Consider the following 56995-nt stretch of genomic DNA (forward strand, 5'->3'; position numbering starts at 1 on the left):
ATTCTTCGTTTTCCCGGAGGAACCAATAACCGGGTAAGCCGGAAATATGGAGGCAGGAGGCTGATGCCTCTTCTGGTGAAGAGGATGCGAGAGGCAGGCTACCGGCATTTTGACTGGAACGTCGATTCGGACGGAGCTTAAAGCGGAACGGCTTTACATTCGGTACCCTATCGAAGGCATTGTTTCGCTGCCAATTCCGACCATAAGAGGTGAGCAGACTATGCGCGTATTATTTTTGGAAAGCCATCCGATGTGGATTCACGGTCTCCCGAACGGCTTCCGTGACGTGGGACATCAGGTGAAAATATCCGGTCCCTTGACCCCAAGGAGCCTTCAAACGCAGATTGCCCGTTTCCGGCCTCATCTCATTGTCTCCCTCGGATGGACCCCTGAGCACAGGCAGCACAACCGGAAGTGGATTCGAAAATATGTCGGGAGATCGGGAATTCCGCATGTATATTGGGCGACAGAGGACCCGACCCATACGGAATATTTTACCCTTCCGTATATCCGGGCCGTGAAGCCGGATTTTGTGTTTACCATTTGCCGTTCCCGAGTGAAGGATTACCGGAGGATGGGCATCCGGTCCGCACACTTGGATTTCGGTTATCATCCCAAGGTGCACAGACCCGTCAAAGCCCGCAGCAAATACCGGTGCAGCATCGCCGTTGTCGCCAACGCGTATCCCCGGAATCTGGTCAAGTATCCGAAGCATTACCGCAAGCAATCGCTCCGCAAATTAATCAGCCCTCTTGTCCGGCAGAAGATTCGCATCGATTTTTGGGGGAGAAAGTGGGGAGAAATGAAGCGGTTTCTCGGCACCCACATCCCCAAAAGCTGGATTCACGGTTACTTGCCCTATCCCAAAGCAAACCAAGTATACAGCTCGGCAAAAATTAATATCGGATTGCAAAACAAGCTCACCCAGGTGACGCAGCGCACGTATGAAATTCTCGGTTCGGGTGGCTTTCTTCTCACTAGCGATACGCCGGAGATCAGACGATTGTTTAAGCCCGGCGAACATCTGGCCGTCTCCTCCTCGCCTCAGCAAACGATGAGGCTGGTCCGCTACTATTTAAATCATCCCGAACAGCGCGATCGGATCCGCAAAGCCGGACTGCGGGCCGTGAAGAAGCATTCCTACAAGCAGCGAGCCTTGCAAATGATCCGCGAGCTGAGAAGGCAAGGCATTTTAAAGCGCGCTTGAAAACGGCGCCGCATTTATTCGGGCTTTCACAAGGGCTCGCCCAGATCCACCTCCATCAAATCCCGGCCCACCGTAATCGGTCCGCCATAAATCTCGCTCATGCCCCGGATGTAGGCCGCTTCCGCTTCCGGCGTTTTGGCCGGAGCCGGAATATGGTGGGTGAGCAGCAGATGCTTGACGTTCGCCTGACGGGCGATTTCGGCCGCTTGCAGCGTCGTCGTATGGTATTTCGCCGGATTGCCGAGGCCTGTGGCCTGCTCCGGGTACATGGCAATCAGGGCGTCTAGCCATTCCTTGTTGTAAGCCTCGTGAACGAGCAGGTCGGCTCCTTCGGCGTAATGAACCATATTGTCTACCGGAAGTGTATCTCCCGAGATGACGGCCGCTTGCCCGTTGTATTCGAATTTGTAGGCGACGGCCGGGTATACCGGACGATGGTCGACCTCAAAGGCCGTAATCCGGATGCCGTCCCGATCGTATACGACGCCTTCGTTGCATTCGTGATACTCGATTCGCGAGCCGCCCGAGGCGGATTTGTTGTAATTGATTCGCAGATCGACGTCGAAGGCGAACGACGCCTCCATTTTACCGATAATGTCCCGGGTCGTTTCCGGGCCGTACACCTGCATCGGCACCGTGCGATTCTCGTAGACGGCGCCCGGGACGACGTGCGTTCTCCAACTGCTGATGAACACGTCGAAAAAGCCGGAGTTGTGATCGCTGTGGTGATGCGTAAAAAGCACGTCCGAAATACGCTGGGGCATGATCCCGGCCAGAAGCAGCTGGCCGACGGTTCCCGCTCCGCAATCGACGAGAAATACTTTGCTGCCGGCGAGCACGGCCACCCCCGGTTTGGCGACCCCGTAAACCGCCCGCGGCGATCCGGTCCCGAGTAAAATGACTTTTAAATGCTCGTGAAAATCGGGCACGAGTTTTTCCTGCCCTTGAATGTGCCTGGCGAGGTCTGTCAATCGAAAAAGCCCCTTCCTGTGTGTAAAATGCAAGCTTGTATCGTGGTCTGAATCCATTATAGAACAAGAGGTCCGTGCTTACCACACAAATCATTTTGGAATAGTCGGAATTATAAAGAGGCTTCACGGTAGCCTGCTTCCGGCTCTGCTGTCAAGCCGATGGCGGGAATGGGACAAGCTTTTCTAATTTGTCCGTCAGGTGTGCTATACTTGTGATGTTGCCTGCTATCGATTTCCGAAAGGATGGTTGCCATGTTTACAAGTTTATTGGTTGCTTACGACGGTTCCGAGCTGTCCCAAAGAGCCTTGGCCAAAGCGAAAGAGCTGGCGGGAGAGTCGAACGCCAAGCTTGAGGTCGTCCATGTGCTGCATCATCCCGTTGTCGTCATTGGCGAAGCGGTCGTATCTCCTCCGCGAAGCTATGAAGAAGAGTACATACAGCATGCGCAATCTCTCATCGACCAAGCGAACCGGGAAATCGCTGGGCTTCCGAACGCGAAAGCCAGCTTGCTGCAAGGCCAGCCCGCGGACTCCGTTCTGGATTATGCAGGGGAGATCGGGGCGGATCTCATCGTGATCGGAAGCCGAGGCTTGTCCGGCCTCAACGAATGGGTGCTCGGAAGCGTGAGCCATCATGTCGTGCAGCATGCCCGGATTCCCGTTCTTGTAATCAAATAGGCCTTTTGATATTAAAAAAGACGTGCGCCGGAACCGCAATCGCTTTGGCGATCGTTCCGCGTACGTCTTCTTTATGATGCGCAGCTATTCTTCCTGATACAGGTCGGTCGACAAGTACCGCTCGCCCGAATCCGGCAGCAGCACGACGATCGTTTTCCCCTCGTTCTCGGGCCGGATCGCCAGCTCCGTAGCGGCGAAGGCTGCAGCGCCCGACGACATGCCGACCAGCAGTCCTTCCTGCTGCCCCAGCAGTCTGGAGGTGCGGTAAGCGTCGTCCGTGCGCACTTTGACGATCTCGTCGACAATGGACCGGTCGAACACTTCCGGCACGAAGCCCGCGCCCAGTCCCTGAATGCGATTAGGTCCCGGCTTGCCGCCGGACAGCACGGGCGAATCGTACGGCTCCACCGCAACGATGCGTACGGCCGGATTGTGGCGCTTCAGCACTTCGCCGACGCCCGTCACCGTTCCGCCGGTCCCGACTCCTGCGACAAAAATATTGACTTTGCCGTCCGTGTCCGCCCATATTTCCTCAGCTGTTGTTTTCCGGTGGATCGCCGGATTGGCCGGGTTATTAAACTGCTGGGGGATGAACGAATGCGGCGTTTCCGCCGCCAGCTCGTCCGCTTTGCGGATCGCGCCTAGCATCCCTTCGCCGCCCGGCGTCAATACGACTTCGGCGCCGAGCGCCTTCAGCAGATTGATCCGTTCCCGGCTCATCGTATCCGGCATGGTCAGGATCAGCTTATAGCCCCGGGCCGCCGCTACGGAAGCGAGGGCAATGCCGGTATTGCCGCTTGTCGGCTCGATGATGACGGACTCCTGCGGGCGAATGAGCCCCCGCTCTTCCGCGTCGATGATCATGGCGTAGCCGATCCGGTCCTTGACACTCCCGGCCGGGTTAAAAAATTCCAGTTTGGCCAGCAGGGTCGCTTTTAATTCTTGTTTTTTATGATAATTGGACAATTCCAGCAAAGGGGTATTCCCGATCAGATCCGTTAAGTTTTTCGCGATACGGCTCATCTGTATTCCTCCATTCATTCCGATTAACCCTATTCTTTTAATTACAATATACCATGATACTGCAACAATGATCGCGAGGTCAAACAACACCCGGACGGCCAAGGCTGCTGCGGCATACAAAACGGTTGAACGATAGGTTCAAGCTATGATTATGATACGAATAATTGAATTGAACGATAGATTTGGCGGGCTTATACTGGACTCCGTAAGTATATCATCCAGAGAGAAAGAAAGGGAATCTTCATGATCGATCATCAGCGTACGCCGCTGTTTTCCGCCTTGCTGGAGCATGCGCAAAGACAGCCGCACCAATTTCATATCCCCGGGCACAAAAAAGGGGAGGGGATGGAAAGCGGCTTTAAATCGTTTATCGGCGACAACGCCTTGTCCATCGATCTGATCAATATTGCGCCGCTGGACGATTTGCACCAGCCGACGGGCGTCATCGGGGAGGCGCAGCGATTAGCGGCGCTTGCCTTCGGGGCGGATTATACGCTGTTCTCGGTACAGGGCACGAGCGGCGCCATTATGACCATGATTATGACCGTCTGCGGTCCGGGGGACAAAATCATCGTTCCGCGCAATCTGCATAAATCGATTTTGTCCGCCATCATCTTTTCCGGGGCCAAGCCGGTATTCGTGTCCCCGGAGCGGGACAAGAAGCTTGGGATCGACCACGGGATTTCCGTCCGCTCGGTGAAAAAAGCGATTGAGATGCATCCGGACGTCAAAGCGGTGCTTGTGATCAATCCGACCTATTTCGGCGTCTGCACGAATCTGCAGGCGATGGTCGAGACGGCCCACCGCTACCGCATTCCGGTGCTGGTGGACGAAGCGCACGGGGCGCTGCTCCATTTTCACGACAAGCTGCCCATGTCGGCGATGCAGGCGGGAGCCGATATGGCGGCGACCAGCATGCACAAGCTCGGCGGCTCGCTGACGCAGAGCTCCCTGCTGCATGTGCGGGAAGGGCTCGTCTCGGTCAAGCGGGCGCAGACGCTGTTCAGCATGCTGACCACGACGTCGACCTCGTACATCCTGCTCGCATCGCTTGATGCCGCCCGCAAAAATCTCGCCACACGCGGGAGGGAAATGGCCGAACGGACCATTCGGCTGGCCCAGGAGGCCCGGCGGAAAATTAACGAGATTCCCGGGCTGTTCTGCTTCGGCGAGGAGATTTTGTGGACGGAGACGGCATACGATTTCGACCCGACCAAGCTGACGATCCATGTACGGGGGCTCGGCATGACAGGGTACGAAGCGGAAAATCGGCTGCGGGATCGGCACAATCTGGAGGTGGAGCTAAGCGACCTGTACAACATCCTGTGCCTGATCACCCCGGCGGACACGGAGGAATCGATTGCCGTGCTGCTGCGGTCGCTGGAGGAGCTTGCCAGGGAACGGGGCAGCGGGAGCCAAGCGGCGGAGCGCGACATCCGTCTGCCGGATATTCCCCAGCTCTCGTTAACGCCGCGGGATGCGTTCTACGGGGATACGGAGAAGATTCCGTTTCGGGAATCGGCCGGCCGCATCATCGCGGAATCGATCTACGTGTACCCGCCGGGCATCCCGATTCTGCTTCCCGGGGAAGTGATCGGTGAGCGGCATATCGATTATATCGCCGACCATCTGGAGGTCGGGCTTCCGGTGAAGGGACCGGAGGATTTGACGCTGCGCGAGGTCAAGGTCATCGTCGAAGCGAACGCGATTTTTTAAAGGAAAAGGAGGGGAGCCGGATGAACGTTTCGGCCTTGCGCGAATGGTTTCCGATCTTGAAGCAGCAGGTGAACGGGTATCCGCTGACGTATTTGGACAGCGCGGCTTCGGCGCAGAAGCCGGTTCAAGTCATCGAAGCGCTGAAGCGCTTCTACGAATGGGACAACGCGAATGTGCATCGCGGGGTGCACACCCTTGGCTCGCGGGCGACCGAAGCGTACGAGGGGGCGCGCGCCAAGGTTGCGCGTTTTGTGAATGCCGCCTCGGAGGGGGAAATCGTCTTTACCCGCGGGACGACGGCGAGCATTAATCTGGTCGCCGCCGGTTACGCGAGGGCGATATGCAGGGAAGGGGACGAGATCGTCCTGACGCCGATGGAGCATCACGCCAACCTCATCCCATGGCAGCAGGCGGCCAAGGCGACAGGGGCGGCATTGAACTATATTCCGCTGCAGGAGGACGGCACCCTCTCGCTGGAGGACGTGGCGAGAACAGTGACTTCCCGGACGAAAATCGTCGCCGTCTCCCATATCTCCAACGTGCTCGGCGCCGTCAATCCGGTCAAAGGGATCGCCGAGATTGCGCGCCGGTGCGGGGCGAAGCTGCTCGTCGACGGAGCGCAGGCGGTCGCGCACGGGAAAGTGGACGTGCAGGAGATGGATTGTGACTTCTATGCGTTCTCCGGACATAAGATGTGCGGTCCGACCGGCATCGGCGTGCTGTACGGGAAAAGGGCGCTGCTGTCGGCGATGGAGCCGGTCGAATTCGGCGGCGAGATGATCGGCCATGTCGATCTGCGGGAAGCGACGTGGAAGGAGGCGCCGTGGAAGTTCGAAGCAGGCACGCCGATCATTGCCGGAGCGGTGGGCCTGGGCGCGGCGATCGACGTTTTGGAGCAAATCGGCATGGATGCGATCGAGAAGCACGATCTGGAGCTGACCGCTTATGCCGTCGCCCGGATGAAGCGAATCGAAGGCCTGACGATCTATGGCCCGACGGAGGGGCGCATCGGGATGGTGACCTTTAACCTGGACGGCATTCACCCTCACGACTTGGCGACGGCGCTGGATGCGTACGGGGTGGCCGTACGGGCGGGGCATCATTGCTGCCAGCCGCTGATGAGACGGCTCGGGGCGCAAGCGACCGCCCGAGCGAGCTTTTTTGCCTACAATACGGAAGAGGAAGTCGACCGGCTGGCGGAAGGGCTGTACCGGGCCAAGGCGTATTTTGCGGATTAGCGGCGAAGGCAAACGGTGGAATCCATGGGGAAGGAGTGGACAGTCGATGGACGACATATCGTCTAATTTGGCCGCGGTCGAACGCCGCATTCAGGCTGCTTGCCTTCGCGCGGGCCGGCGCCGGGAGGACGTCGGGATCATCGCCGTCACGAAATACGGCTCCGCCGATTTGACGGCGAAGATGCTGCAGCTCGGGATGACGCACATCGGCGAAAACCGCTGGCAGCACGCGCAGCCGAAATGGGAGGCGCTGGGAGGTCAAGGCATCTGGCATTTTATCGGCCATCTGCAAACGAACAAAGTGAAGGACGTCGTCGGCAAGTTCGCGTATATCCATTCGCTCGACCGGATGTCGCTGGCGACGGAAATTCAGCGAAAAGCGGACATTTTAGGCGAACCGGTCCGCTGCTTCATTCAAGTGAACGTGTCCGGGGAAGAGAGCAAATACGGCCTGCCGCCGGAGGAGCTTGTTCCGTTCGCGCGGCAGATGTCCAAGCTGGACGCCGTGCAAGTGGTCGGCTTGATGACGATGGCTCCGCTGGACCGGGATGCCGAAGCGGCCCGGCCCGTATTCCGCGGGCTGCGGCGGCTTCGCGACGAGCTGAACGAAGCGGGCGCGCTCGGGTACGAAGTCCGGCACTTGTCAATGGGCATGTCCAGCGATTTTGAAGTGGCGATTGAAGAAGGCGCTACCTGGCTCAGACTCGGCTCCGTCCTGTATAGGCAGGAAGACCAAGCCTGACGCAAAAACGGCAAAAGCGGCAACCCCGCAGGGCGGCATTGTCATGCCCTCGGAGGTTGCCGCTATTATTTTTCAGCCGGTGGCCGGGTTATCCCAAATGAAGCTCCTTCATCTTGTTGTACAGGGTACCCCGGGAAATGCCCAGCAGCTTGGCTGCGGCGCTCTTGTTGCCGAGCGTCTTGGCCAAGGCGTCTTCGATTAACGATTTTTCCTCTTCCTCGGTATTCCGCGTTTTCAATATTCGCAGCTGCTGGTCAGGCTGCTCCGCTTTGGGCTTGTCCAAGTGCGGCTGCTCCTTTTGCAAATGCGGAGGGAGATTGGTCATCGTAATGCGTTCGTTTTCGCTGAGAATCAGGCATCGCTCCACGACGCTCATCAGCTCGTTAATATTCCCCGGCCAATCATAATTGGAGAACGCGAGCATGACCTCGGGATCGAGCTGCGGAACCGGCTTTTGATACTGCAGCGCGAATTGTCTGACGAACGTTTGAACAAGCGAAGGGATGTCTTCCTTTCGCTCGCGAAGCGCGGGCAGCGCGATGGAAATGACGTTCAGCGCGTAATATAAATCGGACCGGAACAGCTGCTTTTCAACCATCTTCTGGAGATCCTGATCGGTTGCCGCGATGATGCGGGCATGCACCGGAATGGGCACGGTCCCGCCCGTCCGGACGACCGTTTGCGTCTGAATATACTGCGACAGCTTCGCTTGAATGTCGAGCGGCAGCCGGTCGATCTCGTTCAGGAACAGCGTGCCTTGATCGGCCAATTCCAATTTACCGGCGCTGCCGGTCGGATTTCCCGAGAAGGCGCCCCCCTGAAAGCCGAAAAGCTCCGTTTCCAGCAATCCGGTCGGAACGGAACCGCAATGCAGCGTCATGAACGGCTTGTCGGCCCGCGGGCTGGCTTGATGGATCACCTGGGCAAGCTGTTCCTTGCCGACACCGGCTTCCCCAATGACCAGCAAAGGATTTTCGGCCCCGGCCACTTTTCGCGCCAGCCGGATCGCATTGCCGATCAGCTCGCCTTTGCCCTTGATGAAGGAAAAGGGGTCCTCCTGGCTCGTCTGCTCGTCAAAGCGTGCCATATGGGTCGAAGAAAGCTCGTCGTTCAGACGGACCAATTGGGTGATGTCCTGCTCCGTGGCAATCCCGCCGATAATATGGCCGTTATAATCCACAACGGGAGAAGCGTTAACGAGCACGTGATTGCCGGGACGCGGGCGGTGATACGTATTCCGGATCATCCTGCCCTCGTCCAGCATCCGGAGCACCATAAGCGCTTCCGGCTGGAAATGCTCGCCGATGCGTCTTCCCAAAATATCTTTCTTGGCGATGCCGTACGTCTCTTCGGCGACGGTATTCCAGCAGATCACCGTACCGGTTTGGTCGACGACCGTGACCGCATCGGTTACCGTTTCGGCCAGCGTGAAGAAGTAGGAGGCAAGCCGCTGCTGTTCTTTATAAACGAATGCTAACAGCTCGGCCATATAACTGTAGCCGACCACGGTGCCGTCCGCTTCCCGGAAAACGACAGGCCGCTGGGTCGCGGCAGGCAGCCGCATGAAGCATTCATAGTTCCCGGCGGCGGCTTCCGAATAGGGGAGAACGGATGACAGCAAATTCGGGCTGCCGGGCAATTCGTCGAGCGTTTTGTCGGGCCCGTGCTCGAAAAGCCAAAGGTCCCCGGATGTAAACAAGTAAGCGCCGTTATCCTTCAGGATGCAGACAGCGGCGTTCTGATGCAAGTGTGTCGAAATTTCGCCGATTGTCGAACGAAGAGGAAGCATATGCAGTTGTCGATGAATAGGTAATTGTTCAGCATTGAACATAGGCAGCCTCGCAAGAGTTTTATCGTTAAGCTGAGAAGATTCCCTCTTCGATAAGGGAGAGATGAATCAGCATCTCTTGTGTATACATGAGAACATATGTGCTATAATTGTCATGAAATCACCAAAGGAGGTAGATGCTCGCATCTTGCAAGAAGGACTGCGTTTGTTGGCGAAGGCCAACTGAACTGCGGGAACCGCAGGGATCGCTTGCTCAAGAAGAGAAGGATGCTTCTCTGTTCGCAAGAATCCCCCACCTCAGCGCCATTAGCGCAGGTGGTGGGAGTGTTCAAAATTAAATTTAACATGAAAAAGAACGGGTTACAACTGAATGCAAGCGGCCGTTTGGATTATTTTTCATGCAACATATGTTCATTTTTGAACATAAAAGCAAGCATCGAAACTTTTTTTGTCAAAAGTATGTACAAAATGAAAACGCGTGTGTATAATCGGCTGTGTAAGCAAATTTGACACTGAAAAGGGGAGGAAATAACACTTTTTGTGGAACGATGTCTTTTCATAAAGAAAAGGTCAAGTTTTGGTAAAGTCTCGCATCTTCAACGCATCGGCTCAAGCTCCTCATGCCGTCCGAAAGACGACGGTGACCCAACAAGATTAGTTAAACGTCCATTCATCAGATTCGAAACTCCATGCGCGTAATAAATTATTACACTCCGTCTGTTGAACAACCTGCTATCAAATCAACTATCTATTCACGCTTATTGCCCATTGTTGCTTTATCCGCTTCGTTCGCGGCGCGAATTGCTGCGAAACAGCCACGATCGACCTAACGAAGAACACGATAGATAAAAAGAGAAACGTATTCGTTACAGTTGGTTTGTGAAAGCGGTTGCTTCATAAAGATGAAATCTCGGGAGGTCGTTTAGAACGATGAAAAAGCAAACTTCGATTGGAATTGCAACCGTTATCTTGGGAATGTTAGCGCTTACGGCATGTGGAGGGAATTCCGACGGAGCGAATTCTGCAGCAGGTTCGACGGATGGGGCGGCCTCGGGCAAGGAAATTAAAATCGGGATGATGTTCGCGTTAAGCGGCAACGAGGCCAAAATGGGTCAGGACATGAAGCAGGCGGCGGAGTTGGCGGCCAACGAGATCAACGCCGCCGGCGGGATTAACGGCAGCAAGATCAAGCTTGTCGCCCAAGACGACGCTTGCGATCCGCAGACGGCTACGGCTGCCGCCAACAAGCTCGTATCCGAAGGCGTAACCGCCGTCGTCGGCGGGTACTGCTCCGGCGCGGCGATCCCGGCCACCGGCGTATTCCATCAAAACGGTATCCCGACGGTTATTACAGCGGCCAACTCGCAAAAAATCGCCGATCAGAAATTTCCGGAAATTTTCATGATCAACGGCACCGGGGTGCACCAGGCGCAAATGGCGACGGAGTATATGGTCAACCAAAAACAAGCGAAAAAAATTGCGATTATTCACGATAACTCCGCTTTCGCCAAAGACTTGGCGGAAGTGACGAAGAAGCAGGTGGAGAGCGCGGGCGCGAAAGTCGTCGTATTCGACGCCGTGAACCCGGACGAAACAGACTTCTCCTCGCTGGTTTCCAAGCTGAAGCAAGCGCAGCCGGACGCGACGTACTGGACGGCGTACTACAAGGGCGGAGGCCTGTTCATTAAGCAGTTCAAGCAGCAAGGCGTTTCCGGCATCATCGGAGTCGGCGACGGAGCAAACGACAAGATGCTGATCGACATTGCCGGTAAAGATGCGGCTGAAGGCACGTTCATCACCAACAGTCCGACGGCGGAATTCCTGCCGGACGCCAAGAAGTTCCTCGATGATTATAAAGGCAAGTTCTCCCAGGAGCCGGGTCCGTACTCTGCTCTGCAATACGACGGAATCAAGGTGATAGCCGATGCCATCAAGCGCGCCGGCTCTACCGACAAGAAGGCGATTACCGAAGCCCTGGCCAAAACCGATGTAAAAACGCTCACCGGACAAGTTTCCTTTACCCCGCAAGGCACGTTGACGAAGTCCAACTTTGTCGTACTGCAAGTCAAAGAAGGCACATTTGCTCCTTCGAAGTAAGCCTGAACCTTGAAACTTGAACGCGCGGCATGTGAAGATCGTGCCGCGTATCTTTTCGAAAAGGAGCGGTCCGATGGAATTTCATCTTACCACCGACATTTTTGTGCAGCAGTTGATTAACGCTTTGATCGTAGGTTCCTTTTATGCCTTGATTGCGCTCGGTTATTCGATGGTATACGGCATCATCAAGCTGCTCAATTTTGCGCATGGCGATTTGTTCATGGTCGGCGCTTTTGTCGGCTACACGGTATTGGCCAAGCTGACCGGTACAGGAGAAAGCTTGCTGGGGATGGGACTGGCTTTTCTCATCGCGATGGTCGTCACCGGATTTTTAGGGATGGGAATCGAACGGATCGCCTACAGGCCGCTGCTGAAGGCTCCCCGTTTATCGATATTGATTACCGCAGTAGGCATGTCGCTGGTGCTTGAAAATACGATTATGGCGGCATATGGCGCCAAGCCCTACATTATGCCCGTGACGCTGCCGACGACAGGCTTCTCGCTCCTCGGTGCCAAAATTACGTATGCCCAGATCGGAATCATCGCCGTTTCGGCGCTCCTGATGATCGCTTTGCAGCTGTTCGTCCACCGGACGATTTACGGCAAGGCGATGCGAGCGATTGCGATCGATCAGACGGCCAGCAGTCTGGTCGGCATCAACGTGACGAAAGTGATTTCGTTGACGTTCTTCGTCGGTTCTTTTCTGGCTGCGGCCGCCGGCATGATGAATGCAAGCTATTACGGCAGCCTTACGTTTACGATGGGCTTTATTTTTGGCATGAAGGCTTTTACGGCCGCCGTCATCGGCGGAATCGGCAACATTCGCGGGGCGATGCTCGGCGGCTTGATGCTGGGCGTGCTGGAGACGGTCGGCACGTACCAATTCGGCGGCGAATGGAAGGATGTCTTTGCATTCTTCATTCTTATCGCTCTGCTGGTGGTCAAACCGACGGGCATTTTGGGCCAAAAAGTGACGGAAAGGATGTAAAGGTATGGAAAATGCGACGAAGCAAACCGTTGTTTTAAACCGTCCGAAAATCAATGCCAAATCGTCGGCGCTCGCGGCGCTGATGGTGCTGGCCGCGTTTTTCCCTTTCTTCGCCGGGCCTTATTGGCTGGACGTCGGCTTTCTTGCCGTGTTCTATATCGTTCTCGGGCTCGGACTGAATGTCGTGGTCGGCTACGCCGGGCTGCTCGACCTGGGGTATTCCGCGTTTTTCGCGGTCGGCGCCTATACGACGGGCATTTTCATGACGCAGTTTCATATGAATTTTTTTCTGGCCCTTGCGCTTAGCGGAATATTCGCCGCCGTGGCCGGACTTATTATCGGGGCGCCGACCCTCCGGCTCCGCAGCGACTATCTGGCGATCGTCACGCTGGGCTTCGGCGAGATTGTCAAAATATCGGCCAAAAATCTCGAATTTACCGGCGGAGCGTCCGGAATTTACGGTATCCTGAGCCCGTTTCCCGCTCCGACGACCTTCATGGGCATTACGATCAACAACCTGACGTACTGCTATTGGGCTATACTGATTTTGGCGGTCATTGCAATCGTGGCTTCCAAGCGGCTCGGGCAATCGAGAATCGGGCGCTCCTGGGCTTACATCCGGGAGGATGAGGACGCGGCGGAGGCGATGGGCATTAACCGGGTGCGCAGCAAGCTGGCCGCTTATTCGGTAGGAGCCTTTTTCGGCGGCCTGGCCGGCGCGGTATTTGCGGTCAAAATGACAGCGATAGCGCCCGAAAGCTTCAACTTCATGCAGTCGGTCATGATTTTGCTGGCCGTGATTCTTGGCGGTCTGGGGCGGATTTCCGGCGTCGTGATCGGCGCGATCATCGTCATCGTTCTTCCCGAGTCGCTTCGGGATTTGAATAAGCTCATTCATTTGGATGTGGATATCGACCGCTACCGTTTCCTTGTCTTCGGGGTTGCGCTGGTGATCCTGATGATTTTCCGCCCGCAAGGACTTGTTCCCGAGAGCCGGGGTAAAGAATAAGCAATCCGAGGTGAGATTAAATGGCGAACATGCGAATTTCCAATCTGCATCTCCAATTCGGCGGATTGACGGCCGTGAACAATCTGAGCTTTGACATTCCGGACAATGCCGTGATGAGCGTCATCGGGCCGAACGGGGCTGGGAAAACATCCTTATTCAATATGATTACGGGCTTTTATCGGCCGACGCGCGGCGAAATTTTATTCGACGGCGTGAATATCGTCGGGAAGAAGCCGAGCCGTATTACGTCGATGGGCATGGCCCGCACCTTTCAGAACCTGCGCGTATTTCCGAACCTGACTGTGCTTGAGAACGTGATGGCGGGCATGCATTCCAGAACGAAGCAAGGGCTGTTGGGAGCGCTGCTGCGCACGCCCGGTCACCGCAAGGAGGAAGCCTGGATTCGGCAGGTGGCGGAGGAGTGTATCCGTTTTGTCGGGATCGAAGCGTACACCGACCGGCTTGCCAAGAACCTGCCATACGGCGCCCAGCGTTATCTGGAAATTGCGCGTGCCTTGGCGATTCAGCCGAAAATCCTTTTTCTGGACGAGCCGGCGGCGGGCTTCAACTTTAGCGAAAAGCAGGATCTGATCGGTCTGATCGGTCGAATTCGCGAGACTTACCGCATTCCCGTCGTCCTGATCGAGCACGATATGGGACTGATCAACAAAGTGTCCGATCACATCATGGTGCTGAATTACGGGCAAAAACTGGCGGAAGGTACGCCGCAGGACGTGCTGAACGATCCCCGGGTGATCGAAGCGTATCTGGGCAAAGAAGAGGAGGATGAGGCGGTATGAGCACCATTCTCGATGTGAAACGCATAGAAACCTTTTACGGCAAAATTCAGGCGGTCCGCGGCGTTGATTTTACGGTGAAGCAAGGTGAAATCGTCGCGCTGCTCGGGGCCAACGGCGCCGGCAAAAGCACGATTCTGAAAACGATATCCGGGCTGATCCGCCCGGCTCAAGGCAGCATCGCGTTTATGGGCGAGGATATGACGAAAAAAGAGCCGCATACGATCGTGGAAATGGGCGTCGTGCATGTGCCTGAGGGGCGGAGGGTGTTCGGCGGCCTCACGGTGACGGAAAACCTGGAGCTCGGCTTTTTCATCAAAAAAAGCGACAAGGCGAGGCTGGCGCAAAATCTGAACATGGTCTTTCAAATGTTCCCCCGGCTGGCCGAGCGCCGCAAGCAAATGGCGGGAACGTTAAGCGGCGGGGAGCAGCAGATGCTGGCCATCGGCCGGGCGCTCATGTCGGAGCCCAAGCTATTGATGCTCGACGAGCCTTCGATGGGGCTTGCCCCGATCATCGTCATCGACATTATGAAGATCATCAAACAGATCAACCGGCAGCGGGGCACGACGATTTTGCTGGTCGAGCAGAATGCGAAGGCGGCGCTCAAATTGGCGCATCGCGGCTACGTGCTGGAAACCGGCTCCATTACGATGGAAGACAGCGCCGCCAACCTGCTTGCGGACGACAACGTGGTCAAGGCTTATCTTGGTGTCCATTGATGGCTCGTCCTCTAGAGGAACGGTTGTCCCAACCGGCCGTGACGACGAAGCGCGGCAGCCTGCCCGTATCGCCGTATGCCTTGCTGTTTGTCGGGGTATTCTCCGTTGCGTTATCTTCCATCTTTATTAAATGGTCGTCGGCCCCTGCCTCGATCATGGGCATGTACCGGCTTTTGTTCACAATTGTGCTGCTGCTTCCGTTCAGGCCGTGGAAGCAAACGGGAGGCGACCGGTTTTCCTGGAGCGTCAAGGGCGGCTTGCTGCTGGTGCTGTCCGGTTTGTTTCTGGGTCTGCACTTCCTTTTCTGGATGGAGTCGCTAAAGCATACTTCCGTTGCCAGCTCCATGATCTTGTTGACGCTGCAGCCTGTTTTTATTATGATCGGTTCGTTTTTCCTGTTTAAAGAGCGGACCTCCGTTCAAGGCGTCGCCAGCTTGATCGTCGCCTTGGTCGGGTCGGTGCTGATCGGCTGGGGAGATATCGGCTTCTCCGGGCAAGCTCTTTACGGCGATCTGCTGTCGATTGCGGGAGCGCTCAGCTATTCGCTCTATTTGATGGCGGGGCAAAAGCTGATGAAAGAAATCCCGTCCATGCTGTACAGTCTGTTTGTTTTTGTCATTGCCGCCTTGCTGCTGTTTATGTTCAATGTGTTCAATCGTTATACACTTACGGATTATACGCCGACGGACTGGGGTATCTTTGTGCTGTTGGCGCTGATCCCTACCGTGATGGGGCAAATGCTGTTCAATTGGCTGTTAGCCTACGTGAACGCGACGACGGTGTCCATGGCGGTCATCGGCGAACCGGTATTGGCAATCATTTTGGCGTATCTGTTATTGAACGAACAGCCTACCTGGCTTCAGGCGGCCGGCGGGCTTTTAACCATGCTCGGCGTAGGGATTTATTTTCGAATTAAGCCTAAAAGTGTTCAAAAATAGACAAGTTAATTAAAAATAAACAAAATTATTGTTAAATGTGTGTACAATTTTGTCTTTTGGTTGTATAGTGTAAATACAGATAACGCTTTCATACGACAACAATGGATGGTTTTAGAAGGAGGATTCGGTGTCCATGGAAGTGCTCATGCGGAATATGTTTCAAGCGATAGGAAAGAACCGCTCCGCAAATCAATTGGCGAAAAGATATGGATTGCGCTTCGGCGCGGCCCGTTTCGTCGCAGGCGAAACAATCGGGCAGTCGATTGAAGTGGTTCGCAAGCTGAATCAGTCCGGTCGGGTCGTCACGTTGGACCATTTGGGCGAATTTATTTCCACCGAGGCCGAGGCCATGGAATCGACCGAAATGTGTCTGCGCACGTTGGATGCGATTGCGGAATCGGGCGTTCAGTCCAATCTTTCCCTGAAGATGACGTCGCTTGGGTTGGATATCGACAAAGAGCTGTGCATGAGCAACATGCGCAAAATTTTGGACAGAGCCCGGGAATACGGCAATTTCGTGCGCATCGATATGGAGGATTACGCCCACTGCCAAGTGTCGCTCGATATTTACCGCGAGCTTCGTCAGACCTACGACAACGTCGGTATCGTGATTCAGGCGTACTTGTTCCGCACGGAGCAGGATATCAAAGATTTGAACGAGCTCCGGGCGAATCTGCGCTTGGTGAAGGGAGCCTATAAGGAGTCTCCGAAGGTGGCCTTTCCGGAAAAGAAAGATGTCGACGAGAATTACAAGAAGATCATCAAGATGCACCTGCTGAACGGGAACTATACCGCGGTTGCCAGCCATGATGAGAACATGATCACGTTTACCAAGCAGCTTGTCAAAGAGCACGGCATCCCGAACGACCGCTTCGAGTTCCAGATGCTTTACGGGATTTGTGAAGAACTGCAAAACCGTTTGGTCGCAGAAGGCTACAAGGTGCGCGTCTACGTGCCGTACGGCATCGATTGGTTCGGTTACTTCATGCGGCGGTTGGCGGAACGTCCGGCGAATGTCTGGTTTGTCCTGAAAAATATGTTTAAATAAACCATTCCTATCCTTGAAAGGGGACTTATCCATGAATATGTTGACAAAAGTAAGCCCGTTTGTAAACGAGCCGTTTACGGATTTCAGCAAGGAAGAGAACAAGAAGGCAATGGAAGCCGCACTTGCCAAGGTCAAGGCCGAGCTTGGCCGGGATTATCCGCTGCATATCGGCAGCAAAAAAGTGATGACTGAAGCGCGCATCGTATCGATTAACCCGGGAGACAAGGATCAAGTGATCGGCCGCGTCAGTAAAGCCGACCAGGCTTTGGCCGAAGAGGCGATGCAGGTTGCTTTGCAGGCGTTCGAATCGTGGAAGCGGGTGCCTGCTGCGGAGCGCGCGGACTATTTGTTTAAAGCGGCGGAGCTGATGCGTCAGCGCAAGCACGAGTTTTCCGCGCTGATGATTCTGGAATCCGGCAAAAACTATGCGGAAGCCGATGCCGATACTGCGGAAGCGATCGACTTCATCGAGTTTTATGCCCGGGAAATGCTGCGCCTGAGCCGTATCAACGAAACCCAGCCTTTGACGAAAATCGCGGGCGAGACGAACAACCTGACGTACATTCCGCTTGGCGTCGGCGTTGTGATTCCTCCGTGGAACTTCCCGCTGGCGATTTGCGTAGGCATGACGACGGCCGCCGTCGTATCTGGCAACACCGTTCTGCTCAAGCCTGCGTCCACGACGCCGGTCATTGCTCATAAATTCGTGGCATTGATGGAAGAAGTGGGACTGCCTGCCGGGGTCATTAACTATATTCCGGGCAGCGGCGCGGAAGTCGGGGATTACTTGACGACGCATCCGAAAACGCGCTTCGTCAGCTTCACCGGCTCCAAGGAAATCGGGCTGCGCATCAACCGCTTGGCGGCGGAGACGGCTCCGGGGCAAATCTGGATCAAGCGCGTCGTTGCGGAGATGGGCGGAAAAGACGGGATTGTCGTCGACGAAACGGCCGATCTTCAAGCGGCGGCCCAAGCGATTGTCGCTTCGGCTTTCGGCTTCCAAGGCCAGAAATGCTCGGCCGGCTCGCGCGCGTTTATCGTCGAGTCCGTGTACGACGAAGTGGTCGAGAAGGTCGTCGAATTGACGAAAGCCCTGCAAATCGGGCTGCCGGAAACCAATGCGCCGGTCGGGCCGGTCATCGATCAAGGCTCCTACGATAAAATTTTGAACTACATCGAGATCGGCAAGACGGAAGGCAAGCTGCTTGCCGGAGGCAGCAAAGCGCATGGCAACGGCTACTATATCGAGCCGACGGTATTTGCCGACGTGGATGGCAAAGCGCGGATCATGCAAGAGGAAATTTTCGGACCGGTGCTCGCCATCGGCAAAGCGAAGGATTGGAAAGAAGCGATTGCGATGTACAACGATACCGAATTCGGTTTGACGGGCGCCTTCTTCTCCTCGGATGAAGAGCGGATCGAGGAAGCGCTGGAGACGGTGCACTGCGGCAATCTGTACATCAACCGCAAATGTACCGGCGCCTTGGTCGGCGTGCATCCGTTCGGCGGGTTCAACATGTCTGGCACGGACTCCAAAGCGGGCGGCTACGATTATTTGCTGTTGTTTACGCAAGCCAAATTAACCTCCCGGAAAAACTAATCGCCTGCCGACGAATGTAAAAGTGCAGGATGTATATCGCATTGCGCGGCAAACGAAGCCCGGTACCTTTGAGGTACCGGGCTGAGCTTTTTTAGAAAGTGGTCAAACGGGATTATAGAGGTAATGAAGGGGTGGGGTATCCACTTCCGACCACTCTTGTCTTCGGGAAATTTTGATTAGAAGCCGCTTAGCAGCGGACATTTCCCGAAGACAAAGGCGGCCGCTATCGCTTCTCCAGTGGATACCCCACCTACGTATGCTTCTCTATTTCGGTCAAAATCACGCTATTTTTCCCCTCTTACTTGAAACCGGCTCTTGCCGCGTTTTTGCTTTGCCGAATGCCCCAGAGTGTAAACAAAATGCCGACCACCGTCACGAGAGAGGCGGCGTATGGAACGGTGGGAAGCCCTCCGCCAAGCTGCGTGTCGATGACCACGCCCCCCAGATAAGCGCCCAAGGCATTGCCGAGGTTAAAGGCCGCGATGTTCAGCGTAGAAGCCAGAGTAGGCGCCTCTTTCGCCGTATTCAGCATATGAAGCTGCAGCCCCGGAACGGTCCCGAATGCGGCTACGCCAAAAACAAATACCGTGATCAACGTCAAGATCTTAACATGATCCGTCAGCCCCAACAGGACGAGAACGGCTGCGAGCAGGACGAGAATCCCGGTAAGCGAGGGCAGCAGATTCCGGTCCGCCAATTTTCCCCCATAAATATTGCCTATGGTAATCCCGAGGCCGAACAAACCAAGAATGTAAGATACCGACCCCGGCGAGAACCCGGTAATGTCCACCAAAATGGGCGTAATGTAAGTGAAGGCCGTAAACACGCCTCCGAAGCCAAACACCGTCATCAGCAGCGCCACATGAACCGCAGGCCGGCGCAGCACGCCAAGCTCTTGCCTCAGGCTCGACGGGGCCGCCTTCACCTTGGGCACCAGCACAATGACGCCAAGCAGCGCCACGAAGCCGATCGCGGTAATGGCCCAGAACGGCGCTCGCCAGCCGTACGTTTGACCCAGGAACGTCCCGATCGGGACACCCAGAATGTTCGCCAAGGTCAGTCCGGTGAACATGATGGCGATCGCACCGGCGCGCTTTTCCTTGGGAACCAGCTCGGCTGCGACAACGGAGCCGACACCGAAAAAGGAGCCGTGCGTCAGCGCCGCCACAATGCGGGCTAGCATCAAAACCGCGTAATTCGGCGCAAGCGCGGCGAGCGCGTTCCCGGCGATAAAGATGGCCATAAGCAGGAGCAGAAGCGCTTTGCGCTGCATCTTGTGCGTAGCCATCGTAATGAACGGAGCGCCCAGGGCCACTCCGAGGGCGTAGCCGGTAATGAGCAGGCCGGCCGACGGAATCGAGACTTGAAGGTCCGCCGCCACCTCCGGCAGCAGCCCCATGATGACGAATTCCGTCATTCCGATGGCAAATGCACCCACCGTTAATGCGTATAAAGCCATGGTCGAGCTTTTGCTCGATGCCGCTCTCGATGGATTAGTTAAACTATGCGATCTCAAGAAAAGTCCCTCCCTATAAGTAAGGAAGGTGATTTTGCACGTGTCGGCCTTCCTCCCGGTTGAAATCGATAGTCTACATTGTAAATCCGAATCAGGCATAAAACAAATTATGAAATTGTACTTCATTCATAAATTTATTTATAGATCGCTTTCACGGATAAGCTGCATTAGCTCCTGAATTTGGGGCAGATGCTTATGCTTCATGTTATAGGCGAAAAACAGCTCGTTTTTTACGGTTAAATCCCCGTAGATCACTTTGGTTCGCTCGTTTATCGATTTTTCCAGCATATACGTAGGCATCATGCTTAAGCCTTCGCCGATTTCGATCGTCTTCAAAATGATATGCAAATTGGGAATGACGTGGGTCGGTTTAATCAGCGGACGTTTTTTAAAATGCTCTCTCCAAAACCTTCGGATAATCGGCAGCTCCAAGCCGTAGCTGATCCAATTTTGGGCGGCAAGCCACTGTTCTCTCAGCTTCAGATTATCCGTTTCAGGCACTTCCAGCCGGGCAGGGGCGACAACGACAAATTGTTCGTCGTACAGCTTCACATACTCGATTCCCGGGGTCACATGCTTTTTGGAAGTAATGACGATATCCACCTTATCTTCCTTCAACAGTTCCAGCAATGGATCGGCCGTTCCGAAAGTGGAGATAGTGCACGTTTTGAATCGAGGCAGCAGAGGGATGACTTTTTCCATATAAAACTCATGCGCCGACCCGATTCGGATCGTTCGAAGACTGGGCAGGGAAGCGGATTTGAACGCCATCGTCGTTTCCTCCAGCGATTCGATCAGAGGCGCCAGTTGCGGTAACCAATATTAAGCCGGATGGCTAAGAGATGGCGAATGCTTAATGACTGACAAAAAATAAAATTTGTCATTTGTCACTGAAGTTTGCTATTCTAATGGCAAGGAGGGTCGTGTTTTCATGGAAAAATCCTCGGACGTGTTAACAAAGGAACAAATCATTGCGGCAACGGAAGAAACGATCAGACGATACGGGATGGCGAAAACCTCGGTAACGGACGTGGCGAAAGCGTTAGACGTCAGTCACGGCAGCATTTACCGCCATTTCAAAAGCAAGACGGAGCTGTTCGAAGCGGCGACGGAACAATGGCTGGAGGAGAAGATCATCGCGCCGCTTGCGGACGTGTGTCGCGACTCTTCTTTGCACGGAGTCGGACATGTACACGCGTATATTCAGACGCTCGTCCGGCTAAAGCGGCACTATGCCCGTGAAGACGAAGCGTTGTTTGCCATGTATGCCAAGGTATCGGATGAATCCGCCGAACTCATCTCCAAGCACATTGGCTGTATTGTCGGGCATCTGACGGATATCATGCTCCGCGGCGGTCTGAAGTCCGACCATCCCGAACGGTCGGCCCGCGCCGTCTTTTACGCTACGGCGCGGTTTCATCATCCGGCCCACGCTTACGAATGGAAAAGCCCGGCGATCGACGCCGAGTTTTCGGATGTGTGGGCTCTGATCGAGCAAGGCCTCAAAACCAACGACTAAGAAAGAAGGGAAGCACGTATGAAACCATTGGAAGGTAAAGTAGCCATCGTTACCGGATCGTCGCGGGGAATCGGCCGCGTCATTGCCGAGCGCTTGGCCGGATTGGGGGCCAAGGTAGCGATCAATTATGCCGGGAGCCCGGAGAAGGCAGCGGAAGTAGTGGTGGGCATCGTTCAAAATGGCGGTCAAGCGACCGCCATTCGCGCCGATCTCGGCAAGGTGAGCGATATCGAACAATTGTTTGCCCAAACGATCGCCGAATTCGGGAAGGTGGATATTCTGATCAACAACGCCGGACTGATGCTCAACAAACCGCTTTCGGATGTGACGGAGAGCGATTTTGAGCAGCAGTTCGCCGTGAATGTCAAAGGCACCTTTTTTGCATGCCAGCAAGCGATGAAGCATATGGAAAACAACGGCCGAATCGTGAACTTCTCGACTTCAATCGTCGGGCAGATGTTTCCGACGTACAGCGTCTATGCGGGCACGAAAGGGGCGGTCGAACAATTCACCCGTCAGCTTGCGAAGGAGTTCGGCACCAAACAAATTACGATTAATGCGGTAGCTCCCGGCCCTGTGAATACGGAGCTTTTTACGGCAGGTAAAACCGAAGAGCAGATCGAGGGCATGAAAAAGCTCAATGCGTTCGGCCGTATAGGGGAACCCGAAGACATCGCAGATGCCGTCGAGCTGCTGGTCAGCGACAAGTCCCAATGGATCACCGGCCAGACGCTGCGCGTCAACGGCGGTTTTATTTAACCCGTTCAAAAAATTTATGCGCACCGATCGTATTGCGTCCCTCGGCTGAATACGAATAGTAGTAACATGCTTCGCAAAGGAGAAGACCATGATTACATATGTCGTTCAGCGAGGGGATTCCCTCTATTTGATCGCTCGAAGATTCGGGACGACGTACCAGGCGATCATGATTTTAAACGGATTGACGTCAACGGCTTTGCAGGTCGGACAAAGGCTGCGTATTCCCGTCTATACGGAGGCCATCGTTAACGTCAACACGGTGAACATCCGCAAGTATCCGGGAACGACCTCGCCGCTCATCGACCAGATGGACCGGGGAGCCAGACTGCCGGTGACAGGTATCGAAGGCGACTGGGTGCAGGTGCAGCTGTACGACGGACGGATCGGCTGGGTGCTCCGAGACCTGGTCAGGGTCGTTCCCCACGGCGGGGAACGTCCGGTGCAGCAGGTGCTGGGCTTTTACACGGAAAGGGAAGGACCGACGCTTCCCAGCTCGCATCAAGTGTTTGTGGAGCATACTGCGCAGCTGTCTGCCGTGGGCATGTTTCATTTCCGCATCAACCGGGCCAGTCCGACGGAAATCGAGAAATTTCCGGCAACGTTTACCGACGTCTACATGCGGCAGGTCGTGGATTACGGGCATCGCCATAATGTGAAAATGATGCCGACGGTACATAATTTGCTGTACGAAAGAGGGCATCAGGAGGTCAACAAAGAAGTCATTCACGGGATGCTGGCGACACCGGATACGCGGAGGGCGTTCATCTCGAACGTGATCGCACTGATCCAGCGTTATAACTTCGACGGGGTCAACATTGACTTCGAGGATGTCCGTTACGATGACAGGGAGCGCCTTTCGGCCTTCTACCGGGAACTCGGCAAAACTTTGCACGATCACGGGTATTTTTATTCCGTCGATACGCCTTCGCGCACCTCGGACGAACCGACGAACCCGTTCTCGGCGCCGTTCAACTATTCCGTACTGGGCCAGGTAGTTAACGAGCTCGTGTTAATGCTGTACAACGAGCATGGCTGGCCGGGAAGCGGTCCGGGGCCCGTCGTCTCGATCGGCTGGATGGAAAGCGTGGTCAAATATGCGCTGACCAAAATGCCCGCCTCCAAAATTACGGCCGCCGTGTCGGTATTCGGCTTCGATTTTAACTTGACGACCGGGCGCAACACGTATGCGACCTATGCCATGGCGATGAATTTAGCGAGAAAATATAACAAAGAAGTCATCTTCGACGAGAAAACGCAGACGCCGATGTTCGCTTATACGGATGAGTCCGGCAATAAGCACGAGGTTTGGTTTGAAAATGCGGCCAGCATCCGGTCGAAAATGCAGCTGGCCCATCGTCTGGACATCCGGGGTCTCGCTTTATGGAGACTCGGCATGGAGGATCCCGGTATCTGGACGATGCTGGAGAACGAATTCGTTATTCGCAAGAGCGCGACATAACCACGTCGGAAGCTTAAAAACAAAAACAAACCCGCCCTCGGGTCCGGACGGACCGCAGCAAGGCGGGTTTTGACGTTCTTCGGGAGTTAGGACTTGGCGCGGCGTTGGCGAAGCAGCTCGACCAACTGTGCGGGCTCGTTCGTAATGATGCTATCGACGCCGAGCTTCAGCATGCGGTTCATCGTCTTCCTGTCATTGACGGTCCAGACGAACACTTGCTTGCGATGCTGCGCGGCGAGACGCATAAATTCTTCATCGACCAAAGGATAAGCGGTGCTGAGTACTTCGTAGTTACGGTCCGTAAACAGCGCTTCGCGGTTCGCGAATTGCTGCCCCACGATCAAGCCGGTTCGAATGCTGGCATTGAGCTGTTTTACTTTGCGCAAAAGCGCAGGATCGAACGAAGTTACCGTACAGTCCGCCGTGAATTTTCGGCGCTCGATAATGTTGACGGTTTCCTCGGCCAGCCGTTTTTGATGGCCGTTATTTTTAAGCTCGATGTTGAGCTTGATTTTGCCTTGGGCGATCTCGATGATTTCTTCCAACGTCGGAACGCGTTCTTGGCGAAATTGCGGGTGAAACCAATCACCGGCGCTCGCCTGGCGCAGCTCGCCGTATGGGATTTCCCACATGGGCTTGTTGATTCCCGTCGTCCGTTTGGCGCTATCGTCGTGCATCAGCACGATTACCCCGTCGGCTGTCTCCTGAACGTCAAGCTCGGCATAGCCCGCGCCGTCCTTGATCGCTTGGCGAATCGAGCTCGCCGTGTTCTCGGGCGCGGCGTGCGAGCTGCCGCGGTGCGCGGTAACGAGGCCGCTGTTGTCTGCGCGCGTAGCAGGCGTCGAGCCTGTGGCGGTAAAGTTGACGGCGAATACAACGGCAAGCACCAGCATGAATTTTTGCATAAAGCAGCCTCCTGATGAAAATAAAATGCACGGACGGCGCGAAGCTCCGAATCGGGCATCGCCAGCGTCCTCTACTATAGACGATCCGGATTCGACAAATTCCTCAGGTCCGGGCAAAAAAATTTTAGCATTTTTCGGTTAGATAAAAATTAGCTTGTCCCGGCGTTTTGGACCGCATGCGCTAACGGTTTCTTAACAATTGCGAAAGGAAGGCGCGGGAGGAACGGAAAAAAGGGTCCGTCAGCGAACGAATTTGTATCCGGTTAAGAGAGATATAGAAATGCGATCATATGTTTGGTATAATGGGAAAGCTCTTGACCGGGCCGCAACAACACAGAATAACGAGGAGGATCTAAGAATGCTGCAAAAAACGCACAGCGTCGCCGGTTTGCTGGCCGCGGAAGGGGTACTGCTGCACTTCCAGGTGCCGCTTCTGTCCTGGGAAACCGCCGCTGCGCTTCTGCTTGGCTGCTTGGCAGGGCCTTTGGCCGACATCGACAAACCGGGATCGACGATGGCCAAAGTATTTTTTCCGCTGTCCTTCGTACTGCGGCTCATGGACGTCCGGCACCGGACGCTGACGCACTCCGTCTTGTTCCTGTGCGGCATTGCCGCGCTGCTGCTGCCGCTTCCGGAACTGTTCTTCTGGAGCTTTCTGCTCGCTTACGCGTCCCATGCTTTCATCGATTTGTTCAACGAGCAGGGAGTCGAGCTGCTGTGGCCGATCAAGCTCAAATTCCGGCTGCTGCCGAAATTTATGGCGATCGAAACGGGTTCGTTCATGGAAACCGGATTCCGCTACATACTGACGCTGCTCTGCATTGCGCTGCCGGTCCGTTACTATTGGGATACCGTCTTGGGGCTGTTCTGACTCATCCATTCGTTCATTCGGCACACCTATCGTAACGATAGGAAATTCGTCATTGATGCAACTGCCCGCTGCCTTTATAATTCGTCTCGTTAGCGTATTTATTATAACGAAGGCTGGCGATGAACCCATTGAATCGGCACTTATTTTGTTTGCTAACCGAGCTGTCGTCACGCAAATGGCTGTCCGAGCGAATCGGCTCGTTTACCAAGTCGAAAGCTAGCCGTCGGCTCATCCGGCGCTTTGCGAAAACGTACGGCATCCGGGTCGAGGAAGCCGAACAACCGATTGACGCCTACGAATCGCTGAACGACTTTTTTATTCGTCGGTTAAAACCCGGGTTGCGCCCCGACGCTCCCGACGCCAATTCGCTGGTCAGCCCCGTGGACGGCACCGTCACCGGCATTGGTTCGATGAACGACGAGCTGCGCTTTATGGTCAAGGGTCAAGAATACGGCTTGGACGAGATGCTCCATGATTTGCCCATGAAGGACCGGTACCACAGCGGCTATTTTATCGTCCTGTATTTGAGCCCGGCCGACTATCATCGCGTCCATTCCCCGGTTACCGGAGAGGTAACCGCCACGCGCCGCATCCCGGGAACGGTCTATCCGGTTCACGAGCGCAGCCTGCTTCGTATGCCCAAGGTACTGAGCCGCAATGAACGGCTGATTACGTGCATCAGGCACCGCTTCGGCATGGCGACGGTCGTCAAGGTGGGAGCGATGAACGTCAGCAGCATTCGGTATACGGAGCCGCTGCGCGTCCGGTTGGACCGGGGAGAGGAGTTGGCCTTCTTCGAATTCGGTTCAACGGTTATACTACTGATTGAGAAGGAAGCTTTCGCGTTCCGCGACGGTCTCGATGTCGGCGGCAAGGTACGCGTCGGTGAAGCGCTCGGTTATTGGGAGGGGAGATGTAGCCAATGAAACAAAACAAGTATGATGATGTGAGTTTCTTTTCCGCCTATGAAAAAATGAAAAAATGCAAAGATCGGTCAAAGGACTTGAAGCAGAGTAGAATGGCATGTATTAAAACCGTTAATACCGGATTTGCGAAATAAAAGCGTACTTGATTTGGGCTGCGGTTTCAGTTGGCATTGCCGATATTCCCGCGAGGCAGCAAGCAAGTTCGGTGATCGATGTGGGTCTATCGGACAAAATGCTTCAAAAAGCTCGTGAAATGACGAACGACCCTTTGATATCGTAGACTGATTCGGGAGTGCATACTCCCGGCTGTCATGGACTGAAAGGAGATTGTTCGATAAAATGACAGAGGAGCTGCTAGAATAAAAGCTGTGCATCATTGTCAGCAGGCAAGCAAAAAATCAAATGAACCTGCAACTGGAGTAGACGATGTCAGAACATTTTATGTATTTGTTTCCCTGCGATCCGCTTTTGCCAAAGCCGGATTTGCAGATGCTGCAGCGGGAGCTGCTGCGCTACGGATTCTGGAAGGAGCCTAAGGGCAATGCCATTCCCGAGACGACCTTATGGGAGCTCTGGCAGCGCATAGCCGTGCAGGAGCACGGCATAGCTTTGTATGAAGCGGGCATCATTTTTCCCGATCCGCTGGACCTGCGTTCCTTCATCGACGGTCTGAAGCAAGCCGGTATTGTGCCGCATTCTTATTATTTTGCCCATGACCGCAGAAGAGGGCGTACCCCGGCGGGTTATTATGACGGCGATGCTCTCAGCGTACCGGTTCTGATTCAAGAGCTACGCGATAACGGGTGGATTTCCCCTAATTTTACGTTCGATACCGGAACGCGCTATGCCCCCGGTCCGCTGTATTATGCGTTTTGTGCGGGAGAGCAGCCAGAAGCCGCCGGCTTTTTCGACGAAAGCGATACCTTTATCCGATATGGGGAATGCAAAGGGCTTTGGTTTGAGGATTATGGGGAATCCATTACCGTGCATGCCGGCGAAAATTTCTGTGAGCCCACGCTAAGGGACAGCGGCAAAACTGTGGATGACTGGTCCTCTTTTATCGAAACCTGGGTGAAAGACCCTTCTGCAGTCTGGCATGATCCCGAAACGGGAAGGCCCTGCGGGCTCTGGGATTTGGACTTTCAGCATACGCTCGGAGCGGGCACTTGCGTGCTTGTGATAGATCAGCCGGGGCTGCTGGACGGAGAGAGGACGGCCGAGCTGTTAAGCCGGCTGAGCGGGCAGCGGTTCGGGTATTCGCTATGCCATCTATAAAGTATTCTTCCTTGTCGCGTCAAGCGGCTTTTAGTTTTATCGTTAAGGCTGAGAAGACTCCCTCTTCGACAAGGGGGAGATGAAACAGCATCTCTTGTATATACATGAGAACATATGTGCTATAGAGGAGCAAACGACGCTGATCCACCAGATGTTTGGATGCGCTCGCTTTGTCTTTAACCACTTCCTTGCGAGGTGGAACGCCACCTTCCAAGAAACAGGCAAAGGCTTGTCTTACCAGACCTGTGCAACTGGGGCTGCCAGCGTTGAAAAAGGAATGGCCTTGGCTGAAGGACGTGGACAGCATTGCTTTGCAATCCGCCGTTCGCAGCCTGGCCGATGCGTTTGATCGCTTCTTTCGAAAGCAAAACGATCCGCCTCGTTTCAAGAGCAAACGCAATCCCCTTCAAAGCTACACCACGAAGTTTACGAACGGCAATATTGCCGTTGCCTGCGATCTGCTGAAGCTTCGGAAGGTGTGCGTGAAACGACATTTGTAACGGAGAACGTAATCAAATATCATCGTACGCTTTCCACCTATATCAACGACTTAATTGATGCAGGCTTTAGGATAAGAGCAGTCAAGGAACCGATTCCTTCCGAAGAAATGTTAAAGAGTGAGCCTGACATGCAAGACGAGCTTCGAAGACCTATGTTTTTAATCATCTCAGCGGAAAAGTGAACAAGCTAAAGGGCCCAAAAAAGGGCCCTTGGCTTTTTTCTGACTATGGCTCAGTCGCCCCCACCGCCGCCGCAGCCGGAAGAACAGCTGGACGAAGAGGAGCAGCTTGAGGAGGAGGAGCAGCTCGAGGACGAACAGCTCGAAGACGAGCAGCTTCCGGACGAGCAGTTGCCGGATGAGCCGCCGTCGTCGTTGCCGCTGTCGTTGTCGGACCAGATTCCGCTGCCGCAGCCGCTGGAGGCGCAGGAGGACGAAGCTCCCGATTGCTGCCCCGCCTCGCGTTTGGCTTCCTCCTCGGTCAGCAGCTCCTGCATCTGTTCGTTGAAGCCGGTAAATTCCGTTACCGAGTAGAACAGCATAGCGCCGGCCAAGTACGGCATCAAGGAAGGGCCGTGCGACTCGGAAGGCCGCTCCGCATAAGTCGGATTAACCGCAGCCTGCCGCAGCTGATCTTTTGCTTGCTCGATTAACCACCGGACCGTTTGCTCGATTTCAGGGAATTGGGCCGCCGCTTTCCGGTTGAACCAAAGCTGCTCAAGCTCCTCCTCGCTCTCCGAGCTCAGCCGGTCGATCCGCTGCCGATCAAGCGGATAGCGGAAAAAGCTGCCCCAGATTTGCCCCGTAAACGGCGTGGCCGTAAACAAGTGGGCGTATACCCAATCGAACCAGGCGCGCCCGCCCGGGTCCGGCGTACCGCTCGTATGCGGCGCATGATGAATCGTCGCGCCGAGCAGCGTTTCCCCGAAGCGCTGGTACTCTCGGGTAAACATCAGCATCTCGTGCCAGATGTCGTCGACCGCTTCGCTGAACATCGGCACTTCTTTCAGCACGGCGGTCATCAAAAAGTATCGTTTCAGCTCCAGCAGTTTCCATTCGTATTCGGCCTCGCTCATGGAAGGATACTTGCCCAGCACCCGCTTCCGCAGCCGGTCGCCGTATTCCGCTTGCAGCGCTTGCTCCAGCCGGTCTGCAGCCGGCTTCAGCGGGACGCCGGGCTGAAGTCCGAGTCCGGCCGGCATCGGCTCGCTTCGGTAATCCGGCTTCGCCGACTTTCGCACAGGCGGCCTCGTCCCGCGGCCCGGCACGGGCCGGCGCCGGTTCGTTTTTCCCGATTTGGAAGAAGAGGCAACGATCAATACTACGATAACAACAAGGACTAGGATAAAGACAAAGGTCATATCGTACCTCCTCGAAGCGTGATGACCATATTATACCATAGCCGGCCCCTGAACTTCTCCTTCGGAGGTCCTGATTTCGGAAGCTTCCTCCGCCGATAGCTCTCCCGATTGCAGCTGGTACATTTGGTAATACCTTCCGCCCAGCCGCATCAGCTCGTCGTGCGTCCCGCTTTCCTTAATTTCGCCCCGGTCGAGGACCAGGATCTGATCGGCGGCTTTGATGGTCGACAGCCGGTGCGCAATGATGAAGGTGGTCCGGCCTTTCTTCAGCACCTCCAGCGCTGCTTGGATGACGGCTTCCGTTTCGGTGTCGATGCTGGCGGTCGCCTCATCCAGAATGAGAATCGCCGGGTTGAACGCCAGTGCCCTAGCGAACGAAACAAGCTGCCGCTGACCGGCCGAAAGCGTGCTGCCTTTCTCAATGACAGGCTCGTCGATGCCTCCGGGCAGGGCGGCGAACATCTCGTACGCTCCGACATCGCGAAGCGCCCGCTCCACCTGCTCCCGTGTAATGGAAGGATCATCCAGGCTGACATTCGAGGCGATCGTACCGGTGAACAGGAACGGGTCCTGCAGCACGATCCCCATATGCTGGCGGAGCAGCTGCTGCGGAATGTCCCGGATATCCCGGCCGTCGATCAGAATCCGTCCTTCCCGGACCTCGTAGAACCGGAACAGCAGGTTCAGGATCGAGCTTTTGCCGGAGCCGGTATGGCCGACAAGCGCGATAGTTTCGCCTGAGCGGGCGTGGAACGTAATGTTTTTGAGCACGTCCTCGCCGGGCTTGTAGGCGAACGAGACATTCTCGAAGACGACATTTCCTTTGTAACGCTCCAGCTTGCCTTCGGCCACCTCGGTTCCTTTCTCGTCCAGCAGCTCGAATACGCGCTCCGCCGACACGAGGGCCGTTTCCAGGTTGCTGAGCTGGTTCACGATGCCGACGATCGGCTGGAACATCCGGTTCATGTAATCCACGAAGGCGTACAGCACCCCGACCGTGACAAGCGTACCGAGCCAGCCGCCGCCGAACATCCAGATGACGGTCAGAAAAATAACGTTCCGGACGACGCCCACCAGATTGTGCGAGGTAATCGCATTTAAGCTGAGCAGCTTGTTTTGGTACGTAAAGTGCTGCTCGTTGAGCTGCTCGAACTCCTCAAGCGTCTCCTTCTGCCGGCGGAACGCCCGGATGATCGGCATGCCTTGAATCGCTTCGTTGATCATCCCGTTGATGTCGCTGAGTCTGGACCGGATCGCATGGTTGTATTTGGAAGCGAACCGGCGGTACACGACGATCCACACGTAGAGGATCGGCACCAGGGGCAGCGCGATCAGCGCCAGCCTCACGTCGAGAAAGAACAGCGCGCCGAGAATCGCCGCCATATAGACGATGCCGGAGAAAAAGTTCGCCAGCACGTTGACGTACAGCTCGCGGATCGATTCCGTATCGTTCGTAATGCGCGAGACGACTTTGCCCGCAGGCAGATTATCGAAATATTGGACGGGCAGCCGTCCGACCTGAGCGAACACGTCTTTGCGGATCGTCTGAATGATCCGGTTGGCGGTCGTCTGCAGCAGGTATTTCTCCCCGTAAGCGAACAGGGCGCTCAGCGCGATCAAGCCGAAATAACAGGCCGCCAGTATGACGAGCCGTCCGAATTCGGGTTCGTAAAAGGCGTAGAGCTGCGGCGTCGTCAGCTCCCGCACCGGATAGACGGCCTGCCCGCCGTCTCCGGTCACCGTCAGTTCATTCCCTTGCACGCTGCGCTGACCGTCGAAGCGGAGCGGGCCGTCGACGAAATAGTAGCTGCGTCCGACCTGCAGCACGCGGACCTCGCGCCCCTTCGTTTCGCCTTCAGCCCAGCGGTCTTGCCGTTTGTACGTTTTGCCGTCGTAGACGACGGTGTCTTTGCCTCCTGCGGCGGCTTCGTACCATGGGTATTCCACGCCGAGAATATGGCGGTCGATCATTTGTCTGGCGACAAGCGGTCCGGCCAGCTCCGCGCAGACGGCTGCGGTCAGCAGGACGAGCGCAATAAGGATCGGCCGCTTGAACAACGCCGCATAGCGGTATAACCGGATACCGGTATGTTTCATGAGGAATCACCTTCGTTTCCGCTGTGCGGACGGATCGCTGTTCCTGTGCGTTTCCGCCCGCCAGGCTTATTTTGAACGGGGAATCTACGCCCCGATGTTCGCTTCGAGCTGCTGGCGGTCGTATTGCTCTTTGTACCAGCCGCCGGCCTGAAGCAACTGCTCATGGGTGCCTTCTTCCGCGATCCGGCCTTCGTCCAGTACGACGATCCAATCGGCATGCTGGACGGCAGACAGCCGGTGAGTGACGATCAGCGTCGTCTTGCCGGCGCGTTCCCGGCGAATGCCCGCGATGATTTCCGCCTCCGTCTTGGCGTCGACCGCCGACAGCGCATCGTCGAGCATGAGAATTTCGGGATCGACGATCAAGGCGCGGGCGATGGACACGCGCTGCTTCTGGCCGCCGGATAAGGCGACGCCCTTTTCGCCGACCAGCGTCTCCAGACCTTCGGGCAGGAAGTGCACGTCCTTGGCGAACGAGGCCAGCTCGAGCGCCCGCTGCACTTCCGATTCGTCCGCATGGCTGCGGCCGAACGTAACATTTTCGCGGATCGACCGCGAGAACAAAATCGGCTGCTGCGGCACATAGCCGATCCAGCCTTGGAGCGTATCGGGATCAATCCAGTCCGCAGGCACGCCGGACAGCCGGACCGCCCCCTGACCGGAAGGGTATTCGCGCAGAAGCTGCTTGAGCAGCGTCGTTTTGCCGCTTCCCGTCCGGCCTACGATTCCGAGTGTCTGACCGCGCTCCAGCTTGAACGAGATATCGACGAGATTATCGATCGGCGAGGAAGGATAACGGAACGTCACGCGGTCGAATACGATGCTTTTCGGCACGTCGACCGGGACCGGATTTTCCGGGCTTTCCACATCCGGCTCGTAGGCGAGCGTTTCGTTGACCCGGTCCAGCGAAGCGTTGCCCCGCTGCATGAGGTTGATCAGCTCGCCGATCGCGAACATCGGCCAAATCAGCATGCCGAGAAACACGTTGAACGAAACCAGCTCGCCGAGTGTAATTTCGTTGTGGAACACCAGATAAGCGCCGTAGCATAATCCGATCAAATAGCTGATGCCGACCAAAATTTTCACCGTCGGATCGAACAGAGCATCGACGCGGGCGACAGCGATGTTTTTGCGGAACACGTCGTCCGAAGTGCGGTGGAACCGTTCCTCGCTGGCCTTCTCCTGCACGAACGCGCGGATGACCCGAACGCCGCCGATCGTCTCCAGCACCTGGTCGTTCAATTGGCCGAACGCGTCCTGCGCGCTCGTGAAGCGCTCGTGGATTCGCTTGCCGAAACTGCCCATCAGCAGCGCCATAACCGGCAGGGGCAGCAGGGAAGCGAGCGTCAGCTTCCAACTGATAAACGCCGCCATCATCGTCAAGATCGTCAGCATGTACAGGCTGGAGTCGATCAGGGTCAAAATCCCGAAGCCTGCGGTCGCCGAGACGGCATGCAGATCGTTCGTCGCCCGGGCCATCAAATCGCCCGTCCGGTTGCGTTCGTAGAAGGTCGGCGTCATTTTGGCGAAGTGGCGCATCAGACGCGAGCGGAGCAGCCGCTCCAGCACGAAGGCTCCTCCGAACAACTGATACATCCAGACGTAAGTGATTGCGTAACACAATAGAGCCGCTGCGGCCCAAAAGCCAAGCACCTGATAAAACTGCGCGTCGGTCAGCGTCCCTTGATGAATGCCGTCGATCGAATAGCCGATCAGCTTCGGGGGGATGACCTCCAGAATTCCGGCGATCAGCAGCAACAGAATCGCGGAACTGTATCGTTTCCAATGCATGGCGAAAAACCAGCGCAGCTTTTTCAATACGATAAACATGCGAGCTTACTCCTTTCCGGTTCTCTAAAAATGGTTATGCGGCAGCGCCTGGAAAACGACGCCAAAAAAGGCATACCGCTCGTAAGCGATATGCCTTAGCGCATCCGTATCCAAGGATGCTTATCTTATCAGTTCGCAACAAACACCATATGCGGGTTCTAAGTGCTGCGGACCGATAAAAAAGGCGCACGATTACGAGGGTGCGTAACCATGCGCCGCGTGTACGGAAGAAATTCGCGGAACGGCGAACGAGCCGTTACGATTCCAGCGCGGAGTGGCTGCACCGAACAATCCGGTTGTATTGAAGATGTGCGCGAAATTTTCGGTCTCTAGCGAGCAGCATCATTTGGCAGCCATCCTTTCTTGGAAATAATCTACAAATGTCACTGTACCATTGGGCAGCTCGTACTGTCAACGGGAAAAAACGATTATAATCGATCGGTATCGGGCCGAAGGGCTCGAAAAAAGACAAGATCGAATCCGAGGTGAGACTTGAGATTCCGGCCGTCCTGAATTACATTGAGAATAAGAAGTGGAATCCATACTTTGTGAAAAAAAGGATGATGAGACGATGCCGCTGTTGGATATGCCGCTGGATCAACTGAAAACGTATCAAGGACGCAATCCGCGTCCCGCCGACCTGGACGATTATTGGGAAGCCGCACTGCAGGAAATGCGGGCGACCGATCCTCAGGTCGAGTTGGTGCCGTCGGAGTTCACGACGCCGTTCGCGGAATGCTTCGATTTGTATTTTACCGGCGTCCGGGGCGCGCGGATTCACGCGAAATATGTGCGCCCGACCCGAACCGACGGTCCGCATCCGGCCTTGCTCCAATTCCACGGCTATACGGGAAATTCCGGCGATTGGCAGGATAAGCTGCAGTATGCGGCGCTGGGATTTTCGGTGGCAGCCATGGACGTACGCGGTCAAGGCGGCTTGTCGGAGGATACGGGCGGGGTGAAGGGGACGACGCATCACGGTCATTTTATCCGCGGCTTGGAAGGGAAGCCGGACAGTTTGCTGTTCCGCCATATTTTCCTGGATACGGCGCAGCTGGCTTCCATTGTAATGAGCTTTCCGGAGGTGGATGAGAACCGGGTAGGGGCGTCGGGCTGGTCGCAGGGTGGCGCCTTGACGATGGCCTGCGCGGCGCTGGAGCCGCGGATTCGCAAGGCTGCGCCGGTATATCCGTTCCTGAGCGACTACAAGCGGGTATGGGAGATGGACTTGGCCAAGGACGCCTATGCCGAGCTGCGCACGTATTTCCGCCATTTTGATCCGCAGCATAAACGGGAAGACGAGATTTTCACCAAGCTCGGCTACATCGATATCCAGCATTTGGCGCACCGCATTCGGGCGGAGCTGCTGATCGGCGTCGGGCTGATGGACCCGATTTGTCCGCCTTCCACCCAGTTTGCCGCGATCAACAAAGTAACGTCGCCGGTACAACTGGAAATTTACCCGGACTTTGGACACGAAGGGCTTCCGGGAATGCAGGACAAGATTTATCAATTTATGAAAAGCCTATAACGGCAAAACTAGAGCGTCCGGTGCATCGCCGGACGCTCTAGTTTTGAGAAGCCCTAGAAGTAGAAAATCTCAGACAAAATAGAGGTGGGGTATATCTCGTAAGAGTTTACGTCCGCCTTTGAAACCTGTGAAAATACCGCTAATTCTAATCAAATTCACAGGTTTCAAGAGCGGCTGGAGGGATATACCCCACCGGCGTATGCGGAGAATTTTATACGCGAAGCGGGTTTCTCAACAAGCTCAGCGTCCGGTCCATCACCGGACGCTTTTTTGCCTTTTGCGCTCAGGAAGAAGCTGCGCCTGCTTTGCGGACGGCGAGACGGCCGCCTACGGCGATTCCGCCGAGGTATAATACGGCGCTTACGCCGAACAGCAGCGGAATGCTTTCTCCCATAAAAAGGAGCGATCCGAGCATCGGGCCTGCCGCCATGCCGAGATAGCGGACAAAGTTATAGACACCGACGGCGGTCGCGCGGTCATCGGGGAACATTTCCGTAAGGAGCGTGGCCGGCATCGACATGGTAAGCCCCATCGTCAGGCCGAACAAGCAGAATACGGCAGTCAGCACGGGCAGCGACAGTCCGGCCGTGAAAGCGAACAGCAGCACCGTCACGGCGTTGGCCGCGCAGCCCCATAAATAGCCGCTATCTCCGGGGAACCGGCTTTGGACCCATCCTCCAGCCTTGACTCCAATCATAGAGCAGAGTGCCATGAGCAGCATCAGCGTTCCCGTCTGCGCCGGCTCGTAGCCGTAGCGGTGATGGGCGATGATCGGAATGTAAACGAGAAAGACGAAGTAGACCAAAAATTGCACGAACCCGACAGTCAGCAGGGCAGCCGCCCGGGGATGGCGGGCCAGGCGGATAAACGAGCTCCAATCGAGGCTCTTGCGCACGGCCGTTGTTTTCGGCCGGGTTTCGGGGAGCAGGAAAGCGTTGGCCGCAAGCAGGATCAGCGATATGGCGCCCAGCAGCAAAAACGCGCTTCCATAGCCGTAGCGGCCGCCGATCATGCCGCCGACCCATGGTCCGACGGCAGGAGACAGTCCGAGCATCAGCTGGTAAGTCGCCATCCCTTGGGCCCGCTCCTTTCCTTCGAACACATCGCCGATTACGGCTGCCGCCACAACTGGAACGGCCGCCGCACCGATGCCCTGAAGCAGACGGAAGGCGAGCAGCGCATCAACCGAGCCGGCGTAGGCGCAGCCGAGCGAGGCCAGCGTGTAGACGGCGACGGCCGGGAGCAGGACGATTTTACGGCCCTTCCGGTCCGACAGCGGACCGAAGACAAGCTGCATGACTGCAAGCGCTACGGTAAATACGGTAACGGTCAGGTTGACCATTGCTTGCGTCGTGTGCAGTTTTTCCTGGACCTCCACCAGCAGCGGAGAGTACAAATTTTGCGCCAAAGACGCTACAAAGGCGCTGAAGCCGATCAAATACAAGATGATGCGGGATTTCATGAGATCACTCCTTTTTACTTCTGACTGACTCCCAGTCAATTTAGTACATTACGCATTATAGTTTATTGACCGATCGTCAGTCAATAAGTAAAATAAAGTTATGGAGATTACCCTAAAACGAGAAGCGAGCATTTCCCTCAATTAGCAAAGGAGTGCGACTTATGGCCAGAATAACGAAGGACCCTGAAGTACGCAGGAACGAACTGTTGGACGCGGCCGTGCAATTGTTCGGCGATAAGGGCGTCGAGCGGACGTCCGTCAGCGACATCGTCAAGCAGGTGGGGGTCGCTCAAGGGACGTTTTATTACTATTTCAAAACGAAGGACGACGTCATCTTCGCCCTGATCGAGCGTTCGCTGTTAGAGCAAATGGAATATGTGAATTCGATTGCCGGGCAGCCCGGAGTGGCCGCGGACCGGAAGCTGGTGGCGGCGCTGCTCGAACGTCCGGCTGTTTTGCCGAATCACCGGGATTTTTTGCAGGTGCTGCATCACGAGAGCAACGCCATGATCCATCAGCGGTTCGTGTCCCGGAAAATTTCCGAGATGGTGCAGCCGATCGCGCATATCCTTGAGCAGGGCGCAAAGGAAGGCTTGTTTCGGGTGGAGTATCCGGCGGAAACGGCCGAGTTTATGCTTACGGCGATTTTGTTCATGTTCGATCCGGGCTTTTTTGACCGGACCGAGGAGGAGATCCGCGTCAAAGCCGGCGCGATCGTCGGCATCATGGGGAAGCTGCTCGGTGCGGAGCTTCCGGAGCCGGATCAGGCAAGAAGCATGTTTTTGCTTTTTTAAGGCGCGCGGATTGTTCGTTGACGGCTTGATTTCCCTCCGACTACAATAGGAATGGAACGTTTTCATTAAACGTCTGCGGAGCCGGAAGCCGGTTCCGCGAACCGATCGGAATTTGATAAAATGGACGGAGGATGGACATGAATAGATTAGATGCCGTCGCCATCGGCGAGCTGCTGATCGATTTTACGCCTGCGGGGGTGTCTGAGCAAGGGCTGCCGCGTTACGAGCAAAACCCCGGCGGCGCGCCGGCCAATGTGATGGCAGGGCTGACTAAGCTGGGCAAACGGACGGCTTTTATCGGCAAAGTCGGCGAGGATGCGTTCGGGCGTTTTTTGACGGGGGAGCTCGAGAAGCACGGGGTGGATACGGGCGGTATGGTATTTACCGGAGAAGCCGGTACGACGCTGGCCTTTGTCAGCCTTGATGCCAGCGGAGACCGTTCTTTCAGCTTTTACCGCAATCCTGGGGCGGACATGCTGCTGCAGGAGTCGGAAATCGACTGGAAGCGGATCGGGGAAGCCGCCTTGTTTCATTTCGGGTCCGTCTCGATGACCCACGAGCCCTCGGCTACGGCGACGCTGCGCGCGGCTGCCTATGCCCGCCGGGAAGGCAAGCTCGTCTCCTTCGATCCGAATCTGCGTCCGCTGCTGTGGCCGGATTTGGACCGTGCAAAGGCGCTCATTCTGGAAGGCATGACTTACAGCGACGTCCTGAAGCTTTCCGAGGAGGAGCTGCATTTTCTGACCGGCGAGCGGGACTTGGAGGCGGGTACCCGGCAGCTCCAGGAGCAGTACGGCACTCCGCTGATGTTCGTGACGCTTGGACCGGACGGCAGCTTTTACCGTCAGGGCGAGCGGACGGGCCGAGTGCCGGGCTTCGCGGTGAAAGCCGTCGATACGACCGGCGCGGGCGATGCGTTCTTCTCCGGCGCGCTGTTCCGCTTGATGGAATACGGCAAGCGCCCCGACGAGCTGACCGAAGAGGAGCTTGGCGAGGTTTGCCGCTCGGGTAATGCGGCCGGCGCGCTTACGACGACCCGCAAGGGAGCGATTCCCGCCCTGCCGTCCAGGGACGAGCTGGACCAACTGATTAGCGGAAGTTGACGGGACAAGCATGGAAACGTTTTATTTTCCGATGTCAAGCCCTTTTAACCGATGGTAAATTGAGATACAATAACGTATGGAGATGACATTGCTTGTAAGATCATCCCGTTGTAAGTTATCGCAGCCATAGAGGGGAGACAGGTCATGACCAGCGCGCAATATCGGGTGGAAAAAGACTTTTTAGGCACGAAGGAAGTACCGGTCCATGCTTATTATGGAGTTCAAACGATGAGGGCCGTAGAAAACTTTCCGATTACCGGATACCGGATTCATAAAGAGCTGATTGTCGCCATGGCGACCGTCAAAAAAGCGGCGGCTATTGCCAATATGGAGATCGGACAGCTGAATCCGAACCTTGGGAAGGTCATCGTTCAGGCGGCCGAGGAAATCATCGCCGGACAATGGCACGATCAATTTATTGTAGACCCGATTCAAGGCGGGGCTGGCACGTCGATCAACATGAACACGAACGAGGTCATTGCCAACCGGGGCATCGAGCTGCTCGGGGGCGAGAAGGGCAATTACTTTACGCTTAGTCCCAATACGCATGTGAACATGGCGCAGTCGACGAACGACGCCTTCCCGACGGCGATTCATATTTCCGTGCTGACGCTGCTCGATCAACTGCTTGAGGTGATGAACGAGCTGCACGAAGGCTTCGAGGCCAAAGCGAAGGAATTCGATAGCGTTATCAAAATGGGGCGGACGCACCTGCAGGACGGCGTACCGATCCGCCTCGGCCAGGAGTTTGAAGCTTACCGCCGGGTGCTCGCGAGAGACATTAAGCGGATTACGCAGACGCGGCAGCATTTGTACGAGATCAATATGGGCGCGACGGCTGTCGGCACCGGCTTGAACGCCGATCCGCGCTACATTAAGCGCGTGGCGGAGCTGTTGGCCGAATTGACCGGCTTCCCGCTGGTCAGCGCGGAGCACCTCGTCGATGCGACGCAGAACACTGACGCCTATACGGAAGTGTCTGCCGCATTGAAGGTGTGCATGATCAACATGTCGAAGGTGGCGAACGACCTGAGGCTGATGGCTTCGGGGCCGCGCACCGGCTTGGCCGAGATCAACCTGCCGGCGCGTCAGCCGGGCTCCTCGATCATGCCGGGCAAAGTGAACCCGGTCATGTGCGAGGTTGTCAATCAGGTAGCGTTCCAGGTAATCGGCAACGACCATACCATTTGCCTGGCTTCCGAAGCGGGACAGCTTGAGCTGAACGTCATGGAGCCGGTGCTGGTGTTTAACCTGCTGCAATCGCTCAGCATGATGAGCCAGGTGTTCAAGGTGTTCAAAAAATACTGCCTCGACGGCATCCAAGCGAACATCGAACGCTGCAAGGAGTACGTGGAGCGGAGCGTCGGCGTCATTACTGCGCTGAACCCGCATCTGGGCTACGAGCCGGTGGCGAGAATCGCCCGCGAGGCGATTGAAACCGGCCGCTCGGTCCGCGAGCTCTGCCTGTTGTACGATGTGCTGCGCGAAGACGAGCTGAACTTGATTCTCGACCCGTACGAAATGACGAATCCGGGCATCGCGGGCGCATCGCTGCTCGAAACGCATCGGGACGAAGAGAAGAAATAAAAGACCAGACGCTTCCGTCCGGTCGGTTGTTAGGCGACAAGTGCCGCTGTCTCAATTAGACGGCGGCGCTTGTTTTTTGTTTTGAAGGGGCTTTTTTCAAAGCCAGCAATAAAATCATTCCGATGATGCAGGACGTGCCGATCCACTGAAAATATCCAAACGGCTCTTTTAGCCAAAGCACCGTGGTTAACACAGCGGCCAGCGGCTCCAGACTGCCGACGAGGCTCGATTCTTTGGGCGAAAGACTTTGCAAGCTTTCGATATAGAACCAAAAGGCGAGCATGGTGCCGAATATGACCACAAAGACCAAGTATAAACAGGCTTCAAGCGGCATACCGGCAAAATCCGCCTGCCAGGGCGGATGGATAAAGCTCAAGGCGGCGCCTCCGATGATCATCGCCCAGCCGACAATAACAAGCGAATCGTATTGCTTCAACAGAGGAACCGCATATACCGTATAAAACGCCAGCGTTACCCCCGATAAAATTCCCCAGACGATCGCAGGCATCGGTACTGAGAGCTGGGAGACGGAGCCGTTCGTCAACAACAAAAAGCAGCCGACTAATGCAAGGGAAACGGTTACCAGATCTTGTCGGGTGAAAACCGTCTGTTTTCTCAGGATCAAGTAGACAATTATCATGACCGGCGCCAAATATTGCAGCAGCGTAGCGACGGCGGCATTGCCGTGCTGGATCGAAGCCATATACGTATATTGAACCGCAAGCGTCCCGAACAGCGCGAAAATGACCAGTTTAAGGGCCGTCCTTCGGTTTTTCCAGACACCGAATATTTGGGAGCGGTCTTTTGTGCAAAATTGCACGGCTAAGAGTAATATACCGGCGACGAGCAATCGTGTCGTCACCAGCCAATCGACCTCGATGGCATAGTGTTGAAAGAGCTTTTTGGCCACGGTGCCGCTGATTCCCCATAATACCGCTCCGGTGATCACGAGAAACAATCCTCTTCTTCTAGCAGGTCTGTCCATGAACGAGTCTCCACCTTAAAATATAATAATAGTGTTATAATAGAGGAAAGCAGGCTTTAAAGATATTAGAATCGGATAAATAAATATAAGTATGTTGAGGTCGGATCATGCAAATCAAAAATTTCAAGATTGACCGAAGCTTAAAGGAGCTGACTGAGCACCGGACGGTTGTGCTGCCGATGGCTTGCTACGAAACGACGATTCATCAAAATATACACGGCTATATCCCGCTTCATTGGCATGAGGAAATTCAACTGGTGCTGATTGTAAAAGGAGAAGCGCTTTTTCAAATCAACGAAGATCGCGTAACGGTTCGGGAAGGCGAGGGCTTGTTTATCAATAGCGGCTGCCTGCACATGGCGGAAGATAAGGCTCAATCGGGCTGCGTCTACATTTGCTTGAACGTTTCTCCTCATTTCGTATTATCGCAAGAGCTTTACACGACCTTTGTATATCCATATATTCAAGCGACAAATCTTTCATACTTACATTTGCATCCCAGTCAGCCTTGGGGGAAAAATAGTTTGGATGCCATTCTGAGCATTCATCAATTACTTCAGCAAAAACCGCCGTTCTATGAAATCAGTATCACCGTGCAACTGTCGTTAATTTGGCAAAACCTCATTAAGAATGGCTTTCAGCCGGAATACGACCGGACGGAAATGCAGAAAAGTCAGCGGATCAAGCACATGCTGCAATGGATTCATACCCATTATACTGAAAAAATCAAGCTCGATGACATCGCCAGAGCCGGCCAGTTGAGCCGGTCCGAATGCTGCCGCTATTTCAAACGAATTCTGAAGACGACGCCGCTAAGCTACGTAACGGAATACCGAATCCAAAAAAGCCTAGTCCTTCTGCAGCAAGCGGAATCGAATGTAACGGAAGTCGCCTACCATGTAGGATTTAATAGTACAAGCTACTTTATCGATCAATTCCGTAAGTCCATGAGGATTACACCGCTAGCTTATAAGAAATCTAAAATGGATGGCGGCTCATAAAACGGGGCAGGACACAAAGCTCCCGTACAGTCCGGACGACAGCTCATGTCTCCGGCTTTTTTTCGTTCCCGTAAGCTTGTAGTATTCAAATAAAATGATTGAAAAAATCAAAATTATGATTTATATTATCATTAATAAGACGAAAGGGGTAATATTGTGAAGCCATTCGGTCAATATACGTATCCTGAAATTTCGGCACAGGCGGAGGCGCTGAATGCGGCGCTTGCACAGCTTCAACAGCAGGGAGACTGGGTTCAAAAGCATCTTCTCGATTCGGAAACGGACGAGACAGTGTTCATCGGCAGCGGCTCATCCTATTATCAAGCACTGGCGATGGCGTCCGTCTACCGGGCGTGGCTGGGCAAAAGCGCAACGGCGTATCCTTCCTCGGAGGTGTTCCTGTTCCGCGAGCAGACGCTTCCTCCGAACCGCAATTATTTGGTTATCGGCGTATCGAGATCGGGCGAATCGACGGAGGTACTGCTGGCGCTGGAAGCCGTGAAGCCTCTCTCTAACGTGAAAGTCGCTGGCATCACCTGCTACGAAGAGAGCAGCATGGCAAAGCTGGCGGATTGCCTGGTATCCCCGCTCGGGAAAGAAACGAGCACCGTAATGACGAAATCGTTCAGCAGCATGACGTTTTTGATGCATGCGGCGATCGCCAAGGCGGCGGGCAAGCAGGATCAGTTCGAGCAGCTTGCTTCGGTCGCGCAAACGGACGATCAAGTCGTCAAAGCCGCCGACGCTTTCATTAAGCCTTTGGTCGACAAGAACAATTTTCACAAGGTTATTTACCTCGGCATGGGCACGTACTACGGCATCGCGCTGGAAGCAAGCCTGAAAATCAAAGAAATGTCCTACATCTGGACGGAAGCATACGGTACGCTGGAGTTCCGCCACGGTCCCAAGTCAATTGTAGAGCCGGGCACGCTTGTCTGCCTGCTGCTGTCCGAGAAAGCGCGCGATTACGAGCTGAAGGTCGCCAAGGAAATGCAGGAGTACGGCGCATTCGTGCTGCTCATCACGGCGAAGGCCGGAGAAGATACTGCGTTCGCGGATGCGGTATTCGAAGTCGGCGGAGCGGAGATGAGCGACGATGCCCGCACGGTGCTTTATTTGCCGGCGCTGCAATATTTGGGCTTCTATACGGCCATGAAACGCAACGTGGACCCGGATATGCCCCGCAACCTGACGCAAGTGGTCAAAATTTAGCCGGAAGCGAGATGACATCGATATGCCATTAGTATCATCCACCTCATTGCTTGAAGCGGCCCGCGCGGGCGGCTACGGAATCGGCGCATTCAACGTGCATACGCTGGAGATGCTGCAAGCGGTCGTCGACGCCGCGGAAGAAACCGGATCGCCTTTAATTCTTCAATCGACGGTAGGGACGGTCAAGCATCTCGGTCCCGATTATATTGCGGCGGCAGCTACGGTTGCGGCCAACCGTTCCCGGGTGCCGATTGCGCTTCATCTGGACCATTGTACGGACTTTGCGACGATCGTGCAGTGCATCCGGGCCGGATACACGTCGGTGATGATCGACGCTTCGATGCTGCCTTTTGAGGAAAACGTTCGCTTGACGAAGCAAGTCGTCGAAGTGGCGCGCGCCGCCGGCGTCAACGTCGAAGCCGAGCTCGGCAAAGTGGGCGGCGTGGAGGACGATATCGTCGTGGCCGAGCACGAAGCGCTGATGGCCGACCCGCAGGAGTGCGCCGAATTCGTCGAGCGGACCGGCGTTCATACGCTGGCGCCTGCGATCGGCACGGCTCACGGCATTTACAAGGGCGAGCCGAAGATCGATTTCGACCGCATCCGGCGTATTGCCGAGATCGTCTCGGTGCCGCTCGTGCTGCACGGCGGCTCCGGTATTCCGGAAGAGCAAGTGAAGCGCTGCGTCTCGCTCGGCATGGCCAAAATGAACATCGCCACCGAGATCCGCATCGTCTTCTCCGACGCGATCAAGGCCGTGTTCGCGGACAATCCGCAGGAGAACGATCCGCGCAAATATATGATTCCGGCCAAGAAAGCCGTAAAGGAAGCGGCGATTGAAAAAATGCGGATGGTCGGCTGCATCGGCAAAGCCGGAGATCTCCGATGATCGTTACCGTCACCTTGAATGCGGCCATCGATAAGACATATCATTTGCCTGCGTTGGCCGCAGGTCAAGTCTCACGGGTAGATCGCGTGTACGCGGAGCCGGGAGGCAAAGGGATCAATGTCGCCCGCGTCATCGCGCTGCAAGGCGTTCCCGTGCTCGCGACCGGATTTGCCGGCGGCAGCAACGGTGATTTTATTGAACGCAGATTGACGCGGCAGGGCATTGCGCACGACTTCGTGAAGATCGAAGGCGAATCCCGCATCTGTCTGAACATCATGGATCAAGACGGCGTCTCAACGGAACTGCTGGAGCCGGGACCGACGATTGCCGGGCAGGAGATGGAGGCTATGCGGCAAAAGCTTGCGCAGCTTGCTGCGCGGGCGAAGGTCGTCGCTTTCAGCGGCTCGCTTCCGGCCGGCGTGCCAAAGTCCTTTTATGCGGAATTGATCGGGATTGTTCAAAGGCAGGGCGCCGTCGTATTTTTGGATACGAGCGGGGAAGCATTGATGCGGGGGGCGGAAGCAAAGCCTTACTTCATCAAGCCGAATGAGGATGAAGTCGCCCAATGGCTCGGCCATTCGATCGAGGATGAAAACGCGCTAAAGCAAGGCCTGCTGCGGCTGAACGAGACCGGCATTCCTTGCATCAGCATATCGATGGGAGCGCAAGGCTCGTTGGCCGCTTTTCACGGCGTTTGCTACCGGGTACGCGCCCCGAAGGTCGACGCGGTGAATGCGGTGGGCAGCGGAGACGCTTACGTGGCAGGGATGGCGATCGGCACGGCTCAAGGGCTACCCGTCGAGGAGTGCCTCAGACTGGCGACCGCTTCCGGGACGGCGAACGCGTTGACGGCCCGAGCGGGCTACGTCGAACCGGAGGACGTCAAGCGGCTGCTGGGCGAAGTCGTCGTCGAACGGATCGGGTAGCGCAACTATAAAAAAGGCAGAACCGACATCTGTCGGCCTGCCCGCAGTTCTATTATTCGCGGGAGTCACTTTGTGGCTCCCTTTTTTGCATGGACTTGCAAGGATGAAAGCCCGTTACTTCGAGGCGGAAGAAAGCTGGTCCAGCCAGTAAATCCCTGTCGGCTGCCGATCTTTATCCGCCACCTCGACCAGACTGACGCTAGAGCTGTGGGCTAGGCTTCTCAGCGAGTCGCCGCTGGCCCGGCCTTCAATTTCGATGATGTGAAATTTAGTGAATCCGGGATGCTTTTCGAGCAGCGACAAATCTTTCAGATCGTCGCCAAACCAGATAACCGTAAATTCCTCCCCGTCCGCCGTTTCTCCGATTGCATAAACCTGGGAAATGTTTAGCTTATACAGCTCAGCCAGTTTTTTCGGATCCGTGACGGTGGATTTCTTAAAGGTAGCGGCAAACGGCCATATGCTTTGCTCCGACAGGATGTCCACCCGCTCTGCAGCGGCCTTCCGGTATTGCTCCAACGTTTCCTTGGAGTAAATGCCCGTATATTCGCCCTTTACTTTTTTAATGTTTTTTTCATCTGCATGCGATGGGAAAGAAACTTTGAAATCGGCCGGAGCCGCTTTGAAATTCGGGTTCGTCTCATTGACCTGCTTCCACTCTATGCGGGCGAGCTGATCCTTGGTATCGGACAAATCGTTGATCGTGCCTCCGGGCTGGCCGAATCTTTGCAGCGTGTGCAGGGTCAGGCTCGGTTTATCGTTGCCATCTCGGGAGCTCCACCCTGTGTACAAGGTGTACGATTTGTCCGGATTCAGCCGGTCTCCGCCCAGAATCGATACGATGACTTCGTCTCCCGCATCTTCTCCTCCGGTATTCAGATCGACCTTGACTCCGGGCAGATTGGTCATAATGACCTTGGGCTTCAAAGCATCGGAGGCATCCGTCTGAAAGGCCAGAGCAGGAATGTTGCGTAAAATGCCCTGTCTTTGAAACGCTTGAATCTGTTCTTTGGTCCACTCGGCGCGAACCTTTGTCGTCATGAAGTCTTTCCCGACTTTATAAGCTTCCAATTTTGCTTTGGCCGGCAAATCCGCGTTCGCCGCTTTGGAATTCGTAAATTCGCTCTCGTAAGCAAAGGCCCCGGTGCATAAGAAAAGCTGCATAGCCAATGCCGCCGTAACTACGGTTCGTTTCTTCATCTTTCTTTGAATGCCTCCTCGAATTTTGCTTTTCGCTCATGGAAAAAAGACCATGAACTGCCAACTCACTTCTTCTAAGACGCAGCAGATCTTCAAAAAGTTTCAAGCTTTATGCTTATTTTTGTAAAATTTCCATGATGCCATCGGAAGATATGCGTACTTCTCCGTAACAAACGATGAGCCAATTCCGCTCCCGGGGCCTATAGTCAGGATATACCCGTAACGCTGACAGGAGGCGGTTACTCATGAGTTTGTTAACCCAAGAAGAGGTTTCGTTTTATGCCGAGAACGGCTATCTGCTTCATCACAAGCAATTGTTTTCTAAAGAAAAGCTGGAGGAGCTGACATCCATATTCGAGGAGCAGTTGGCGCAAAAGGGGAGCAAGCTGTCCGACGAGCTGGATACGCCGCATTTTCGCGAAGAGCGGCTGCTGAAGTTTTTGCTTGCAGATGAGGTGCTGGACCTGGTGGAGCCGCTGATCGGTCCGAATATCGGGCTGTGGTCCAGCCATTTTATATGCAAGGATGCGTATACCGGCCGGGCGACGCCGTGGCATGAAGATTCGGCGTATTGGAATGGGCGGCTCAGCGGCTACGACAAAATCGTCACCGTCTGGCTGGCCATCGACCGCAGCAACCGCGACAATGGCTGCATGCGGGTTATTCCCGGCACGCACCGGAACGGATTTTCCGAGTACGAGCCGGTGGACGGCGGACGGAACTTGTTTCCGACACAAATTAAACAGATCGACGACCGAAATGCAGTATACTTCGAGCTGGAACGGGGCGAATGCTCGCTGCACGATTCGCGGATTATTCACGGCGCTGCCCCGAATACGAGCCCGTATCGCCGCTGCGGCTATACGATGCGTTATTTTTCCACGGAATTGAAGGTGCTGCCCGAGAAAAATCCGAATTTCAAAATATGGCTGGCGCGCGGCAAAGACATCGCAGGCAACCCGTTCGTTCCTGTATAATGATACTGTAAATTAAATGTAAAGCGGGAGGGCCATCATGGGACCCAAACAACCGGAGCGGTTGCGGAGTGTGCACTATGTGGCGCCGAACGCTCCTTTTCATGTTTATCGTCAATCGGTTGCGGGACGCGTCGACCTGCATTGGCACGAATTTTACGAGCTGTGCTTCGTCCGGTCCGGTCGCGGAACCAACATCGTGAACGGAGAGCCGCACGGACTTGAACCCGGCAGTATGTTTCTGCTGACGCCCGCAGACTTTCATGAAATCGAGCTTCCTCCAGGAGAAACGATGGAAATTCTCAACCTCGTTTTTCTGGAGGAAGTGTTGACGGACGAACTGCGCGAGCTGCTGTTTCCCGGAGATCTGAAGCTGCAGGCAAGGCTCGGCGCTGCGGAGAGAAGCGGCATGCAGGCGGAATTTGATCGGGTCTTTGACGAATTCAACGATCCGCGGCCGGGCGGAAGCTTGATGATTAAAGCGACGCTGGCGCGCATGCTGGTCGGGCTTGTGCGGCAGTGCCGGCAGGATTGCAGGCCGTCGGATCCCGGCATTCGGGAGGCTTTACGATCGGCGCACCCGGGCATGCAGAGAGCGCTCATGTACGTTCACCATCATTTTCGGGAAGCGCTGACGCTGGAGGAGGCCGCCCGGCAAGCGAAGCTGACGCCCAATTATTTCAGCCATACGTTCCGAAAACTGAGCGGTATTCCGTTTCAGAGCTATCTGCAGGAGCTGCGTCTGACGTTTGCCAAGTCGCTGCTGGCCGCAAGCGACCTGCCGGTGACGGAAGTGTGCCACGCTTCCGGCTTTAACACGCTGACGCATTTCGAACGGGCTTTCAAGAAAAGGTTCGGTTGCCCGCCCTCCGGCTTGCGCAAAGGCAGCCTGCATTGACGCTCGCTGCGATGTTTTGCAAATAAAACAAACGTCTAAATGAATTCTAACATTTATCTAATAATGATCTGATACCATCATTATCATAAGGAGCCGGGAGATTTCCTGGATAAGGATGGTGTATATGGGAACCGCTAATCGAACGACGCCGGAAGCCGCTCATCATATTCCGCAGTTTTTATCGGATGAAAACATGGAACGGCTGTCGCAAATCATGTACCCGAAAAAAGCGGCGGCGGGCGATTATTTATTTTGGGAAGGGGATACGTCGGACAGGCTGTATTATGTTCAAAAGGGTACGGTGAAGCTGAGCAAATCGACGGAGGACGGCAAAGCGTTCATTCTCCAAGTGGCGCAGCCTGGCGATCTGTTCGGCGAGTTCGGAAGCTGTGAACCGCAGTCTTACGGCTATGACGGCATTGTGATGGAAGATGCGTCGCTTGGCATCATTCTGATCAAAGACTTGGAAGTCCTCATCTGGAAGCACGGCGATATGGCGCTGCAGCTCCTGAAATGGATGAGTCAGATGCAGCGATTCATGCAGTCCAAATTCCGGGATTTGCTGCTGTTCGGCAAGAACGGCGCGCTCGCCTCCACCTTGATCCGCTTAACCAACTCTTATGGCGAAAAGGATGAACGGGGAATTCGCATCACGATCAAGTTGACGCATACCGATCTGGCGAGCATGATCGGTTCGACCCGGGAGGTAGTCAACCGGATGCTTAGCGAATATAAAGCAGCCGGGGCTATCGAATCGGAAAACGGAAGATTCGTGGTCACGAATCTGTCCTTCTTTCAGGCGATGGTCCGCTGTGCCGAGTGTCCGCTTGACGTATGCCGGATCTGACGGACGCCGGGAAACGGTCTAAACGGGCGAATAGGCAGCTTGCGCGTTGGAGCACACTAAAACGGCGTGTGACTTCATCACGAAAGAGTAAGGATGATGGATGTTGAGAATATCCCTTTTTCTCCTGATGCTTTTGTTCGGCGCCTGGCCGGCAGGAAGCGCACTGGGAGCGGCCCCGGCATCTTCCACGGGGACGTCGCCCCCGCCCGGTTTAGAGGAAGAAGGCGTATATCTGCTGATCGATAAATCGGAGAACCGGCTGACCGTCATCGTGAACGGGAGGGCGGCCTACAGCTTTGCCGTTGCGACGGGACGGACGAAGAGCTTGACGCCGACAGGGACGTTCCATATTGTGACCAAAATCGTGAAGCCGTGGTACGTGCGGAAGCAAATTCCCGGAGGGGACCCGCGGAATCCGCTGGGGACGCGTTGGATGGGAATCAACGTCCCGGGTTCCGGAGGGTATCAATACGGCATTCACGGAACGAACCGGCCGTACTCAATCGGAAGCAACGCTTCGTCGGGCTGCGTCCGCATGCACAATAGAGACGTTGAATGGCTGTACCGTCACATCCCGCTCGGTACGGCGGTCATCATACGGGATTGACGGGCTTGCCCAACTTTTTTTAAAAAGGATTGCATAAAAACGTCGTGGCCGGTACATGCTATAATCAACGGTGAAAAGAGAGGTGTGGTTCCGTTGAACAGTTCAACGAGAAATACCGGGGAAGTTGCTTCCGAATCGAGATAGAAGCGGAGGGATGTGCCAAAGACACGTTAGAGTAGTACACGTACTGCGATCGTGAATAAGGTAAGACCCGAGCTTTAAACGAGGTTCAAGGCAAAATACCAAAATCATTCACCGTTGGAAAGGACTCCGCAAGGGGTCCTTTTTCCTGTTTCCCGTCCGATAGAAACGTGGATTTTTTGCAGCGCTCCATTGTTGTCCGTTTCCTCGGCAGCTGCGTTTGCATTTACTAAAGCAGAAACAAAAAATAACATCTGACGGCTAACCGCCAACGGCCGCGCAGACATACCGCCCTCCTGACATGACAAAAAGCTTCCAGCCCTTACGGTGCAGGAAGTTTTTTGTCATCCCGTCTGCCCGGGAATCCGGCTGAAGGACTTGCGCTATACCTTCGTCCGCCGGCCTATCAGCAGCGTGACTACGAACAAAATCAGAAAGATAATGAACAATACTTTGGCGACTCCCGCCGCTGCGCTGGCGATGCCGAAAAATCCGAAAATACCGGCGATCACGGCGACGAGGAGAAAAACTAACGACCAGTATAACATGGATGTTCGCCTCCTTTGTCCAGCGGACCGTAAGTCCGTTTCTCGTTTCATGCTTCCTTACCCGGCTCGTCTCCGCCTGAATCAGCGCCGGTTTCAGGCCGCAGGGGAAAAGGTTAATGAGGAAACAAGAACGTTTGCCAGAATGGAGGAAGCTTTATGGACCAGCGTACCGTTCGGTTTTCCAACGCCAGTTGGTCGTGGACGTTGATGACGGCCCGTGAGGACACCGGGATACCCCGGGTTCGCTCCGGGGGGACTGCGAAGCTGCTGCAGGGCTTTATCGTTTATTCGCTGCATCCCGAGAATGGGCAACAAAAAATGTTTTATCGGGTCGACGAATCGGAGCTGCTGACCTTGCAGGAAGGGCTGTACCCGTTTGACGACGAACAGGAGAAGCATATGCTTTCGTGCATGGACCGATGCCGGACGGCGCTGCAAGGGTTCTGCATGCTGATCGGAGAAGTGGCGCTGACGTTTTTATCGCAGATGGAAGAGCTGGAATGGAAGCTGGAGGAGCTGGAGGGCCGGATGAAGCGCAGCAACGATTCGAAGGTGCTGGATGAAATTATGGATCTTCAGTATGAAGTGCTGGACTGGCACCGCATTCTTCAGCCGCTCGAAGAGTTTCACGCAGCCGCCAAAGGGTGGGCGGAAGACAGCCCCTGCCACGAGTACGACAACAACGAGCTGCTGCTCCAAAGGCTGCATTCCCGGCTGAACCGCTATCGCACCGAGCTGGACATTCTGCTGAATATCGACAACAATATCGCGACGTACCGGGGCAACGAAATTATGAAGACGCTCACCGTATTTTCCGTCATTTGCACCCCGGCTACCGTATTCGGCTCCATCTGGGGCATGAACTTCAAGCGCATGCCCGAGCTTGAGCTGCCGTTCGGTTATGCGCTGGCTATCTCCGCCATTGTTCTGTTGACTTTGTCCGTTTATTTTTGGATGCATTGGAAGGGCTGGACCGGCGATCTGTTGAAAGGGAAAAACAAAGATTCCAACATCGTCTGACGTACGCAAAAGACGGCCCCTGCGCCGCGCAGAAGGCCGTCTCTTAGAATGAGCGAAGAATCGAAATTAGGCCGCAGGGTCCGGCTTGCCGAGAAACTTCCAGAATACGCCGCCGAGCAAATCCTCGATATCGCGGCGGATTTCCTCTTCCTCCAGCCGCCAGCCGGCGTCGAACAGGTCGCCGTATTTATCGCAGAGCACTTTGCCGATAATCGCTCGCGAGTGATCCCATTTGTACAAGAGCTGATCCAGAATACGGCAATCCGAGTGCTGCGGAATGACGCTGCCGCCAAGCAGCTCAAGACGCATCCGCGTAATCTCCTCGATCAGACTCGGGTTGTTCAGAAACCACCAGCAGCCGAATACGAGCAGGTTGCGGTTTTTCCGCGCGGTGACGGCGAGTTCATGCTGGTTTTCCCGGGACAGCATCGTGACCAGAAATTTCACGTCCTGATACTTGCTGACGATTCGCTCGACCGCGCCGATGTCACTTTTGCCAACGCTGTCGCCAGCATCCTTCAGGGACGGATTGACCTTGCGCTTTACCCCGATCATCATCGCAAACGGTATTCCCGCTTCCCGCGCAACCGGCACGATACATTCGTCGATGATGCGGACGCGCGCGGAATCCTCCGGATACGCAAAATCGTTCGGCAGCGAAACGGCCATATACAGCGGGTTCATCCGGGCAATCCAATCCTTCAGGAAACGGCGGATTTCGGCGAGCGTGCCGCCGGACAAGTCGGCGCTGACTTCGTAGCCCTGCTCCTTGAGCTTGCTCCAGGAGCTGTCCCACAGATTAAGCAGCGGATCGATCCGCAGTGCGGCCAGGAAGCGGGGGTCCTGACTTGCGCCGGACTCCCATTTCCCGCGCTCGTAAGCATCGAACGGATCGTTGGTCATCACGACCGTCTTCACGTTTGCCAGCTTCAAAATGCGGTCGATGTAGTCGCTGGCGCTGACGCTGCGGAAATACGCACGGTACTCCTCCAGGTCGCGCTTCGACAGATCGAAGCCGAGCCGGCTCAATACCGTGACGACGCCGCGGCACGCTTCGCTGTAAGGCGAATGGTCGATAAAGAGCGTCCGCCAGATCAAGTCGGCCTGCTCCTGTTTGGAGAGCTGCCAGAAAGCGTCGTAAGACAAATCCGGGCGGAAACGGAACGTTTCGGCGATCAGATAATGATACGTCAGCAGCTCGTCTACTCCCCACAGCAGCAGGTCTCCGAACGATTCGGCAAACAGATGGGTATGAATATCGGTGACCGGGGTGGTGCGCACCGTTTCGGTCACAAAAGCGGTCAACTGCTCCTTGGTTGCAATCGTCATGATATCGGTAGTCCTCCCGAAAATCGATTAATGTTCACGTGAACAATTAGGTTAATTATAGCACTTATTTTGGCTTTAGGATAGAGATGGGCTTATGCCCGTGCCATTTATTTTAGCCGGGCATAGCATGAAGGGACGATTGCAAACCATTCGGATAGGGGCGAATGCCGATGGGATTGTTCACTTCCTTGCTGCTCATCCTGATCTTATTTATTTTGCTGCTGATCGTTTTGGTGGTGTTGGCCTGATACGAATCGCTGCACACGAACACTGGCGCGGGAATATAAAGCGCAGTAAAAACAGCCCGGGAGCCGTTTGGGAGAAACGGACCGGGCTGTTTTCGTCATGGCTTAAAACCCTTTATATTGGGGCTCCTCATTTTCGAGCTGCTGCACACGCGAGCTGACTTGGTCAACGATCTGCTGCGTTTGCTGTGCGCAATTTTGGAACAGCGTCTTGGCTTCCTGATTTTGCGTGCTCAGCGCGAACGTTTCCAAGCTGGCTTGCGCGCTTTTCAGCGAAGCCAGCGTCGTTTTTACTTGGCTTGCCACGGTCATCATTATCACCTCCACTAACGATAATGTGCGCGATTAAGAAGCAGCTAATGAATGTAAATAACTACCTGCCATAACTCTTCCGTTTCGGCAAATAATTTAATTGATCTCGTTACACCAAGAAAGCTAAGCTCGCACGGAAAAGGAGAGGGATTCGTTGCAGGATTGGATGCACATTTTTTTTCGGGCGCTTTTGACGATCGCGATCTTGTTTTTGATGACCCGAATTTTGGGGAAAAAGCAAATATCTCAATTGACCTTCTTCGAATACATAACGGGAATTACCCTTGGCGAGGTTGCGGGCTTTATGTCCACCGACGTCGAAGCGAACTACATGCACGGCTTTATCGCCTTGCTGCTCTGGTTCGCGGTTCCACTGCTGCTGGAGATGCTGACGCTCAAAAGCAAGCGGCTGCGGGAATGGTTCGAGGGAAAAGGAACGGTGTTCATCAAGGAAGGCAAAATTCTCGAGGACAATCTGAAGAAAGAACGCTATACCGCCGACGAGTTGCTGGAGCAGTTGCGGGCCAAAAGCGTATTTAACGTGGCCGACGTGGAGTTTGCCATGCTGGAACCGAGCGGAGAAGTCAGCGTGCTGCTGAAAAAAGAAAATCAACCGCTCACGGCGAAGCATCTTGGAATCAAAACGGCGCCCGAACGCGAGTCGCAAGCGGTCATTATCGACGGCAATATGATGGACGAGCCGCTGGCCACAGCCGGACTGAGCCGGGAATGGCTGTTCACGGAGCTGGAAAAAATCGGCGTGACGCTGGAGAACGTATTCATCGGTCAAGTGGACGCCTACGGAGGGCTGCACGTCGATTTGTACGATGACATGCTTCTGGTGCCTGACGATGTGTCAAAGCCGCTGTTGTTTGCAACGCTCAAGAAATGCGAAGCGGATTTGTCGCTTTACGCTCTCGCGGTTAAGAACGAGGGCGCGAAGCACGTATACGAGAGCTGCGCGGAGCAAATGAACCGGATCCTGGAGCAGGCCGAGCCTCTGTTGAAGCGATAAAACCATGCGGGAGGAGCAGCGAGCATGACCACAAAGTCCAAAATGAAAAAATTGACCTGGACCCAGCAGGAATATCAGGAATTCGCGAAAAAGAGAGAGCCGGCGCGTCCGGTGCTCCAAAACTGCATTCGCGCTTTTATTGCCGGAGGGTTCATCTGTCTGATCGGACAATTCGTCTCCCAATTTTTTATTTACTGGTTCGGATTTACCGAAAAAACGGCGGGGAATCCGACGGTAGCGGTGATGATTTTCCTGTCCGTCGTTCTGACCTGCCTCGGCGTATACGACAAAATCGCCCAATGGGCGGGAGCCGGCTCAGCCGTCCCCGTCACCGGATTTGCCAACTCGATGTGCTCCGCGGCGCTGGAGCATAAAAGCGAAGGCTACGTGCTGGGCGTCGGAGGCAACATGTTCAAGCTGGCAGGTCCCGTTATCGTCTACGGGACGGTATCCGCATTTGTGATCGGTCTCATCCACTGGCTGTTCGGATTGGGGGTCAAATGAGATGCTGAAGGGAGCCCAAAGCTGGGAATTCAAGAAGCGGCCGGTCATCCGGGGGACGGCTACGATCGTCGGGCCGGACGAGGGCAACGGACCGCTCGGCAACGAATTCGATATCGTGCACGCGGATTCGACGATCGGACAGGACAGCTGGGAGAAGGCCGAGAAAAAAATGCTGGAGGAAGCGGCGAAACTGGCCATCGAAAATGCGTGCTTGACCAAAGAGCACATCCAGTTCTATGTCGGGGGCGACCTGCTGAATCAGATTATCAGCAACAGCTTTGCGGTCCGGACGATGCAAATCCCGTACCTCGGCATCTTCGGCGCTTGCTCGACTTCGATGGAGGGGCTCGCCGTCGCGTCGCTGATCGTGGACTCCGGCTTCGGCCATCATGTGCTGGCCGGCACCTGCAGCCATAACTCCACGGCGGAGAAGCAGTTCCGCTATCCGACGGAATACGGCTCGCAGAAGCCGCCGACCGCGCAGTATACGGTAACGGGCGCGGCTTGCGCCGTTGTGGGGAACCACGGCCCGGGACCGGTCGTGACCGGGGCGACGATCGGCCGCGTCATCGACATGGGCATCAAGGACCCGTTCAATATGGGGGCTGCGATGGCCCCGGCGGCGGTCGATACGCTGCAGTCGCATTTTCGCGATTTTCAGCGGGAGCCGGGCTACTACGATCTAATCGTGACCGGCGATTTGTCGAAGGTCGGCTACGAAATCGCCTGCGAGCTATTGGAGAAGCACAAGGTGCCGATACATCAAACGTCCTATAAAGACTGCGGCCTGATGATCTTCGACCGGGAGAAGCAGAACGTGCAGGCCGGCGGCAGCGGGTGCGCCTGCTCCGCCGTCGTCACCTACGGTCATATTTTGAAGCGCGTGAAAAAGGGGGAGCTGAAGCGGGTGCTCGTGGTGGCGACGGGAGCGCTGCTGTCTCCGCTTTCTTTCCAGCAAGGAGAAAGCATTCCCTGCATCGCCCATGCGGTAGCGATCGAAAGCGAGGTGCGTTAGATTATGGATTGGATGCAGTTTGTTTGGGCGTTTATCTTCGGCGGGGCCATCTGCGTGATCGGGCAGCTGTTGATTGACGTCATGCGGCTGTCACCCGCGCATACGATGAGCACGCTGGTCGTCGCAGGAGCGATTGTCGACGGCATTCCGATCGGCAATAAGAGCCTGTACGACCGGTTTATCGAGTTTGCCGGCGCGGGGGCGACCGTACCGATCACAAGCTTCGGCAATTCGCTCGTCCACGGCGCGTTAGCCGAGCTTAAGCTGCACGGCGTCGTCGGCATTATTACCGGCATTTTCGAGGTGACGAGCGCGGGCATCTCGGCGGCTATCATCTTTTCGTTTCTTGCGGCGCTCGTGTTCAGACCGCAAGGCTGAGCGGGATTTTAACATTTTCCACGAACCGACCTGTCCGCGCGTGCCCCGGCGACTTTCCGGGGTTTTTTGCATTTCGCCGAACAATTTCATCGGTTTTACACGTATACGCCGTTTTTTGAATCCTGTACAATAAGGAAATAACGTTTTCCTTGACGATCGTTTTGGTTTTGTTACATTTTGTTGCAATTTGGCGTTATTTTCCCCATATGGAACCATTTTTGACAACTTTATTTCCCGTTCTTACGTATATACTTTGTACGATAACTTTTCGAGGAGGCCCGGACGATGGAAACGATGATACGAGAAGATATTCAAGCCTTGAAGCGCATACAAGCGAATTTGGCATCCTGCATCCTCGGCAAAACGGACGAGATTGTGCTGCTGATGACCGCCATGCTGGCAGGAGGCCATGTGCTGCTTGAGGATGTGCCCGGCACCGGCAAGACGGTGCTGATCAAAGCGCTTGCCAAATCGATCCGCGGCCAGTTTCGCCGTATTCAGTGCAATCCCGACCTTCTACCCACCGATATTACGGGAGTTTCGATCTATCATCCGAAGGACGAGGTATTTATTTTCCGTCCCGGACCGATCATGACGCATATTTTGCTGGCGGACGAAATTAACCGGGCGACGACCAAGACGCAATCGGCGCTGCTCGAAGCGATGGAGGAGCGCCATGTGACGGTCGACGGGGAAACGTACGAGCTGCCGAAGCCCTTCCTGCTGCTCGCAACGCAAAATCCGATTGACTTCGAGGGTACGTACATTTTGCCGGAAGCCCAGCTGGACCGGTTTATGATGAAGTTCAGTCTCGGCTACCCGGATGCGGATACGGAAACGAAGATGATTTTGGCGCAAAGCGTCGTCCATCCGCTCGAAGAGCTGGAGCCGG

The 56995-nt window shown here is 55.2% G+C and carries 54 protein-coding genes and 3 pseudogenes (2 of these 57 only partly in view); 41 read left to right on the forward strand and 16 right to left on the reverse strand.

Translation table 11 applies throughout. The features are described 5' to 3' along the window. Both QMG93_RS17550 and QMG93_RS17555 read left to right on the forward strand, forming a co-directional pair. Window positions 1-141, forward strand: the final stretch of a protein-coding gene (locus QMG93_RS17550) for a polysaccharide deacetylase family protein (RefSeq protein ID WP_281938835.1). It extends 327 nt beyond the left edge of the window; only the last 141 of its 468 coding nucleotides appear in the window; its start codon lies beyond the left edge, outside the window; it ends in the stop codon at window positions 139-141. A 79-nt stretch (window positions 142-220) separates the two neighbouring features. Continuing rightward, a complete protein-coding gene (locus tag QMG93_RS17555) occupies window positions 221-1207 on the forward strand; it encodes a glycosyltransferase (protein WP_281938641.1) in 987 nt (328 codons plus the stop codon). A gap of 26 nt (window positions 1208-1233) precedes the next feature. On the opposite strand, the gene QMG93_RS17560 is transcribed toward QMG93_RS17555, so the two are convergent. Further along, window positions 1234-2178, reverse strand: a complete 945-nt coding sequence (locus QMG93_RS17560; RefSeq protein ID WP_281938642.1) for an MBL fold metallo-hydrolase — start codon at window positions 2176-2178, stop codon at window positions 1234-1236. A 252-nt stretch (window positions 2179-2430) separates the two neighbouring features. Here QMG93_RS17560 and QMG93_RS17565 point away from each other — a divergent pair, with 252 nt between their 5' ends. Then, entirely contained in the window at window positions 2431-2856 is a 426-nt protein-coding gene (locus QMG93_RS17565) for a universal stress protein (protein ID WP_281938643.1), read from the forward strand. Window positions 2857-2940: 84 nt separating this feature from the next. Here the strand turns inward: QMG93_RS17565 and cysK are convergent, their stop codons facing one another. Next, a complete protein-coding gene (gene cysK / locus QMG93_RS17570) occupies window positions 2941-3879 on the reverse strand; it encodes a cysteine synthase A (RefSeq protein WP_281938645.1) in 939 nt (312 codons plus the stop codon). 246 nt (window positions 3880-4125) lie between these two features. On the opposite strand from cysK, the gene QMG93_RS17575 reads away from it, so the two are divergent. The 3 genes from QMG93_RS17575 to QMG93_RS17585 are packed head-to-tail and all read left to right on the forward strand — an operon-like array spanning window position 4126 to window position 7575. Continuing rightward, window positions 4126-5595 (forward strand): aminotransferase class I/II-fold pyridoxal phosphate-dependent enzyme, encoded by a 1470-nt coding sequence (locus tag QMG93_RS17575; protein WP_281938837.1) that lies wholly within the window; start codon window positions 4126-4128, stop codon window positions 5593-5595. A 20-nt stretch (window positions 5596-5615) separates the two neighbouring features. Next, window positions 5616-6833, forward strand: coding sequence for a cysteine desulfurase (locus tag QMG93_RS17580; RefSeq protein WP_281938647.1), 1218 nt, complete (start codon window positions 5616-5618; stop codon window positions 6831-6833). A gap of 46 nt (window positions 6834-6879) precedes the next feature. Next, a complete protein-coding gene (locus QMG93_RS17585) occupies window positions 6880-7575 on the forward strand; it encodes a YggS family pyridoxal phosphate-dependent enzyme (RefSeq protein WP_281938648.1) in 696 nt (231 codons plus the stop codon). Between the two features lie 88 nt (window positions 7576-7663). Here the strand turns inward: QMG93_RS17585 and QMG93_RS17590 are convergent, their stop codons facing one another. After that, entirely contained in the window at window positions 7664-9406 is a 1743-nt protein-coding gene (locus QMG93_RS17590) for a sigma-54 interaction domain-containing protein (RefSeq protein ID WP_281938650.1), read from the reverse strand. 888 nt (window positions 9407-10294) lie between these two features. Here QMG93_RS17590 and QMG93_RS17595 point away from each other — a divergent pair. The 8 genes from QMG93_RS17595 (at window position 10295) to pruA (ending at window position 18563) form a co-directional block, all read left to right on the forward strand. Then, window positions 10295-11461 (forward strand): branched-chain amino acid ABC transporter substrate-binding protein, encoded by a 1167-nt coding sequence (locus QMG93_RS17595; protein WP_281938652.1) that lies wholly within the window; start codon window positions 10295-10297, stop codon window positions 11459-11461. Between the two features lie 73 nt (window positions 11462-11534). Continuing rightward, window positions 11535-12449 (forward strand): branched-chain amino acid ABC transporter permease, encoded by a 915-nt coding sequence (locus QMG93_RS17600; protein WP_281938654.1) that lies wholly within the window; start codon window positions 11535-11537, stop codon window positions 12447-12449. A gap of 4 nt (window positions 12450-12453) precedes the next feature. Beyond that, window positions 12454-13458, forward strand: a complete 1005-nt coding sequence (locus QMG93_RS17605; protein ID WP_281938656.1) for a branched-chain amino acid ABC transporter permease — start codon at window positions 12454-12456, stop codon at window positions 13456-13458. Between the two features lie 20 nt (window positions 13459-13478). Beyond that, a complete protein-coding gene (locus QMG93_RS17610; RefSeq protein WP_281938658.1) occupies window positions 13479-14258 on the forward strand; it encodes an ABC transporter ATP-binding protein in 780 nt (259 codons plus the stop codon). After that, window positions 14255-14977, forward strand: a complete 723-nt coding sequence (locus tag QMG93_RS17615) for an ABC transporter ATP-binding protein (RefSeq protein WP_281938659.1) — start codon at window positions 14255-14257, stop codon at window positions 14975-14977. The genes QMG93_RS17610 and QMG93_RS17615 overlap by 4 nt, the downstream gene beginning before the upstream one ends. Next, on the forward strand, window positions 14977-15915 hold the full coding sequence (locus QMG93_RS17620; protein WP_281938661.1) for a DMT family transporter: 939 nt from the start codon (window positions 14977-14979) through the stop codon (window positions 15913-15915). Before QMG93_RS17615 ends, QMG93_RS17620 begins: the two co-directional genes overlap by 1 nt. 133 nt (window positions 15916-16048) lie before the next feature. Beyond that, window positions 16049-16963 (forward strand): proline dehydrogenase, encoded by a 915-nt coding sequence (locus QMG93_RS17625; protein ID WP_281938663.1) that lies wholly within the window; start codon window positions 16049-16051, stop codon window positions 16961-16963. Window positions 16964-16994: 31 nt separating this feature from the next. After that, window positions 16995-18563: an L-glutamate gamma-semialdehyde dehydrogenase gene (gene pruA / locus QMG93_RS17630; protein WP_281938666.1), complete on the forward strand. Its 1569-nt coding sequence runs from the start codon at window positions 16995-16997 to the stop codon at window positions 18561-18563. Between the two features lie 298 nt (window positions 18564-18861). Here pruA and QMG93_RS17635 read toward each other — a convergent pair whose 3' ends face one another. Next, entirely contained in the window at window positions 18862-20022 is a 1161-nt protein-coding gene (locus QMG93_RS17635) for an MFS transporter (protein WP_281938839.1), read from the reverse strand. A 195-nt stretch (window positions 20023-20217) separates the two neighbouring features. Further along, window positions 20218-20850 (reverse strand): substrate-binding domain-containing protein, encoded by a 633-nt coding sequence (locus tag QMG93_RS17640; protein ID WP_281938668.1) that lies wholly within the window; start codon window positions 20848-20850, stop codon window positions 20218-20220. 160 nt (window positions 20851-21010) lie between these two features. Between QMG93_RS17640 and QMG93_RS17645 the strand changes: the two genes are divergently transcribed. From QMG93_RS17645 to QMG93_RS17655, 3 genes are all read left to right on the forward strand, one after another. After that, window positions 21011-21598, forward strand: coding sequence for a TetR/AcrR family transcriptional regulator (locus QMG93_RS17645; protein ID WP_281938670.1), 588 nt, complete (start codon window positions 21011-21013; stop codon window positions 21596-21598). Between the two features lie 18 nt (window positions 21599-21616). Next, window positions 21617-22357: an SDR family oxidoreductase gene (locus QMG93_RS17650; RefSeq protein ID WP_281938672.1), complete on the forward strand. Its 741-nt coding sequence runs from the start codon at window positions 21617-21619 to the stop codon at window positions 22355-22357. A gap of 88 nt (window positions 22358-22445) precedes the next feature. Then, window positions 22446-23816 carry a glycosyl hydrolase family 18 protein gene (locus QMG93_RS17655; protein ID WP_281938674.1) on the forward strand — a complete coding sequence of 457 codons (1371 nt, stop codon included), beginning with the start codon at window positions 22446-22448 and terminating at the stop codon, window positions 23814-23816. Between the two features lie 86 nt (window positions 23817-23902). Here the strand turns inward: QMG93_RS17655 and QMG93_RS17660 are convergent, their stop codons facing one another. Beyond that, complete coding sequence (locus QMG93_RS17660; protein WP_281938676.1) at window positions 23903-24721, reverse strand: glycerophosphodiester phosphodiesterase; 819 nt, start codon at window positions 24719-24721, stop codon at window positions 23903-23905. A gap of 358 nt (window positions 24722-25079) precedes the next feature. Here QMG93_RS17660 and QMG93_RS17665 point away from each other — a divergent pair, with 358 nt between their 5' ends. From QMG93_RS17665 to QMG93_RS17690, 6 genes and pseudogenes are all read left to right on the forward strand, one after another. Continuing rightward, window positions 25080-25592, forward strand: a complete 513-nt coding sequence (locus tag QMG93_RS17665; RefSeq protein WP_281938678.1) for a metal-dependent hydrolase — start codon at window positions 25080-25082, stop codon at window positions 25590-25592. Between the two features lie 119 nt (window positions 25593-25711). After that, entirely contained in the window at window positions 25712-26518 is an 807-nt protein-coding gene (asd, locus tag QMG93_RS17670; RefSeq protein WP_281938680.1) for an archaetidylserine decarboxylase, read from the forward strand. Beyond that, window positions 26515-26795: pseudogene (locus tag QMG93_RS17675) on the forward strand (SAM-dependent methyltransferase); the annotation flags it as partial. The gene asd and the pseudogene QMG93_RS17675, both read left to right, overlap by 4 nt. Window positions 26796-26944: 149 nt before the next feature. Further along, window positions 26945-27793: a hypothetical protein gene (locus tag QMG93_RS17680; RefSeq protein WP_281938682.1), complete on the forward strand. Its 849-nt coding sequence runs from the start codon at window positions 26945-26947 to the stop codon at window positions 27791-27793. Between the two features lie 79 nt (window positions 27794-27872). Beyond that, window positions 27873-28272 (forward strand): annotated as a pseudogene (locus QMG93_RS17685) (helix-turn-helix domain-containing protein); the annotation flags it as partial. Continuing rightward, a pseudogene (locus tag QMG93_RS17690) lies at window positions 28263-28475 on the forward strand (SAM-dependent methyltransferase); the annotation flags it as partial. The pseudogenes QMG93_RS17685 and QMG93_RS17690, both read left to right, overlap by 10 nt. 50 nt (window positions 28476-28525) lie before the next feature. Here QMG93_RS17690 and QMG93_RS17695 read toward each other — a convergent pair. The 3 genes from QMG93_RS17695 to QMG93_RS17705 all read right to left on the reverse strand — a co-directional run bounded on the left by QMG93_RS17695 (window position 28526) and on the right by QMG93_RS17705 (window position 33580). Further along, window positions 28526-29653 carry a hypothetical protein gene (locus QMG93_RS17695; RefSeq protein WP_281938683.1) on the reverse strand — a complete coding sequence of 376 codons (1128 nt, stop codon included), beginning with the start codon at window positions 29651-29653 and terminating at the stop codon, window positions 28526-28528. A 30-nt stretch (window positions 29654-29683) separates the two neighbouring features. Next, on the reverse strand, window positions 29684-31750 hold the full coding sequence (locus QMG93_RS17700; RefSeq protein WP_281938685.1) for an ABC transporter ATP-binding protein: 2067 nt from the start codon (window positions 31748-31750) through the stop codon (window positions 29684-29686). A gap of 84 nt (window positions 31751-31834) precedes the next feature. Further along, entirely contained in the window at window positions 31835-33580 is a 1746-nt protein-coding gene (locus QMG93_RS17705; protein ID WP_281938687.1) for an ABC transporter ATP-binding protein, read from the reverse strand. A gap of 571 nt (window positions 33581-34151) precedes the next feature. Here QMG93_RS17705 and QMG93_RS17710 point away from each other — a divergent pair. After that, window positions 34152-35111, forward strand: a complete 960-nt coding sequence (locus tag QMG93_RS17710; protein WP_281938689.1) for an acetylxylan esterase — start codon at window positions 34152-34154, stop codon at window positions 35109-35111. Between the two features lie 283 nt (window positions 35112-35394). Here QMG93_RS17710 and QMG93_RS17715 read toward each other — a convergent pair whose 3' ends face one another. Next, entirely contained in the window at window positions 35395-36573 is a 1179-nt protein-coding gene (locus QMG93_RS17715; protein ID WP_281938691.1) for an MFS transporter, read from the reverse strand. A 161-nt stretch (window positions 36574-36734) separates the two neighbouring features. Between QMG93_RS17715 and QMG93_RS17720 the strand changes: the two genes are divergently transcribed. The 3 genes from QMG93_RS17720 (at window position 36735) to aspA (ending at window position 40057) form a co-directional block, all read left to right on the forward strand. After that, the gene (locus tag QMG93_RS17720; RefSeq protein WP_281938693.1) at window positions 36735-37367 is read left to right on the forward strand and encodes a TetR/AcrR family transcriptional regulator; all 633 of its coding nucleotides are present in this window, start codon (window positions 36735-36737) and stop codon (window positions 37365-37367) included. A gap of 137 nt (window positions 37368-37504) precedes the next feature. Then, complete coding sequence (locus QMG93_RS17725) at window positions 37505-38470, forward strand: PfkB family carbohydrate kinase (RefSeq protein WP_281938695.1); 966 nt, start codon at window positions 37505-37507, stop codon at window positions 38468-38470. 144 nt (window positions 38471-38614) lie between these two features. Next, window positions 38615-40057, forward strand: a complete 1443-nt coding sequence (gene aspA, locus QMG93_RS17730) for an aspartate ammonia-lyase (RefSeq protein ID WP_216796555.1) — start codon at window positions 38615-38617, stop codon at window positions 40055-40057. 55 nt (window positions 40058-40112) lie between these two features. Here aspA and QMG93_RS17735 read toward each other — a convergent pair whose 3' ends face one another. Further along, on the reverse strand, window positions 40113-41042 hold the full coding sequence (locus QMG93_RS17735; protein WP_281938699.1) for a DMT family transporter: 930 nt from the start codon (window positions 41040-41042) through the stop codon (window positions 40113-40115). 107 nt (window positions 41043-41149) lie between these two features. Here QMG93_RS17735 and QMG93_RS17740 point away from each other — a divergent pair, with 107 nt between their 5' ends. From QMG93_RS17740 to pfkB, 4 genes are all read left to right on the forward strand, one after another. After that, complete coding sequence (locus QMG93_RS17740) at window positions 41150-42043, forward strand: helix-turn-helix domain-containing protein (RefSeq protein ID WP_281938701.1); 894 nt, start codon at window positions 41150-41152, stop codon at window positions 42041-42043. 156 nt (window positions 42044-42199) lie between these two features. Beyond that, window positions 42200-43255, forward strand: a complete 1056-nt coding sequence (locus QMG93_RS17745; protein ID WP_281938704.1) for an SIS domain-containing protein — start codon at window positions 42200-42202, stop codon at window positions 43253-43255. 22 nt (window positions 43256-43277) lie between these two features. Further along, window positions 43278-44144, forward strand: a complete 867-nt coding sequence (fba, locus tag QMG93_RS17750; RefSeq protein ID WP_281938706.1) for a class II fructose-1,6-bisphosphate aldolase — start codon at window positions 43278-43280, stop codon at window positions 44142-44144. Continuing rightward, on the forward strand, window positions 44141-45070 hold the full coding sequence (pfkB, locus tag QMG93_RS17755; protein WP_281938708.1) for a 1-phosphofructokinase: 930 nt from the start codon (window positions 44141-44143) through the stop codon (window positions 45068-45070). Before fba ends, pfkB begins: the two co-directional genes overlap by 4 nt. Before the next feature lie 114 nt (window positions 45071-45184). On the opposite strand, the gene QMG93_RS17760 is transcribed toward pfkB, so the two are convergent. Then, window positions 45185-46270 carry a hypothetical protein gene (locus QMG93_RS17760; RefSeq protein WP_281938710.1) on the reverse strand — a complete coding sequence of 362 codons (1086 nt, stop codon included), beginning with the start codon at window positions 46268-46270 and terminating at the stop codon, window positions 45185-45187. A gap of 245 nt (window positions 46271-46515) precedes the next feature. Between QMG93_RS17760 and QMG93_RS17765 the strand changes: the two genes are divergently transcribed. The 4 genes from QMG93_RS17765 (at window position 46516) to QMG93_RS17780 (ending at window position 49596) form a co-directional block, all read left to right on the forward strand. Then, window positions 46516-47247 carry a phytanoyl-CoA dioxygenase family protein gene (locus tag QMG93_RS17765; protein WP_281938712.1) on the forward strand — a complete coding sequence of 244 codons (732 nt, stop codon included), beginning with the start codon at window positions 46516-46518 and terminating at the stop codon, window positions 47245-47247. Between the two features lie 37 nt (window positions 47248-47284). Beyond that, entirely contained in the window at window positions 47285-48142 is an 858-nt protein-coding gene (locus QMG93_RS17770; RefSeq protein WP_281938713.1) for an AraC family transcriptional regulator, read from the forward strand. Between the two features lie 124 nt (window positions 48143-48266). Beyond that, window positions 48267-48989: a Crp/Fnr family transcriptional regulator gene (locus tag QMG93_RS17775; RefSeq protein ID WP_281938714.1), complete on the forward strand. Its 723-nt coding sequence runs from the start codon at window positions 48267-48269 to the stop codon at window positions 48987-48989. A gap of 100 nt (window positions 48990-49089) precedes the next feature. Next, window positions 49090-49596 carry a L,D-transpeptidase gene (locus QMG93_RS17780; protein WP_281938716.1) on the forward strand — a complete coding sequence of 169 codons (507 nt, stop codon included), beginning with the start codon at window positions 49090-49092 and terminating at the stop codon, window positions 49594-49596. A 248-nt stretch (window positions 49597-49844) separates the two neighbouring features. On the opposite strand, the gene QMG93_RS17785 is transcribed toward QMG93_RS17780, so the two are convergent. Both QMG93_RS17785 and QMG93_RS17790 read right to left on the reverse strand, forming a co-directional pair. Then, on the reverse strand, window positions 49845-50024 hold the full coding sequence (locus tag QMG93_RS17785; RefSeq protein ID WP_281938717.1) for a hypothetical protein: 180 nt from the start codon (window positions 50022-50024) through the stop codon (window positions 49845-49847). 96 nt (window positions 50025-50120) lie between these two features. Further along, on the reverse strand, window positions 50121-50285 hold the full coding sequence (locus tag QMG93_RS17790; protein WP_216796581.1) for a DUF1328 domain-containing protein: 165 nt from the start codon (window positions 50283-50285) through the stop codon (window positions 50121-50123). A 156-nt stretch (window positions 50286-50441) separates the two neighbouring features. On the opposite strand from QMG93_RS17790, the gene QMG93_RS17795 reads away from it, so the two are divergent. Further along, window positions 50442-51305 (forward strand): CorA family divalent cation transporter, encoded by an 864-nt coding sequence (locus tag QMG93_RS17795; RefSeq protein WP_281938719.1) that lies wholly within the window; start codon window positions 50442-50444, stop codon window positions 51303-51305. 66 nt (window positions 51306-51371) lie between these two features. On the opposite strand, the gene QMG93_RS17800 is transcribed toward QMG93_RS17795, so the two are convergent. Further along, the gene (locus QMG93_RS17800; protein ID WP_281938721.1) at window positions 51372-52634 is read right to left on the reverse strand and encodes a glucuronate isomerase; all 1263 of its coding nucleotides are present in this window, start codon (window positions 52632-52634) and stop codon (window positions 51372-51374) included. Between the two features lie 350 nt (window positions 52635-52984). Beyond that, window positions 52985-53191: a DUF1657 domain-containing protein gene (locus QMG93_RS17805; RefSeq protein ID WP_253412675.1), complete on the reverse strand. Its 207-nt coding sequence runs from the start codon at window positions 53189-53191 to the stop codon at window positions 52985-52987. Between the two features lie 154 nt (window positions 53192-53345). On the opposite strand from QMG93_RS17805, the gene QMG93_RS17810 reads away from it, so the two are divergent. The 5 genes from QMG93_RS17810 to QMG93_RS17830 form a co-directional block, all read left to right on the forward strand. Continuing rightward, window positions 53346-54206 (forward strand): DUF421 domain-containing protein, encoded by an 861-nt coding sequence (locus tag QMG93_RS17810; RefSeq protein WP_281938722.1) that lies wholly within the window; start codon window positions 53346-53348, stop codon window positions 54204-54206. A gap of 24 nt (window positions 54207-54230) precedes the next feature. Next, window positions 54231-54710 carry a stage V sporulation protein AC gene (gene spoVAC / locus QMG93_RS17815; RefSeq protein WP_281938724.1) on the forward strand — a complete coding sequence of 160 codons (480 nt, stop codon included), beginning with the start codon at window positions 54231-54233 and terminating at the stop codon, window positions 54708-54710. Window position 54711: 1 nt separating this feature from the next. Next, a complete protein-coding gene (spoVAD, locus tag QMG93_RS17820; RefSeq protein ID WP_281938727.1) occupies window positions 54712-55725 on the forward strand; it encodes a stage V sporulation protein AD in 1014 nt (337 codons plus the stop codon). 12 nt (window positions 55726-55737) lie between these two features. Beyond that, window positions 55738-56103, forward strand: coding sequence for a stage V sporulation protein AE (spoVAE, locus tag QMG93_RS17825; protein WP_281938843.1), 366 nt, complete (start codon window positions 55738-55740; stop codon window positions 56101-56103). A gap of 285 nt (window positions 56104-56388) precedes the next feature. Next, on the forward strand, window positions 56389-56995 hold the 5' portion of the coding sequence (locus tag QMG93_RS17830; RefSeq protein ID WP_281938729.1) for an AAA family ATPase. It continues 353 nt past the right edge of the window; only the first 607 of its 960 coding nucleotides appear in the window; the start codon lies at window positions 56389-56391; its stop codon lies beyond the right edge, outside the window.

Source organism: Paenibacillus tyrphae, assembly GCF_027925525.1.
Classification (GTDB): Bacteria; Bacillota; Bacilli; order Paenibacillales; family NBRC-103111; genus Paenibacillus_G; species Paenibacillus_G tyrfis_B.

What these genes read in the sequence shown, in the direction of transcription:
- QMG93_RS17655 (WP_281938674.1), top strand. Translation starts at nt 22,446, where the DNA reads ATGATTACATATGTCGTTCAGCGAGGGGATTCCCTCTATTTGATCGCT.
- QMG93_RS17680 (WP_281938682.1), top strand. Translation starts at nt 26,945, where the DNA reads ATGTCAGAACATTTTATGTATTTGTTTCCCTGCGATCCGCTTTTGCCA.
- spoVAE (WP_281938843.1), top strand. Translation starts at nt 55,738, where the DNA reads ATGCAGTTTGTTTGGGCGTTTATCTTCGGCGGGGCCATCTGCGTGATC.
- QMG93_RS17565 (WP_281938643.1), top strand. Translation starts at nt 2,431, where the DNA reads ATGTTTACAAGTTTATTGGTTGCTTACGACGGTTCCGAGCTGTCCCAA.
- QMG93_RS17805 (WP_253412675.1), bottom strand. Translation starts at nt 53,191, where the DNA reads ATGACCGTGGCAAGCCAAGTAAAAACGACGCTGGCTTCGCTGAAAAGC.
- QMG93_RS17640 (WP_281938668.1), bottom strand. Translation starts at nt 20,850, where the DNA reads ATGGCGTTCAAATCCGCTTCCCTGCCCAGTCTTCGAACGATCCGAATC.
- QMG93_RS17795 (WP_281938719.1), top strand. Translation starts at nt 50,442, where the DNA reads ATGGACCAGCGTACCGTTCGGTTTTCCAACGCCAGTTGGTCGTGGACG.
- QMG93_RS17615 (WP_281938659.1), top strand. Translation starts at nt 14,255, where the DNA reads ATGAGCACCATTCTCGATGTGAAACGCATAGAAACCTTTTACGGCAAA.
- QMG93_RS17700 (WP_281938685.1), bottom strand. Translation starts at nt 31,750, where the DNA reads ATGAAACATACCGGTATCCGGTTATACCGCTATGCGGCGTTGTTCAAG.
- QMG93_RS17735 (WP_281938699.1), bottom strand. Translation starts at nt 41,042, where the DNA reads ATGGACAGACCTGCTAGAAGAAGAGGATTGTTTCTCGTGATCACCGGA.
- spoVAD (WP_281938727.1), top strand. Translation starts at nt 54,712, where the DNA reads ATGCTGAAGGGAGCCCAAAGCTGGGAATTCAAGAAGCGGCCGGTCATC.
- QMG93_RS17695 (WP_281938683.1), bottom strand. Translation starts at nt 29,653, where the DNA reads ATGACCTTTGTCTTTATCCTAGTCCTTGTTGTTATCGTAGTATTGATC.
- QMG93_RS17780 (WP_281938716.1), top strand. Translation starts at nt 49,090, where the DNA reads ATGTTGAGAATATCCCTTTTTCTCCTGATGCTTTTGTTCGGCGCCTGG.
- QMG93_RS17760 (WP_281938710.1), bottom strand. Translation starts at nt 46,270, where the DNA reads ATGAAGAAACGAACCGTAGTTACGGCGGCATTGGCTATGCAGCTTTTC.
- QMG93_RS17585 (WP_281938648.1), top strand. Translation starts at nt 6,880, where the DNA reads ATGGACGACATATCGTCTAATTTGGCCGCGGTCGAACGCCGCATTCAG.
- asd (WP_281938680.1), top strand. Translation starts at nt 25,712, where the DNA reads ATGAACCCATTGAATCGGCACTTATTTTGTTTGCTAACCGAGCTGTCG.
- QMG93_RS17720 (WP_281938693.1), top strand. Translation starts at nt 36,735, where the DNA reads ATGGCCAGAATAACGAAGGACCCTGAAGTACGCAGGAACGAACTGTTG.
- QMG93_RS17715 (WP_281938691.1), bottom strand. Translation starts at nt 36,573, where the DNA reads ATGAAATCCCGCATCATCTTGTATTTGATCGGCTTCAGCGCCTTTGTA.
- QMG93_RS17705 (WP_281938687.1), bottom strand. Translation starts at nt 33,580, where the DNA reads ATGTTTATCGTATTGAAAAAGCTGCGCTGGTTTTTCGCCATGCATTGG.
- QMG93_RS17610 (WP_281938658.1), top strand. Translation starts at nt 13,479, where the DNA reads ATGGCGAACATGCGAATTTCCAATCTGCATCTCCAATTCGGCGGATTG.
- QMG93_RS17605 (WP_281938656.1), top strand. Translation starts at nt 12,454, where the DNA reads ATGGAAAATGCGACGAAGCAAACCGTTGTTTTAAACCGTCCGAAAATC.
- QMG93_RS17710 (WP_281938689.1), top strand. Translation starts at nt 34,152, where the DNA reads ATGCCGCTGTTGGATATGCCGCTGGATCAACTGAAAACGTATCAAGGA.
- QMG93_RS17625 (WP_281938663.1), top strand. Translation starts at nt 16,049, where the DNA reads ATGGAAGTGCTCATGCGGAATATGTTTCAAGCGATAGGAAAGAACCGC.
- cysK (WP_281938645.1), bottom strand. Translation starts at nt 3,879, where the DNA reads ATGAGCCGTATCGCGAAAAACTTAACGGATCTGATCGGGAATACCCCT.
- QMG93_RS17790 (WP_216796581.1), bottom strand. Translation starts at nt 50,285, where the DNA reads ATGTTATACTGGTCGTTAGTTTTTCTCCTCGTCGCCGTGATCGCCGGT.
- spoVAC (WP_281938724.1), top strand. Translation starts at nt 54,231, where the DNA reads ATGACCACAAAGTCCAAAATGAAAAAATTGACCTGGACCCAGCAGGAA.
- QMG93_RS17785 (WP_281938717.1), bottom strand. Translation starts at nt 50,024, where the DNA reads ATGTCTGCGCGGCCGTTGGCGGTTAGCCGTCAGATGTTATTTTTTGTT.
- QMG93_RS17775 (WP_281938714.1), top strand. Translation starts at nt 48,267, where the DNA reads ATGGGAACCGCTAATCGAACGACGCCGGAAGCCGCTCATCATATTCCG.
- QMG93_RS17645 (WP_281938670.1), top strand. Translation starts at nt 21,011, where the DNA reads ATGGAAAAATCCTCGGACGTGTTAACAAAGGAACAAATCATTGCGGCA.
- QMG93_RS17770 (WP_281938713.1), top strand. Translation starts at nt 47,285, where the DNA reads ATGGGACCCAAACAACCGGAGCGGTTGCGGAGTGTGCACTATGTGGCG.
- QMG93_RS17620 (WP_281938661.1), top strand. Translation starts at nt 14,977, where the DNA reads ATGGCTCGTCCTCTAGAGGAACGGTTGTCCCAACCGGCCGTGACGACG.
- QMG93_RS17650 (WP_281938672.1), top strand. Translation starts at nt 21,617, where the DNA reads ATGAAACCATTGGAAGGTAAAGTAGCCATCGTTACCGGATCGTCGCGG.
- fba (WP_281938706.1), top strand. Translation starts at nt 43,278, where the DNA reads ATGCCATTAGTATCATCCACCTCATTGCTTGAAGCGGCCCGCGCGGGC.
- aspA (WP_216796555.1), top strand. Translation starts at nt 38,615, where the DNA reads ATGACCAGCGCGCAATATCGGGTGGAAAAAGACTTTTTAGGCACGAAG.
- QMG93_RS17580 (WP_281938647.1), top strand. Translation starts at nt 5,616, where the DNA reads ATGAACGTTTCGGCCTTGCGCGAATGGTTTCCGATCTTGAAGCAGCAG.
- pfkB (WP_281938708.1), top strand. Translation starts at nt 44,141, where the DNA reads ATGATCGTTACCGTCACCTTGAATGCGGCCATCGATAAGACATATCAT.
- pruA (WP_281938666.1), top strand. Translation starts at nt 16,995, where the DNA reads ATGAATATGTTGACAAAAGTAAGCCCGTTTGTAAACGAGCCGTTTACG.
- QMG93_RS17740 (WP_281938701.1), top strand. Translation starts at nt 41,150, where the DNA reads ATGCAAATCAAAAATTTCAAGATTGACCGAAGCTTAAAGGAGCTGACT.
- QMG93_RS17660 (WP_281938676.1), bottom strand. Translation starts at nt 24,721, where the DNA reads ATGCAAAAATTCATGCTGGTGCTTGCCGTTGTATTCGCCGTCAACTTT.
- QMG93_RS17635 (WP_281938839.1), bottom strand. Translation starts at nt 20,022, where the DNA reads ATGGCTTTATACGCATTAACGGTGGGTGCATTTGCCATCGGAATGACG.
- QMG93_RS17590 (WP_281938650.1), bottom strand. Translation starts at nt 9,406, where the DNA reads ATGTTCAATGCTGAACAATTACCTATTCATCGACAACTGCATATGCTT.
- QMG93_RS17800 (WP_281938721.1), bottom strand. Translation starts at nt 52,634, where the DNA reads ATGACGATTGCAACCAAGGAGCAGTTGACCGCTTTTGTGACCGAAACG.
- QMG93_RS17555 (WP_281938641.1), top strand. Translation starts at nt 221, where the DNA reads ATGCGCGTATTATTTTTGGAAAGCCATCCGATGTGGATTCACGGTCTC.
- QMG93_RS17595 (WP_281938652.1), top strand. Translation starts at nt 10,295, where the DNA reads ATGAAAAAGCAAACTTCGATTGGAATTGCAACCGTTATCTTGGGAATG.
- QMG93_RS17600 (WP_281938654.1), top strand. Translation starts at nt 11,535, where the DNA reads ATGGAATTTCATCTTACCACCGACATTTTTGTGCAGCAGTTGATTAAC.
- QMG93_RS17665 (WP_281938678.1), top strand. Translation starts at nt 25,080, where the DNA reads ATGCTGCAAAAAACGCACAGCGTCGCCGGTTTGCTGGCCGCGGAAGGG.
- QMG93_RS17725 (WP_281938695.1), top strand. Translation starts at nt 37,505, where the DNA reads ATGAATAGATTAGATGCCGTCGCCATCGGCGAGCTGCTGATCGATTTT.
- QMG93_RS17765 (WP_281938712.1), top strand. Translation starts at nt 46,516, where the DNA reads ATGAGTTTGTTAACCCAAGAAGAGGTTTCGTTTTATGCCGAGAACGGC.